Below are 57,502 nucleotides of genomic sequence, written 5' to 3' on the forward strand. Positions count from 1 at the left end.
GATCATGGGCGTGACCACGCTGAACATGCTCAAGCTCGAGCAGCAGATCGACTCGCTGTCGCCGGTCAAGTCCAAGCGCTACATGCACCACTACAACTTCCCGCCGTACTCCACCGGCGAGACCGGGCGCGTGGGCTCGCCCAAGCGCCGCGAGATCGGCCACGGCGCCCTGGCCGAGCGGGCCCTGACCCCGGTCATCCCGTCGCGCGAGGAGTTCCCCTACGCGATCCGCCAGGTCTCCGAGGCGCTGGGCTCCAACGGCTCCACCTCGATGGGCTCCGTGTGCGCCTCGACCCTGTCGCTGCTCAACGCCGGCGTGCCGCTGCGCGCGCCGGTGGCCGGCATCGCCATGGGCCTGATCACCGGCGAGGTCGACGGCAAGCCGGCCCACGTCGCGCTGACCGACATCCTCGGAGCCGAGGACGCCCTGGGCGACATGGACTTCAAGGTCGCCGGCACCTCCGAGTTCGTGACCGCGATCCAGCTGGACACCAAGCTCGACGGCATCGACGCCGAGGTCCTGGGCGCGGCCCTGGCCCAGGCCCGCGACGCCCGCCTGGCGATCCTGAACGTGATCAGCTCGGCGATCGACGAGCCGGACGAGATGTCCGAGCACGCGCCGCGCATCATCACGGTCAACGTGCCCGTCTCCAAGATCGGCGAGGTCATCGGCCCCAAGGGCAAGATGATCAACCAGATCCAGGAGGACACCGGCGCCGACATCTCGATCGAGGACGACGGCACCGTGTTCATCGGCGCGGTCGACGGCCCCTCGGCCGAGGCCGCCCGCTCCGCGATCAACGCGATCGCCAACCCGCAGGTCCCCGAGGCCGGGGAGCGCTACCTGGGCACGGTCGTCAAGCTCACGACCTTCGGCGCGTTCGTCTCGCTGACCCCGGGCCGCGACGGGCTGCTGCACGTCACCGAGCTGCGCAAGCTCAACGACGGCAAGCGCGTCAACGACGTCGAGGACGTCGTCGGCGTGGGCCAGCAGGTCCAGGTCGAGATCACCAAGGTCGACGACCGCGGCAAGCTGTCGCTGTCGCCGGTCGTCGCCGACGACGACGCGGCCGCCGGGTCCGACGAGGACTCCGCCGCCGAGTGATCCGCATGCGGCCGCACCGGCGGCCGCCGCTGCCCAGGGGCCCCGCATCCGAGGATGCGGGGCCCCTGCCGCTGCCCCGAGGAGCCCGCCCGGTTGGCCGGCCCGGGGCCTGCCCCTACACTCGACAGGTCCCCCTCCGGGAGCTCGCGGCCCGGCCCGATCGCGGAGCGGGAGCCCCGCCGTCGTTCGAGGAGCCGAATCCCCTGATGTCCTACGCCCTGCAGCTGCGCCCGCAGGATCCGCCGGCCGGCAGCGATGCGGCCGCGGAGCCGGTCTGGGACGGCCCCGACGGCAATGTCGTGCGGCGCACCGTGCTGCCCAGCGGCGTGCGCATCCTCACCGAGGCCATGCCCGGGCTGCTCTCGGCCTCGGTCGGCCTCTGGGTGGGCGTCGGCTCTCGCGACGAGCAGCCGGGCCACCTGGGCTCGACCCACTTCCTGGAGCACCTGCTGTTCAAGGGCACGGCCCGGCGCAGCGCCCTGCAGATCGCGGAGGCCTTCGACGAGGTCGGCGGCGAGTCGAACGCGGCCACCGCCAAGGAGTCGACCTGCTACTACGCGCGCGTCCTCTCGGAGGACCTGCCCATGGCGATCGACGTGCTGACCGACATGGTCACGGCGCCCCTGCTGGACTCCGAGGAGCTCGAGCGCGAGCGCGGGGTGATCCTCGAGGAGCTGGCCATGGACCAGGACGACCCGACGGACGTGGCCTTCGAGCACTTCGCCGAGCACGTCCTGCGGGGCAGCCCCCTCTCCCGGCCGATCGGGGGCACTCCGGAGGAGATCACCGGCGTGGCCCGCGGGCGCGTGCTCGAGCACTGGCAGGAGCACTACCGGCCGGAGAACCTCGTGGTCACCGCGGCCGGGGGCCTCGACCACGACCGGGTCGTCGAGGAGGTCCGCACCTGCCTCTCCCGCGCGGGCTGGGATCCGGACGCCCCCGGCCGACCGCGCGCCCGTCGGCCGGCGGCCCCGGACGCGACGGCCGCCCTGAGCCCGGACTGGGGCCGGCACCGGCTGCACCGCCCGGTCGAGCAGGCCAACATCGTGGTCGGCCGCCCCGGGCTGGTGATCGGCGACGAGCGCCGCTACGCGATGACCGTGCTCAACGCCGCCCTGGGCGGGGGCATGTCCTCGCGCCTGTTCCAGGAGATCCGCGAGAAGCGGGGTCTGGCCTACAGCACCTTCTCGTTCTCCGGGGCGCACTCGGACGCGGGCTACTTCGGGATGTACGCGGGCTGCGCGCCCTCGCGCGCCGACGAGGTCCTCGAGCTGATGCGGGCCCAGCTCGAGCAGCTCGCCGAGCACGGACCGGGGGACCGGGAGCTGGCCAAGGTGGTCGGGCAGCTCGCCGGCGGAACCGTCATGGCCCTCGAGGACTCCGGGTCCCGGATGAACCGCCTGGGCTCGGCCGAGCTCGGCACCGGGGAGTTCGTGGACCTCGAGGAGACCATGCGCCGCGTGCGGGCGGTCACCGCCCAGGACGTGCAGCGCCTGGCCGCGCATCTGGCCGACGGCCCCGTCGTCGTGCAGGTCGTCGAGCCATCGGCGTCGTGAGCCGACCGGGTGTGCAGCTGCGCGCACCGCACCCACCGGAGGATGACGAGAGGGCCCGCCCGGCGGAGCCCGTGAAGGAGCAGAGAGCATGAGCGAGACGACGAGCGCCGCCCCGAGCACGGACGAGGCACCGCAGGAGAGCCTCAGGGTCGCCGTGCTGGGCGCGCGCGGGCGCATGGGCTCGGAGGCGGTGCAGGCGGTGCAGTCCGCTCCCGGCCTCGAGCTGGTCGCCGCCCTGGGCCGCGAGGACCCCCTGGAGCGGCTCGTGGAGTCCGGGGCGCAGGTGCTGGTCGATCTGACGGTGCCCGCGGCCACGGAGGACAACGTGCGCTTCGGCGTCGAGCACGGGATCCACTGCGTCGTGGGGGCCACCGGATGGGATGACGAGCGCCTGGCCCGGCTCGAGGCGCTGCTCGGCGAGCATCCCGGGATCGGCGTCCTGATCGCCCCCAACTTCTCGATCGGGGCCGTGCTGGCCATGCGGTTCTCGGCCCAGGCGGCCCGCTTCTTCGAGTCCGTCGAGATCGTCGAGCTGCACCACCCGGACAAGGTCGATGCGCCCTCCGGGACCGCATCGCGCACCGCCTCGCTCGTGGCGCAGGCACGGCGGGAGGCCGGCGTCCCGGCCTCCCCGGACGCCACGCAGACCGACCCCGCGGGCGCGCGCGGCGGGGTGGTCGACGACGTCCGCGTGCACTCGGTGCGGCTGCGCGGGCTGGTCGCCCATCAGGAGACCCTGCTGGGCTCGACGGGCGAGCAGCTCACGATCCGCCACGACTCCTTCGACCGCGTCTCGTTCATGTCCGGCGTCCTGCTGGGCGTGCGCACCGTCGGGTCCCGCCCGGGGCTGACCCACGGGCTCGACGGCTACCTGGACCTGGACGCGTGAGCCGGGGAGCCCGCAGCGGCGAGCACGGGTCGCTGCGCCTGTTCGGCTGGGCGGTGCTGGCCGCGGGGCTGGTGAGCCTGTGGCTGCTGCCGCTGCCGGCCGCATCCAAGGTCTGGCTCCTGGGCGTCCTCGCCTTCGCCGGGGTCTTCGTGCTGCTGGAGTCCGGAGCCAAGGGCAAGGCCCTGGCCGCGGTCATGGCGGCCCTGCTGGCCCTGTACCTGGGCCTGAGCCTGCAGCGCGCATGGATCCTGCTGAGCTCGGACGTGCTGATCTCCCGGCTGCTCGCGATCGGCATGATCATCCTGCCGGTGCTGGGCGTGTGGGCCCTGATCCGGGAGATCCTCTTCGGCAGCCGGCTCGAGCAGCTGGGCCGCCGCCTGGCCGAGGAGGGCGGCCTGCCGCAGGACCTCCCGCGGCGTCCCAGCGGCCGGATCGTGCGCGAGGCCGCGGACCGCGACTTCCAGCGCTGGGCGGCCGAGGCCGAGCAGTCCCCGCAGGACTGGCGCAGCTGGTACCGGCTCGGGCTGGCCTACATCGCCTCGGGCGACACTCCGCGGGCCCGGCGCTGCATGCGCGACGCCGTCGCCCTGTCCCGCGGGCGCACGCCGCGGGGACCCGCGCGCGCCGCCGACGACGACTCCGGGACCGGCCGGCAGCAGACGCTGTAGGGTGGGTCCATGACTGCGCACCGCGACAAGCCCCTGTTCGGAACACTGCTCACCGCCATGGTGACCCCGTTCCGCTCGGACGGGTCCGTGGATCTGGAGTCCACCGCCGCGCTCGCGCAGCGGCTGGTCGACCAGGGCTGCGACGGCCTCGTGGTCGGCGGCACCACCGGCGAGTACTCGACCATGACCGACGAGGAGCACGAGGCGGTCTTCCGCACCGTGCGCGAGGCGGTCGGCGATCGGGCGGCCCTGGTGGCCGGCGCCGGCTCGAACGACACGGCGCACACCATGCACCTGTCGGAGGAGGCGCAGAAGGCCGGCATGGACGGGCTGCTGATCGTCACGCCGTACTACAACAAGCCCACCCAGGCCGGCGTCGTGGCCCACTTCGAGAAGGTCGCCGACTCGGTCGAGCTGCCGATCATGCTCTACGACATCCCGGGGCGCACGGGCATCCCGCTGTCGGCGGACACCCTGATCCGCCTGGGCCGCCACGAGCGCATCGTCGCCGTCAAGGACGCCAAGGCGGATCTCACGGAGGCCACCCGCGTGATGGCGGAGTCGGACCTGCTGTACTACTCGGGCGACGACGGCCTCACCGTCCCCTGGATGGCGATCGGCGCCGTGGGCCTGGTCGGGGTGACCTCGCACGTGGACACCCCGCGCTTCCGCCGGATGATCGACGCCATGCGCGCCGACGACCTGGCCTCCGCGCGCTCGGCGGCCTACGAGCTCGAGCCGGTGGTCCGCGCGACCATGACGCACGTCCCGGGCGCCGTGGCGGCCAAGCAGATCCTGCACTGGCAGGGCGTGCTGCCCGGGCACACCGTGCGCCTGCCGTACGTCGAGGCCACGGACACGGAGCTGGCCGCCATGCGCAGCGATCTGGAGGGCACGGTCGTCGCCTCGAGCGTCGGCCTGTGAGCCCTCCGGCGTCCTCGCCCCGCGCGGGGGAGGACGCCGCCGGCCGGCGGGCATGCGCCGGCGCACCGCGCTCCGCAGCGGCCCCGAGCGGCCGACGGAGCGCGGACCCATGATCTGAAGAACGATGGACAACCAGCGCGCAGAGCGCTGACAACTGCACAGGAAAGGGGTCACATGGTCCACTGGATCGAAGACCTGAAGGCACCGCCGTCGCTGTCGAAGGACACTCTCCGCGTCACTCCGCTGGGCGGGCTCGGCGAGGTCGGACGCAACATGACCGTGTTCGAGATCAACGGCCAGCTGCTGATCGTCGACTGCGGCGTGCTCTTCCCCGAGGAGCACCAGCCGGGCGTGGATCTGATCCTGCCCGACATCTCCCAGATCGAGGACCGCCTCGACGACGTCGTCGCCGTCGTGCTCACGCACGGCCACGAGGACCACATCGGCGCGATCCCGTACCTGCTCAAGCGCCGCCCGGACATCCCCCTGCTCGGCTCCCAGCTGACCCTGGCCCTCGTCGAGGCCAAGCTGCAGGAGCACCGCATCAAGCCGTTCATGCTCACGGTGCGCGAGGGCCAGATCGAGAAGCTGGGCGAGTTCGAGTGCGAGTTCGTCGCCGTGAACCACTCCATCCCCGACGCCCTGGCCGTGTTCATGCGGACCAAGGCGGGCACCGTCCTGCACACGGGCGACTTCAAGATGGACCAGCTGCCGCTCGACGGCCGCATCACCGACCTGCGCCACTTCGCCCGCCTGGGCGAGGAGGGCGTCGACCTGTTCATGACGGACTCGACGAACGCCGAGGTGCCGGGCTTCACCCCGACCGAGAAGGACATCGGGCCCGTCCTCTCGGGCGTCATCGCCAAGTCGACGCAGAAGGTCGTCGTGGCGTCGTTCTCCTCGCACGTCCACCGCGTGCAGCAGGTGCTCGACGCCGCCGTGGCCGCGAACCGCAAGGTCGTGCTCATGGGCCGGTCGATGGTGCGCAACATGGGCATCGCCGAGGAGCTGGGCTACCTCGACGTCCCCAAGGGCGTGCTGGTCGACCAGAAGAAGATCGACAACTACCGCGACGACGAGCTCGTCGTGATGTGCACCGGCTCCCAGGGCGAGCCCATGGCCGCGCTGTCGCGCATGGCCCGGGGCGATCACCGGGTGCAGCTGCAGGAGGGAGACACCGTCATCCTCGCCTCGTCGCTGATCCCCGGCAACGAGAACTCCGTGTTCCGCATCATCAACAGCCTCATGCGCATGGGCGCGAACGTGGTGCACAAGTCGAATGCCAAGGTGCACGTCTCGGGCCACGCCTCGGCCGGCGAGCTGCTGTACTGCTACAACATCGTCGAGCCCGAGCAGGTCATGCCCGTGCACGGCGAGGTCCGCCACCTCATGGCCAACGGAGAGCTGGCCGAGGCCACGGGCGTCCCGCCGGAGAGCGTCCTGCTCGCCGAGAACGGGACCAGCGTGGACATGAAGAAGGGCCGCGCCCGCATCGTCGGGGCCCAGGAGATCAAGTTCGTCTACGTCGACGGGTCCTCGGTCGGCATGATCACCGAGGACGACCTCCAGGACCGCATCGTGCTGGGGGAGGAGGGCTTCGTCTCGATCGTCCTGGTGATCGACCGGGCCAGGAAGACCGTCGTGACCGGCCCGGACATCCATGCCCGCGGCGTGGCCGAGGACGATCGCGTGTTCGACGAGATCACGCCCAAGATCACCTCCGCGATCGAGGACGCCCTGAAGGAGAAGCGCGAGTACACGACGCATCAGCTCCAGCAGACGGTGCGCCGCACGATCGGACCGTGGGTCGGGCGCAAGCTGCGCCGCAAGCCCATGATCGTGCCGGTCGTGCTCGAGAGCGACGACAAGCGCAGCTGACCGGCTCCCGCGGCCGCGGTCCCCACCGCGGACCCGCATCCCGACGGCGGCCCGCAGGCTTCGTGCCTGCGGGCCGCCGTCGTCCGTCCGGTCCGTGCGGCCTGCCGCGCCCCGGGGGCCGACGGAGGCGTCGACTACCCTGGGCCCCATGGCGACTCGAACTTCCCCCGCCCGCAAGGGCGCATCGACGCCGCGCGGCTCTGGCTCCAAGGCCAGGGGCGGATCCGCCAGGACCCCCCGCGCCTCGTCCTCCAGCTCGCGCTCCTCAGGCCCCGGAGCCGGCGAGCGCATCATCGACGCATTGCTCGGCCTCTGGCTGTGGTGCGCTCATCTCGTCGGCGGGGCGGTGCGCCGCATCGGCACCGTGCGCACCGACATGGAGCCGGAGGATCGCCGCGACGGAGGCGCCCTGGTCCTGCTGTGCCTGGCCGTCCTGGTCGCGGTCGTGGAGTGGTGGAGCCTCCAGGACGCGGGCATCGCCGTCGTGAGCCCTGCCGCCGCCGGGCTGCACACCGTGGTCGCGGGCCTGATCGGCTGGGCCGCGCTCGTCCTCCCGCTGGCGCTCGGCGGCTTCGCCCTGCGCATCTTCCGCCGCCCGGTCCCGACGCCGCCGAACAACCGCATCGCCCTGGGCCTGAGCCTGGCCGTGCTGGCCGCGAGCGGGATCGCCCACGTGCTCGGCGGCTCCCCGGGCGTCACCGGCTCGTTCGAGGCCCGTCTCACCGCCGGCGGGGCGATCGGCTACCTGGTCGCCGGCCCGCTCGGCGGCGTCGTGACCCCGATCGGGGCGGCCGTCGTGTGCGCCCTGGTGCTGCTGCTGTGCGTGCTCATCGTCACGGGGACCCCGCTGTCGCAGATCGGCCCGCGCCTGGCGGCCGCGTGGCGCACCCTCGTGGGCGACACCGAGCGCTCCCGCGGCACCGATCTCTCGGCCGAGGAGCACGACCGCTCGTATCTCACCGACCGCGAGCCGCGCCGCGAGGACCGGGCGGCCCGCCGAGCGCGCAGGCGCCAGGAGAAGAAGGAGGCCCAGCGCCGCGCCGAGCTCGACTCCTACCACGGCGACGAGGCCTTCGAGACGGCCGTGGTGGCCGACGACGCCGTCACGGGCGAGGTCCCGGTCCAGCCCGCCCCGCGCCGGGGATCCCGCCGCGGCGGCTCCCGCGGCGCGGAGGAGACCCTCGTCTACGACGTCGAGTCCGGCCCCGGGGCCGGCTCCGCAGAGGCGGAGGCGGAGGGGAGGCCCGCCTCGTCCGGGGCCGAGCACGGCGGGCCCCGCCCGGGGCAGAAGCGCCCCACCCGCGATCAGCAGGCGGCCCGGCAGCTGCGACGGGAGCAGGGCCTCGAGCCCGAGGGCGCGGGGGCGACCGCCGCGACGGCCTCGGACACCGCGGCCGGCTCCGGGTCCTCCGCGCTCGTGGACGACTGGGGGACCGACGCGCCGGAGACGGCAGTGCGCCGGGCCGAGACCCCGGCCGAGCCGATCCCCGCGCGCACCGAGCAGCTGCAGCTCGAGGGCGATGTGGCCTACAGCCTGCCCGATCCCTCGTCGCTGGTCCTGGGGCCGCCGTCGAAGGAGCGCTCCGAGGCCAACGACGCCGTCGTGGCGGCGCTGACGAGCGTGCTCGAGCAGTTCAAGGTCGATGCCGAGGTCACGGGCTTCTCCCGCGGCCCCACGGTCACCCGCTACGAGATCGAGCTGGGCGCCGGGACCAAGGTCGAGCGCGTCACGGCGCTGTCCAAGAACATCTCCTACGCGGTGGCCTCGGCCGACGTCCGCATCCTCTCGCCCATCCCGGGCAAGTCCGCGATCGGCATCGAGATCCCCAACACCGACCGGGAGACGGTCGCGCTGGGCGACGTCCTGCGCTCGCAGGCCGCGCGCAAGAACGACCACCCGATGGTCATGGGCGTGGGCAAGGACGTCGAGGGCGGCTTCGTCGTGGCGAACCTGGCCAAGATGCCGCACATGCTCGTGGCCGGTGCGACCGGCGCCGGCAAGTCGTCGTTCGTGAACTCGATGATCGTCTCGCTGCTCATGCGCGCGACCCCCGACGAGGTCCGCCTGGTCATGGTCGACCCCAAGCGCGTGGAGCTGACGGCGTACGAGGGGGTTCCGCACCTGATCACCCCGATCATCACGAACCCCAAGAAGGCCGCCGAGGCCCTGCAGTGGGTCGTGCGCGAGATGGACGCCCGCTACGACGACCTGTCGCACTACGGCTACAAGCACATCGACGACTTCAACAAGGGCGTGCGGGCCGGCAAGGTCCAGCCCGAGCCGGGCTCCAAGCGCGTGATCCGGCCGTACCCGTACCTGCTGGTGATCGTCGACGAGCTCGCGGACCTCATGATGGTCGCTCCGCGCGACGTCGAGGACTCGGTCGTGCGCATCACGCAGCTGGCGCGCGCCGCCGGCATCCACCTGGTGCTGGCCACCCAGCGCCCGTCGGTCGACGTGGTCACCGGCCTGATCAAGGCCAACGTGCCCTCTCGGATGGCCTTCGCGACCTCGTCGGTCACGGACTCCCGGGTGGTGCTGGACCAGCCCGGCGCGGAGAAGCTGATCGGCCAGGGCGACGCCCTGTTCCTGCCCATGGGCGCGTCCAAGCCCATGCGCGTGCAGGGCGCGTGGGTCGCGGAGTCGGAGATCCACGACGTCGTCGAGCACGTGAAGTCGCAGATGAAGGCGCACTATCGCGACGACGTCATCCAGGAGCAGCCCAAGAAGCAGATCGACGAGGACATCGGCGACGACCTCGACGTCCTGCTGCAGGCGGTCGAGCTCGTGGTCACGACGCAGTTCGGCTCCACCTCCATGCTGCAGCGCAAGCTGCGCGTGGGCTTCGCCAAGGCCGGGCGGCTCATGGATCTCATGGAGTCCCGCGGGGTCGTCGGGCCCTCCGAGGGCTCCAAGGCCCGCGACGTGCTCGTGGGCCCGGACGATCTGGCCGCTACGCTGGCGGTCATCCGCGGCGAGGACCCGCCGACCGCCGCGGAGCCGGCGCCGGCCGCCGAGCATCAGGGCACGGGCGGCTCGGGCGCCGTGGCCGCCTCGGGCGCCGATGCGCTCGAGGACTCGTACGCCCAGCCGGCCGCCGAGCACCACGACGACGCGGACGAGGACTCGAGCCAGGACGCCTGGCAGCTCACCGGCCGCTGAACCGGGCCGGCGCGTCCGGCCCGCACGGCCGCGGCCCGGAGCCTCCGGGGCCCGGGGAGCAGGATCCGACCACAGCAGCGGCCGCGCAGGACCGCAGGACAGGAGCATCTCGATGACGGCACAGGCTGAGGCCGGGCAGGTTCCGGCACCCTCCAACTGGAACCTCCCGAACGCGCTGACCGCGCTGCGGATCCTCCTGGTCCCGGTGTTCGTGCGGTTCGCCGTGCTCGGGGGCTCCTTCGGCGAGCAGTCGCCGGCCTGGCGCTGGGCGGCGGTCGGGGTGTTCGCCCTGGCGATGCTCACCGACAAGCTCGACGGCGACATCGCCCGGGCCCGCGGGCTGATCACCTCGTTCGGCAAGATCGCCGACCCGATCGCCGACAAGCTGCTCACCGGGGCGGCCTTCATCGTCCTGTCGGCCATGGGGGAGCTGTGGTGGTGGGTCACGATCCTGATCCTGGTCCGCGAATGGGGCATCACGGTCATGCGCTTCGGGGTCATCCGCTACGGCGTCATGGCCGCCTCCAAGGGCGGCAAGCTCAAGACGGTCCTGCAGACCGTCGCCCTGCTCTTCCTGCTGATCCCGCTCGCGCCCGTGGTCGGCGGCTGGTGGCCCTGGATCGGGTGGTTCTTCATGGCGCTGGCCACGATCGTGACCGTCGTGACGGGCCTCGACTACGTCGTCAAGGCCTATCAGCTGCGCCGCGACTCGATCGCCGCCGGGCGCCCGGTGGACAACAGCCGGTGAGCGGGCGCGACGACGGCGCCCGCGCGCCCGAGGAGGCGAGCACGACCGAGCTCGCGGCGGAGGTGATCCGGCAGGCGCGGCAGGCCGGGCTGAGCCTGGGCACGGCCGAGTCGCTGACCGGGGGCGCGCTCGCGGCGGCGCTGGCCTCCGTCCCGGGGGCCTCGGCGGTCTTCGAGGGCGCCGTGGTCTCCTATTCGCACGCGGTCAAGCAGCGCGTCCTCGGCGTCGATGCGCAGCTGCTGGCGCGCACGGGTGCCGTCGACGCCGAGGTGGCTCGTGCCATGGCCCGCGGGGCCCTGACCGCGCTGGGGGTCGACGCGGCCGTGTCCACGACGGGCGTGGCGGGGCCCGAGCCGCACGACGGCCGGCCGGTGGGGACCGTCTGGCTCGGGATCGCCGCCCCCGGAGGCGCGGAGGCGCAGCTGCTGCACCTCGACGGCGACCGCGAGCAGATCCGGCGGGCCAGCGTGCGCGCCGCGCTCGAGCTGGCCGCCGGGGTCCTTGCCCGTTCCCAGTGAACTCCTAGGCGCGGACCCGGCACGGTCGGAACAATGGCCCTGCGGCGGGAGTTCTACTCGTCGAAGGCCCACAGAGGGCCGCCGGGCCCGGTCATCGACCGGTTCGGACAACGCGGAGCAGCAGTGCTCCGCACGACCGAGGAGCCACATCATCACCAACACCAAGACCCCTGTGTCCGTCAACGGGATCATCCGGTGGAAGGACATGGACCAGAACTCGGCCCCGGACTCCGCCGATGCGCAGTCCAAGCCCGTCGTCCTGCGTCAGGAGATCGGTGAGGTCCTGCGTTCGGTCCGCCAGAGGCAGGGCCGCACGCTGCGCGAGGTCTCGCATTCCGCGCGCGTCTCGCTGGGCTACCTGAGCGAGGTGGAGCGCGGGCAGAAGGAGGCCTCCTCCGAGCTGCTCGCCTCGATCTGCGCCGCGCTCGACGTCCCCGTCTCCGCCATGCTGCGCGAGGTCGCGGACCGCATCGCGGAGCTCGAGGGCAACTTCGCCCCCGACACCGTCCCGGAGGAGCTGCACGAGGAGTTCGGCTCGAGCTTCGCCGGCACCGCATCGGCCTCCTGAGCCGACCCGTTCCGCGGCGACCGTCCGTCGCCGCCCCAGACCACCTGCAGGGCCCGATGCCGCCTCGGCATCGGGCCCTGCGCCGTCCAGGGGCCCGTTCCCGGCCCCGGTCCGATCACGTCCAGGAAGCCCAGGAAGAGGTGCCGCGTGCGCGTCAGCAGGTTCAACGAGATGGTCGCCCACGAGTTCGGCTCCGCCCAGGGCAGGATCCTGGTCCGCGACACCGTGCTGGGGGAGCTCGGCCACCGCACGGCCGAGCAGGCGCTGGCCGAGGGCGCCGAGCCCAAGGACGTCTGGTTCGCCCTGTGCCGGGCGCAGGAGGTCCCGGAGCACCGGCAGTGGGGGCCGGACCGCGAGCCGCGCCGCTAGCGGCGGCGCCGACGGGCGCAGATGGCGACGCCGGGCCGACGGGATGCGCTCGGGCATGGGGAGGGGCGGTCCATCCGGGCCGTGCACCCCGAGGGGCCCGGCGGCGCGCGGCGCAGCTGCCGTCGACACGCGGGCCGCGACCTCTTCGAAGCTGTGTTCGATGCGGGTAACGTGGGTCGAGTGCCGGGATCGCCGGCGTCCGTCGTCGCCCCGAGGGCTGCCGCGGCGGTCCGAGGATCCCGGGCGGAAGACTCCACAGCCGCCGGCAGCCGGCGCCTCCGGGCGATCGCCCAGCAGCCCTCCCGGTCCGTCTTGTGCTGTCGGACCCCGTCCATACGTTGGTGCGCAGCAGCACCGGCGAGCCCCTCCTGACAGCGGGCCCGCCCCACGACCCACGCGAGGTGAATGATGGCTCCCAAGAAGTCCGCAGCTCCGGCTGCCTCCGGCGGCTCCGACCGCGAGCAGGCGCTCGAGACCGTCCTGGCCCAGATCGACAAGAGCTACGGCAAGGGCTCGGTCATGAAGCTGGGCGAGCGCCCGGCCCAGAAGATCGAGGTCATCCCCACCGGCTCGATCGCCCTGGACGTGGCCCTGGGCACCGGCGGCTTCCCGCGCGGGCGCGTCGTGGAGATCTACGGCCCGGAGTCCTCCGGCAAGACCACGGTCGCCCTGCATGCGGTGGCCAGCGTCCAGCGCGCCGGGGGGATCGCGGCGTTCATCGACGCCGAGCACGCCCTGGATCCCGTCTACGCCCAGAAGCTCGGCGTGGACATCGACAACCTCCTGGTCTCCCAGCCGGACACCGGCGAGCAGGCCCTCGAGATCATGGACATGCTGGTCGGATCGGGCTCGCTCGACATCGTCGTGGTCGACTCGGTGGCGGCTCTGGTCCCCAAGGCCGAGATCGAGGGCGAGATGGGCGACTCCCACGTGGGCCTGCAGGCCCGCCTGATGTCGCAGGCGCTGCGCAAGATCACCGGCCGCCTGTCGAACTCCAACACCACCGCGATCTTCATCAACCAGCTGCGCGAGAAGATCGGCGTCATGTTCGGCTCCCCGGAGACCACCACCGGCGGCAAGGCGCTGAAGTTCTACGCCTCCGTGCGCGTGGACGTCCGCCGCATCGAGACGCTCAAGGACGGCGCCAATCCGGTGGGCAACCGCACGCGCGCCAAGATCGTCAAGAACAAGATGGCCCCGCCGTTCAAGCAGGCCGAGTTCGACATCCTCTACGGCCAGGGCATCTCGACCGAGGGCGGCTTGATCGACCTCGGCGTGGAGCAGGGCATCGTCAAGAAGTCCGGCGCCTGGTACACGTACGAGGGCGACCAGCTCGGGCAGGGCAAGGAGAACTCGCGCCGCTTCCTCAAGGACAATCCGGAGCTGGCCGAGGAGATCGAGCAGCGCCTGCTCGTCAAGCTCGGCATCGTCGAGGACGAGAGTTCCGAGGCCGATCAGGACGCGATCGCCACGGCCGGGATCGACGCCCCGCTCGGCGGGGACCCGGAGAAGGCACCGGCCGACGCCGCCTTCTGAGCCCAGGCGCCCGCTTCCGACCAGGGGGGGCGATGATCCGCCGAGGCCCGCTCAGCGAGCCGCCCCCACCGACCGCACTGGTCGCGGGGGCGCTGGCGCATCCGATCGGCTCCGCCGCCGGAGCCGAGCAGCAGGGAGGTCCTTCTCATGGACGACGACGATGTGATGGTTCAGGACAGCGATCAGCTCCCGCAGGACGCGCTCGATGACGAGCTGAGCGACTCGGCATACGACCGCCGGCGCAGGCGCGCGCGGGAGCGCTTCCGGCGCACCGGCCGCGGCGGGAAGCTCATCGATCCGTCGCCGAGCCCCGAGCAGCGGGAGCAGCTGCGCGAGACCGCACGGAACATCGTGCTGCGGCAGCTCACCTCCTCCGCCAAGTCGCGGCGGCAGCTCGAGGACAAGCTCGCCGACAAGGACATCCCCGAATCCGTGGCGCGGGAGGTGCTCGATCGATTCGAGGAGGTCGAGCTCGTGGACGACCGCGCCTTCTCGCGGTCCTACGTCCGACAGCGCGCTGAGACCCGCAGGCTGGCCCGCCCCGCACTGCGGATGGAGCTGCAGCGCAGGGGAGTGGACCGGGAGCTCGTCGAGCAGGCGCTCGAGCAGCGCACGGACGACGACGAGCGGCAGGACGCGCTGGAGCTCGTGCGCCGGAGGCTGCCGAGCGGCCCGTCGCTGCAGGCCCAGCTCGAGGACCGGGAGGCCCGGCAGAAGCTCATCCGCCGGCTGGTCTCGGCGCTCGCGCGCAAGGGCTACGCCCCCGGCCTGGCCTTCGAGGTCGTGCGAACGGTCCTGGCGGAGCACGGCAGCGGCGACGACGGGCTGCTCGAGGAGACAGGCGGGCTCTGAGCAGGCGGCCCGGTGGGCGGCCGGTGCGCCCGGCGCTCGGCCCGCGCGCGCAGGGCCTGCCCCGCAGTCGCTCACGCGGGGAGGGGATTTGACCGGCTCACTATCCTTGTCGCGTGACTTCCACCCCTGCCCCCGTCGAGACCGGGCCCTCCACGACCGCGCCTCGGGTCCCCGTGCTTGAGGCCCCGCGCTCGTACGAGGTCCGCACCTTCGGCTGCCAGATGAACGTGCATGACTCCGAGCGCATCTCCGGGCTGCTCGAGACCGCGGGCTACGTGCCCGCCGGGGCGGAGGCCGAGCCGGACCTCGTGGTCTTCAACACCTGCGCGGTGCGCGAGAACGCCGACAACAAGCTCTACGGCAACCTCTCGCAGCTCGTGGGGCCCAAGAAGCGCAATGAGCGCATGCAGGTCGCCGTCGGCGGCTGCCTGGCGCAGAAGGACCAGGACCGGATCCTGGCGACCTCGCCGGTCGTGGACGTCGTCTTCGGCACGCACAACATCGGCTCCCTGCCCGCCCTGCTCGAGCGCGCCCGGCACAACGAGGCCGCGCAGATCGAGATCCTGGAATCGCTCGAGACCTTCCCGTCGGCCCTGCCGACGAAGCGCGACCAGGCCTACGCGGGGTGGGTGTCCATCTCCGTGGGCTGCAACAACACATGCACGTTCTGCATCGTCCCGTCCCTGCGCGGCAAGGAGGAGGACCGTCGCCCCGGCGACATCCTGGCGGAGGTCCAGGCGCTCGTGGACCAGGGCGCCGTCGAGGTCACCCTGCTCGGGCAGAACGTGAACTCCTACGGGGTCTCCTTCGGCGACCGCCGGGCCTTCTCCAAGCTGCTGCGCGCCTGCGGCGAGATCGAGGGCCTGGAGCGCGTGCGCTTCACCTCTCCGCACCCCGCCGCCTTCACCGACGACGTCATCGACGCCATGGCCGAGACCCCCAATGTCATGCCGCAGCTGCACATGCCGCTGCAGTCGGGCTCCGACCGCGTCCTCAAGGACATGCGGAGGTCCTACCGCTCGGCCAGGTTCCTGCGGATCCTGGACAGCGTCCGCGAGCAGATCCCCCATGCCGCGATCACGACCGACATCATCGTCGGCTTCCCGGGCGAGACCGAGGAGGACTTCCAGGACACTCTCGACGTCGTCGAGCAGTCCCGCTTCTCCTCCGCCTTCACCTTCCAGTACTCCGTCCGCCCGGGCACCCCGGCCGGCGAGCGCGAGGACCAGGTCCCCAAGGAGGTCGTGCAAGAGCGCTACGAGCGCCTGGTCGCCCTCCAGGACCGGATCGCGGCCGAGGAGAAGGCCCGGCTCGTGGGCAGCACGGTCGAGCTGCTCGTCACCGCCGACACCGGGCGCAAGTCCGAGTCGACCCGGCGGCTCTCCGGACGCGCCCCGGATCAGCGCCTCGTGCACTTCTCCGTGCCCGAGGGCGAGCAGGCCCCGCGTCCGGGCGACTTCGTGACGGTCCCCGTGACCCGGGCGGCCGCCTACCACCTGATCGCCGACCCCGAGCCCGGCCAGTACGCCCTGCGCCGCTCGCGCGGCGGCGATGCCTGGGAGCGGGAGCAGGCCGCCTCGTGCGGCACCTCGGACGGCGCCCCGGACGCCCGGCCCGGGTCCGTGAGCCTGGGGATGCCGTCGCTGCCCGCGCGCGGCGCGTGAGCGAGCCCGCCGTGGGCACGGGAGCCGCCCGGCTGCCCGTCGTCGGCGTCGTCGGGCCCACGGGCACCGGCAAGTCCGATCTGGCCATCGCCCTGGCTCGGCGCCTGGACGGCGAGGTCGTCAACGCCGACTCCATGCAGCTCTACCGGGGCATGGACATCGGCACGGCCAAGGTCACCCGCGCCCAGCGCGAGGAGGTGCCGCATCACCTGCTCGATGTCCTGGACGTCGATCAGGAGGCCTCCGTGGCCCGCTTCCAGCAGGCCGCTCGTGCGTGCTTCGACGCGATCCGATCGCGCGGACGGGTGCCGATCCTCGTCGGCGGCTCCGGGCTCTACGTGCGCGCGGCCCTCGACGTGATCGAGTTCCCCGGGACCGATCCCGACGTCCGCGCCCGCCTGGAGGGGGAGCTGCGTGAGCACGGGGAGGGACCGCTGCGCCGGAGGCTGCGCGAGGCCGATCCCGCCTCCGCGGCGCGGGTCCACGACGACCGGCGCCTCATCCGCGCGCTCGAGGTCCTCGAGGTGACGGGCCGGCCCTTCACCTCCTTCATGCCGAGCAGGACCTATCACCGCCCCGCGGTCCAGATCGGGCTCGACACCGACCGCGCCGCGCTGCATCGGCGCCTGGCCGAGCGCGTCGAGTCCATGGCCGCGGCGGGCCTCGAGGACGAGGTGCGGAGGCTGATCCCGAAGGGGCTGTTCGACGGGCCCACGGCGGGGAGGGCCCTGGGGTACCCGCAGTTCGCCGAGGTCGTGGCCGGGACGTCGAGCCCTGCCGAGGCCGTCGAGGCGACGACCGTGGCCACCCGGCGGTTCGCCCGGCGGCAGCTCACCTGGTTCCGCGCGGATCCTCGCGTGCAGTGGCTCGAGGCGGGCGCCGATGACCTGGTGGACCGGGCCGAGCGGATCGTGCGCTCCGCGGCGGCCTCCGAGGCGACGAGCCCGGCACCGGGCCCCGAGCCTGAGTGAGCGGCGCGTCCTCGGTCCGATCCGCGGCGCGGGGGGACGACTACCATGCTGGGGTGGGCTCCTCGCCCCGGGACCCCAGGGGCGGGCCCGGGCCCGAGCCGCCCCGGATCGACCCCGCCCGGACACCGACCAGGAGGCTGACGCCGTGACCGCCGAGACCGATGCCGAGAGCTCCGGAGCCGACGCCGCCGAGCGCCCGGGGACGGATCCAGCCGTGCAGCCCGGTGCGGGCTCGCATGCCGCCGCGGCCGATGACCGCCCGCCCCGCGAGGGCGCGCCGGAGCACGTCTCGCAGGAGGAGCCGTCCGTGTTCGGCGAGCTGAGCGGCATGGACTTCCTCAAGGGCCACGGGACGGGCAACGACTTCGTGCTCGTCGTGGATCCGGACGGCAGGCTGCTGCTGGACGACGACATCGTGCGTCGGGTGTGCGATCGCCACCAGGGCATCGGCGGCGACGGGCTGATCCGCGTGCTGCACAGCACCGCCCTGCCGGAGGGCCGCGAGCTGCTCGACGAGGACCCGTCGGCCGAGTGGTTCATGGACTACCGCAATGCCGACGGCTCGATCGCCGAGATGTGCGGCAACGGGGTGCGCGTCTTCGTGCGCACCCTGATCCGCGAGGGCCTCGTCGATCTGGCCGAGGGGGAGATGCTGCGGATCGGCACGCGCGGCGGGCTCAAGACCGTGGCCCGCACCGCCGACGGGTTCGCCGTGGACATGGGGCCGTGGGGCTTCGTCGACGGCGCCGAGGCCCGTGCCCGCGGCTCCGACGCCGTCGTCACGGCCGGCGGCCTCAAGGTCCCCCGCCCGGGTGTCTCGATCACCATGGGCAACCCGCACACCGTCGTCGCGCTCGCCGAGGGCGAGAAGCTCGATCACCTGCAGCTGTGGACCGCCCCGGACGTCCGCCCGATGCCGCCGGACGGCACCAACGTGGAGTTCGTGGTCCCGGCCGACGAGGAGGGCGACGGCATCGGGCGCCTGCGGCTGCGCGTGCACGAGCGCGGTGTGGGGGAGACCCAGTCCTGCGGCACCGGCGCCTGCGCCGCAGCCGCTGCGACCCGCTTCTGGGCGGGCGCCTCCGCGCCCGACGAGTACCTGGTCCAGGTGCCCGGCGGCGTCGTCTCGGCGACCTTCGTGCCGGGCCCGCACGGGGCCGAGCACGTGGTCCTGGCGGGCCCGGCGGAGATCGTGGCCCAGGGCGTCTTCGCCTGAGGCGGGGCCTCGGACCCGACAGCCCGGGACTGCGACCCCGGCCCGTCGGATCCGAGGTGCCGGAAGCGGCGGGCGGATGGCGCCGGTCGGAGCGCGACGCCCGGTCCTCGGCGCTCGCGGCAGGGGCTCAGCCGCGCTCGACGGCCAGGATCCTGAACCCCTTCGACGTCGCGGCCCGGCCCACGCTCCACGGGCCCTCGGCGGCGCGCGGCAGGGCATCGTCCAGCCAGGCCTGGAGGGTGTCGGCGCCGAGGTTCTTCTGCACCACGAGCCGCGCGCTGCCGCCGGGGGCCAGGCGCGGCAGCCACAGCAGGAGCAGCTCGTGCAGGGCCTGCTTGCCGATGCGGATCGGGGGATTGGACCAGATCGTGTCGAAGCGGCGCTGCTCCGGGACGTCGTCGGGCAGCAGCGCCTCGACGGCCGTCAGCCCGAGTCCTGCGGCATTGTCGCGCGTCAGTCCGAGGGAGCGCTCGTTGACATCGACAGCGGTCACCCGGGCATCGGGGGCCACCTGGGCCATGGCGAGGGCGATCGGCCCCCAGCCGCAGCCGAGGTCGAGCAGCTCCGCGCCTCGGGGGTCGGGGACCTCGTCGAGCAGGACCGCGGTGCCCTTGTCGAGGCCCTTGGGGGAGAAGACGCCGCCGGCGGTCTCGACCGAGACGCGCCGGCCGCGCAGCTCCACCCCGATCCGCGACCGGCGCTCCTGGCCCTGCGGCGTGGTGAAGTAGTGGGAACCGGGGGTCTCGGACATGGGGACCATGCTAGGCCGTGCGCATCGGGCCTGGGCGCGGCCGCGGACCGGTCGGCGGGCCGTCGCGGAACAACGGCGGTCCTCCGCGAGTTGTACCCTGAACCCGCTCGCGGCATCTGCGCCGTCGAGCGCAGCGCGGCGAGCGCTCCGCAGCGCCGCGGCGATCGGCGCGGCGCCCGGTGATCACAGCGCCGCGCAGCGCCCCCGGAGCGGGACATCCCCGCCGAATCCGTCGAAAAGGATCCATGACCCACACCTCCGCGAACGACGCCGAGCCCACCGGCTCGGCGCCCACCGACCAGCAGCTCGAGGACGTCGTCGCGCGCGTGCTCTCGCGCACGCAGCAGCGGCGCGAGGCCGCGGCGCACGGCGACGCCTCCGGCTCGGGGGCCTCGGCCCCCGCCCTCGACGACGCAGCCGCCGCGGACGACCGCGGGGGCGCGTCGGCCGGGCCCGAGGCCGCGCACGAGGACCGGGCCGAGGGGACCGGGGCGGCCCCGGACCGCGCGCAGCGGCACGACGTCCTGGGCGGACGAGCCCGCGAGCTCTCCGCCGAGACGCTGCACACGGACTCCGACGGCGAGCAGCTCGAGCTCGCCGAGCGCCAGTCGCTGCGCCGCGTGGCGAACCTGTCGACCGAGCTCGAGGACATCACCGAGGTCGAGTACCGCGAGCTGCGCCTCGAGAAGGTCGTGCTGGCCGGCCTGTGGACCTCCGGCCCCGCCGCCGAGGCGGAGAACTCCCTGCGGGAGCTGGCCGCTCTGGCCGAGACCGCCGGCTCCGAGGTGCTCGACGGAGTCCTCCAGCGCCGCTCGCACCCCGATCCCGCGACGTACCTGGGCTCCGGCAAGGCGCTCGAGGTCAAGGACATCGTGGCCGCCACGGGCGCGGACACCGTCATCGTCGACGAGGAGCTGGCCCCGTCCCAGCGCCGCGCGCTCGAGGACGTGGTCAAGGTCAAGGTCATCGACCGGACGGGCCTGATCCTGGACATCTTCGCCCAGCACGCCAAGTCCAAGGAGGGCAAGGCCCAGGTCGAGCTGGCGCAGCTGGAGTACATGCTCCCGCGTCTGCGCGGCTGGGGCGAGAGCCTCTCGCGCCAGGCCGGCGGCCGCGCGGCCGGCGGCGAGGGCATCGGCTCCCGCGGCCCCGGCGAGACCAAGATCGAGATGGACCGCCGCCGCATCCGCGCGCGCATGGCCAAGCTGCGCCGCGAGATCGCCGCCATGAAGCCCTCGCGCGAGGCCAAGCGGCTCAACCGCCGGCGCAACTCCGTGCCGTCCGTGGCGATCGCCGGGTACACGAACGCGGGCAAGTCGTCGCTGCTCAACCGCCTCACGGACGCCGGGGTGCTCGTGGAGAACGCCCTGTTCGCCACCCTGGACCCGACCGTGCGCAAGGCCGAGACCCCGGACGGCATCGGCTACACGCTCTCCGACACCGTCGGATTCGTGCGCTCGCTGCCCACCCAGCTCGTCGAGGCCTTCCGCTCGACGCTGGAGGAGGTCGCCGACTCGGACGTCATCGTCCACGTCGTCGACGCCTCCCATCCCGACCCGGAGGGCCAGATCCGTGCGGTCCACGAGGTCTTCGCGGACATCGAGGCCCTCGACGTCCCCGAGATCATCGCCCTGAACAAGGCCGATGCGGCGGACCCGTTCGTCGTCGAGCGCATCCGCAACACGCATCGCGATGTCGCGGTCGTCTCGGCCCGGACCGGGGAGGGGATCGACGAGCTCAAGCAGCGCATCGCCGAGGCCATCCCGCGTCCGGACCACGTCATGGATCTGCTGATCCCGTACACCGACGGCGACATCGTCTCGCGCCTGCACGGCTGGGATGCCGAGATCCTGCGCACCGAGTACCTGGGCGACGGCACGCATCTGCTGGTGAAGGTCCGCGAGGACCTCGCCGGCGACCTGCAGCGCTACGTCTGGCAGGACGCCCAGCAGTTCGGGCAGGGGGTGCCCGGCGACGGCACGCAGCCGGAGTCGGCGGCGGCCCCCGAGACCGGGGCCCGCTGAGCGTGGCGCGCCCGTCCGCCTCGTCCTTCCGCGACGCCGCCGGCAGGCCCGTCGCCGACCTGCGCCCGGAGTCGCTGCCCGGCGGCGCCGCTGCCCTGCGGCTGCTGGACACCGCGGTCGAGGCGCTGGGCGGACAGCGCCGCGACGGCCAGCGCCTCATGTCCGCCAAGGTGGCCGAGGCCCTCGAGCTGCGGCGCCACCTGCTGGTCCAGGCCGGCACCGGGACGGGCAAGTCCCTGGCCTACCTCACGCCGCTGGTGCAGCACGCCCGCAGCGCCGCCAAGCCCGTCGTCGTCGCCACCGCGACCCTGGCGCTGCAGGCCCAGGTGGTCGGCCGCGACGTCCCGCGCCTGCTCGGCGTGCTCGAGGACGAGATCCCCGAGCAGCTCGAGGTCGCCCTGCTCAAGGGCCGCAGCAACTACGCCTGCCTGCACAAGATCGAGGGCGGCTATCCCGAGGACGAGGACGGGGCGCTGTTCGCCGCGCCCGACGACGGCCCCCACCCCGCGCCCGGAGCGAACACCCGCGCCGGGCGGCTCGGGCAGGAGGTCAAGCGCCTGCGCGAGTGGGCCGAGGTCACCGAGACGGGGGACCGCGACGACGTCTCCCCGGGCGTGAGCGACGCCGCGTGGCGGCAGGTCTCCGTCTCGGCGCGCGAGTGCCTGGGCCGCAGCTGCCCGCTGGTCGAGAGCTGCTTCACGGAGCTTGCGAAGGCCCGCGCGGCCGAGGCCGACATCGTCATCACCAATCACGCGCTGCTGGCGATCAACGCCTTCCAGGACCTCCAGGTGCTGCCCGATCACGACGTCGTGGTGGTCGACGAGGCGCACGAGCTGCGCGACCGCGTGACCGGCGCCGTGACCGGGACCATCTCGGCGGCCGCCGTGCGCTCGGTCGCCGCCTCGGTGCGCAAGCACACGACGGCCAAGCACGAGGACCTCCAGGGCGGGGCCGACGATCTGGAGAAGGCCCTCGAGGGCGTCCCCGCGGAGCTGCTGGCCCGCGGCCTCACAGCCCCGATGACCGCAGCCGTCGAGCGCATCCGCGAGGCCGCGCGCACCGCGCTGTCGGAGACGAAGCCGGAGTCCAAGGACGGCGGCCGCGACGCCGACGGCGGACGCCAGATGACGCGCTCGCGCCTGACCGAGACGCTCGAGCTCAGCGAGCGGCTGCTGGGGGCCGACGAGGCCCGCGAGGTCGTGTGGCTGTCGCGCCAGGGGGGCTGGGAGCCGGGGCGCGGCTATGTGCCCGCCGACGACACGGATCCCGCCACGATCAGCATCGCCCCCCTCGGCGTCGGCGGCCGGCTGCGCGAGGGCCTGTTCGAGGGACGCACCGTCGTGCTGACCTCGGCGACGCTGACCGTGGGGGAGTCCTTCCAGGCCGTCGCCGGCGATCTCGGGCTCACGGGCCGCGGCGCCCCCACCTGGGACGGGATCGACGTCGGGAGCCCGTTCGACTACCCCCGCCAGGGCATCCTGTACATGGCCGGGCACCTCGACAAGCCCGGCCGGCAGCTTTCCGACGGGATGCTGCAGGAGCTCGAGGACCTGCTCACGGCCTCCGGCGGGGGAGCCCTGGGGCTGTTCTCGTCGCGGCGCGCCGCGGAGGAGGCCGCCGAGGCCATGCGCGAGCGCACCGGCCTGAGCATCCTGTGCCAGGGCGACTCCACGCTCAGCGCTCTGGTCTCCCAGTTCGCGGAGGAGCCCGACACCTCGCTGTTCGGGACCCTGGGCCTGTGGCAGGGGGTCGACGTGCCGGGGGACGCATGCCGTCTGGTGCTGATCGACCGCATCCCCTTCCCCCGCCCCGACGATCCGCTGTCCACGGCCCGCACCCGCGCCGTGGCCGAAGCCGGCGGAAACGGGTTCATGGCGATCTCGGCCACCCACGCGGCCGTGCGCCTGGCCCAGGGGGCGGGCCGCCTCATCCGCTCGACCGGGGACCGCGGCGTGGTGGCCGTGCTGGACTCCCGGATCGCGACCGCCCGCTACGGCGGCTTCCTGCGGGCCGGCCTGCCCCCGCTGTGGACGACGACGGACCGCTCGATCGTCCTCGGCGCCCTGCGGCGGCTGCACGGCGGGGACGGCTGAGCCCCTCCGGACCCGGCATGGCCAGGCAGGCGATATGCGGCGGGTCCGGGTCGATGGCACGGTGGATATCTCCGGAAGCCGAGGGCGTCCAGCACCTGCGCAGCCCGCATTCGAGGACCGCGCATCTGAGCATGCGGCCGATCTGGCCGGGGCTCGCCGTGGCGGCGCTGGCAGCGGATCGGGCTGCTGTGAGCCCGCCCCGGCCCGCTCCTGCGACGGCGGGGAGCGGTCCGGCCGCAGGGCGGCCTCAGAGGCTGCGCAGGACTGAGACCACCTTGCCCATGACGGTCGCCCGATCGCCCAGGATCGGCTCGTACTGCGAGTTCTGCGGCAGCAGCCAGGTGTGGCCGTCGCGCCGGCGGAAGGTCTTGACCGTGGCCTCGTCATCGAGCAGCGCGGCCACGATCTCGCCGTTCTCGGCGGTGGGCTGAGCGCGCACGACGACCCAGTCGCCGTCGCAGATCGCGGCGTCGATCATGGAGTCGCCCGAGACGCGCAGCATGAAGAGCTCGCCGTGGCCGGTGAGCTGCCGGGGCAGGGCCAGGCGGTCCTCGACCTGCTCCTCCGCGGTGATCGGGGCGCCGGCGGCGATCCGCCCCACGAGCGGGACGAACGCGACGTCGGCGGAGCCGATCGGCGGGACGGTCGGCAGGCCCTCGGACGCGGTGTCGGCCGCGCCGTCCCGTTCTCCCCGCGCGCCGTCCTCCGCTGCGCTCTGCCCGGTCGCGGCCTCCTCCGCGGAGGCCTCGAGCAGGTGAAGCGGCACCAGGACCTCGAGGGCGCGCGGGCGCTTGGGATCGCGACGGAGATAGCCGAGCTTCTCGAGCTGGTTGAGCTGATGGGTCACGCTCGACAGCGACTTGAGGCCGGCGAGGTCGCCGATCTCCCGCATGGACGGGGGATAGCCGTGGGTCGACACCGCGCGCTGGATGACCTCCAGGATGCTCCGCTGCCGGGGCGTCAGGCCCCTGCGGCGCGTCGGGGCCGGTGCGCGCTCTCCGGCGCCGTCCGCGCCGCGCTGCGTCCGGCCGCTGCCGCTGCCGCTGGCTGCCATGTCCGTCCTCGTCTCCCTCGATGGGCCCGCCGTGCTCGTCCGGCACGGGCCCGACCGGCAGCGCAGGCGATCGCCTTGTGCTGTCGGACCCGGTGCGTTGACTCGATCCCGACGGGCCGGACGGTGCTCCTGCGGAAGCAGGCACCCCGCGGGGCCCGTCGTCCGACCTGCGCAGATCTCCGTCGAGGCTACGTGACGCGGCAGACCCCTTCAAACATCTGTTCGATCGTGTCTCGACACGAGTCGCACGCAAGTGCTAGAAATGAAGCATGACGTTCGAACACGTATTCGATCGCCGCGACGGCGCACCGCACGAGATGCCGTCGCACCTGCTCCGCCGCGGCAGAGCAGCCCTGCACGAGAACCCTCCGGGCACAGGCCCCGGAGACGACCGCCACCGCCCGCACCTCGGCTCGAAGGAGTGCATCCCATGTCCGTGATCAGCGCAGCTGTCCCGTCGCACTCGCCGTCCGTCCGCGGCGTCCCCCTCCTGCGCGGCCTGCGCAGCGGCGGCCGGGCCTTCGCCCGGGAGGTCTCCGCGGCTGTCCCGGCGCTGCAGCGCGGGGATCGTGCGAACCGGGCGCCGCGTGGGAGTGCGCAGAGCCGGGCCGCCGCCGGCTCGTCGGACCTGCGTCTCACCCGCCGGGGACGGCTGCTGCTGGTCGGCGTCCCCACCATGGCGGGTGTGCTCGCGGCCGCCGCGCTGCTGATCGTGCTGATCGCCCCCTCCCATGTCGTGGCGGGCACCGAGCCGGCCCAGGGCCCCGGGGTCGAGTCCGTGACGGTCCAGCCCGGTCAGAGCCTCTGGGAGGTCGCGCAGCAGGCCGAGCCCCAGCGCGACACCCGCGATGTCGTCCTGCAGATCGTCGAGCTCAACGACCTCGACTCCGCTCGGGTCGACTCGGGCCAGGAGGTCCTGGTCCCGGCCGCGTGATCCGCAGCCGCCGTCCTCGTACGGGCCCGGCGCAGCGGACTCGTAGACTGTCCGGGTGACTTCTCCGACGGCGACCTCCCAGAACCAGGGCCCCTCCCCAGCCGACAGGCTCGCGGCACTGCCCCTGCGCGACGACCTGCGCGGCAGGTCCCCGTACGGGGCCCCGCAGATCGACGTCCCCATCGCCCTGAACACCAACGAGAACACGCATCCGGTGCCGCAGGACGTCCAGGACGCCATCGTCGCCGAGGTCGCGCAGGTCGCCGCCGGGCTCAATCGGTACCCGGACCGCGAGTCCGCGGTCCTGCGCCGCGAGCTGGCCGGCTATCTCGGGCACGGGCTGGGCGAGGAGAACGTGTGGGCGGCCAACGGGTCCAACGAGGTCCTCCAGCAGCTCCTGCAGGCCTTCGGCGGCCCCGGGCGACGAGTCCTGGCCTTCGTGCCCTCCTACTCGATGTACCCGCTGCTCGCCTCGGGGACGAGCACGGAGTTCATCCCGGGCCGTCGCGCCGAGGACTTCGGGCTCTCGGCCGAGTCGGCGGCTGCGCAGGTCCGCGAGCACCGGCCCAGCGTCGTGCTGCTGTGCTCGCCGAACAACCCCACCGGAACGGCGCTCGAGGACGACGTCGTGGACGCCGTCTACCGCGCCGGCGAGGAGTCGAACACCGTCGTCGTGGTCGACGAGGCCTACGCCGAGTTCTCCCGCTTCCCGGAGCGCACCGCTCTGCGCCTGCTCGAGGGCCGGCCCCGGCTGGTGGTCAGCCGCACCATGTCCAAGGCCTTCGCGCTGGCGGGCGCGCGCATCGGCTACTTCGCCGCCGCCCCCGAGATCTCGGACGCCGTGCGGCTCGTGCGCCTGCCCTACCACCTCTCCGCCGTGACCCAGGCCACCGCCCTGGCGGCGCTGCGGCACCGCGGCACCCTGCTGGCCGATGTCGCCGACATCCGGATGCAGCGCGACCGCATCGTCGACGACCTCAAGCGCATGGGCCTGGAGCCCGCCGAGTCGGATTCGAACTTCGTGTTCTTCGGCGGGGACATGGACGCCCCCGCCCTGTGGCAGGACCTGCTCGATCGGGGCGTCCTGATCCGCGACGTCGGCATCCCCGGGCACCTGCGAGTCACCGCCGGGACCGAGGAGGAGACCACCGCCTTCCTCGACGGGGTCCGAGCTCACCTGGAGGCCGCGTCCGGCCGGGAGCGGGACCCCGCCCCCGGCCGCTGAGACCGCAGGCCCGCCCCGGGCCGCACCGTCCATCCGCCCTCACCCACGCCGCAGGAGGCCCCATCGTGAGCCATCAGCCCACCACCGCAGGAGCCGGCGCGCCGTCGGCGCGCACCGCATCCCTGGAGCGGGTCACGAGCGAGTCGAGCATCCGCGTCGAGCTCGATCTCGACGGGACCGGAGCGAGCTCCATCTCCACGACCGTGCCGTTCTACGACCACATGCTCACGGCGCTGTCCAAGCACTCGCTGATCGACCTCACGGTCGAGGCCGTCGGCGACACCCACATCGACGTCCACCACGTGGTCGAGGACACCGCCATCGTGCTCGGCGAGTGCCTGCGCGAGGCGCTCGGGGACAAGCGGGGGATCGCGCGCTTCGGGGAGGCCTCGGTGCCGCTCGACGAGGCGCTCGCCCGGGCGGTCGTCGACGTCTCGGGACGCCCCTACTGCGTGCACGCGGGAGAGCCGGAGGGCCAGCAGTACCACCTGATCGGCGGCCACTTCACCGGCTCCATGACCCAGCACGTCTTCGAGTCGCTGACGCACCACGCGGGGATCTGCCTGCACATGGAGCTCGTGCGCGGGCGGGATCCCCACCACATCGTCGAGGCCCAGTTCAAGGCCCTGGCCCGTGCCCTGCGGGCCGCGATCGAGCCCGACCCCCGCGTCACCGGCGTCCCGTCGACCAAGGGCGCGCTGTGATCCGCCGCCCGGAGGACGCCGTCGACGAGAAGGGCCGCACGATCCCCGCGGCCCACACGGTGGGGGAGCCGCTGCCCGAGCAGCCCGCCTCCGAGGCCGCCTCCGTCGTCGTGCTGGATCACGGGGCGGGCAACGTCCGCTCTGCGGTGCGCGCGCTCGAGGAGGCCGGCGCGCGGGTCCTGCTGACCAGGGATCCGGATCTGGTCCTGGGCGCCGACGGCCTCGTCGTCCCCGGGGTCGGGGCCTTCGAGGCCGTGGCCGACGGGCTGCGCGCGATCGGCGCCGTCCGGCTGATCGAGCGGCGCCTGATGGGCGGCCGGCCCGTGCTCGGCATCTGCGTCGGCCTGCAGGTCCTGTTCGACCGCGGGGTCGAGCACGGCGTCGAGACCGAGGGGCTGGCCCAGTGGCCCGGCGTCGTCGAGCGGCTGGACGCCCCCGTGGTCCCGCACATGGGCTGGAACACCGTCGAGCCGCCCGGGACCACGGTCCTGTTCGAGGGCCTGGAGCACGAGCGCTTCTACTTCGTGCACTCGTACGCCGTGCAGCGCTGGGAGTTCCAGCAGAACAGCGAGCACATGCTCCCGCCGCAGGTGACCTGGTCGCAGCACGGCGGCCGCTTCATCGCCGCGGTGGAGAACGGCGCGCTGTCGGCCACGCAGTTCCACCCGGAGAAGTCGGGCCGCGCGGGCCTGCAGCTGCTGCGCAACTGGCTGGCCACGCTGCCTCGCACCGGCCGCCTGGATGCGGCCCTGGCCGAGCGCGACGCGCAGCGCTCGGCCGCGCAGCCGGCCGGGGCCGCCCCCGGTGAGATCGCGCCGGAGGACGGGGCGGCACGAGGCGACGGGAGGTCCGCGTCATGAGCTGGGCCGTCATCGTCATGGCGCTGGGGGCCTTCCTGGCCGGCGGCGCCTACTCGTTCCACCAGCAGGGCTTCCCCCGCTACACCGTCGTCATCCTCGCCGTCGCCGCCCTGGCGCTGATCGTCTACGGCGCGTTCGCCTGGATCACGGGCGCCCGGGCCTGACGCCCGAGGTCCGACCACGACCGCGTCCCACCGCACCGCCGCAGTCTGCGCGCGCCGAGCCCCTCGGCCGAGCAGCGGATCCCCAAGGAGAGCAATGACCGAGAACCAGAACCCGGACGAGCCGGCCGCCCCGCGGCTCGAGCTGCTGCCGGCCGTCGACGTCCGCGGGGGGCAGGCCGTGCGCCTGGTCCAGGGCGAGTCCGGCTCCGAGACCGGCTACGGCGACCCCCTCGAGGCCGCGCAGGCATGGCAGGATGCCGGGGCGCAGTGGCTGCACCTGGTGGACCTCGACGCCGCCTTCGGCACCGGGGACAACATCGACGTGCTCACCCGCGTGGCCCGCTCGCTGTCGCTGCGGATCGAGATGTCGGGCGGGATCCGCGACGACGCCTCCCTGGAGCGCGCCCTGTCGCTCGAGCCCGCCCGCATCAACCTCGGCACCGCCGCGCTCGAGGATGCCGAGTGGACCCGCCGCGTCATCGCCGAGCACGGCGACCTCATCGCCGTCGGGCTGGACGTGCGCGGCACGACGCTGGCCGCCCGCGGGTGGACGCAGGAGGGCGGCGACCTCTGGGAGGTGCTCGAGCGCCTCGAGGACGACGGCTGCGCGCGCTACGTCGTGACCGATGTGACCAAGGACGGCACGCTCCAGGGTCCGAACACCGAGCTGCTGCGGCAGGTCGCCGAGCGCACGGGCAAGCCCGTCGTGGCCTCCGGCGGGATCGCCTCGCTCGACGACATCGCCGCCCTGCGCCGTCTCGTGGGAGCGGGGGTGGAGGGCGCCATCATGGGCAAGGCCCTCTACGCGGGACGCTTCACCCTCGAGCAGGCCCTGGACGTCGCGGGACGTCCGGGGGCCTGAGCGATGGGCCCCGCGCACTCCCGCGATCACGACGAGCCGCAGGAACCGCACGGCACCGGACGTGCCTCGGGCTCCCGGGGCGCGGCCGAGGCCGGGGCGCAGCGCGAGCTGCCGGCCCACATCGCCGCGCAGCTGCGCTCGGCCGGCGGCTCGGCGGACACCGGAGGCCAGCCGTGGCAGGGCCGGGACCTGGCCCACGGCCACCGGCACCGCTTCTCCGGCGACGAGGGCCGGCCCGATCCCGCCCTGGAGCGCGCCCTGAGCGACCGGCTCGCGGGCGCCGCCGACGAGGCCGACGTCGTGGCCGCCCTGGCCGGGGCCCGGGTCTTCGTCCCGGTCATGGCCGAGGTCTCCGCCAGCACGATCACCGATGACGGCCTCGTGGCGGACAAGGAGGCCGACATGGCCCTCGTGACGCTGCAGTCGCGCTCCGGGCGGAAGGCGCAGCCGGTGTTCTCCTCGGACTCGGCCGTGGGGCGGTGGCACGACGGGGCCCGCCCCGTCGCTGCCGACGCCCGCCGAGTGGCCCTGGCCGCCGTCAAGGACGGCGCCCAGCTGCTCGTGCTCGATCCGGGGTCGCAGGCGCCCTTCGTCGTGCGGCGGCCCGCGCTGTGGGCGATCGCCCAGGGGCGGGTCTGGACCCCGAGCTATCGCTCCGACGAGGTCTCGCGCGCGGTGCTCGATGCCGCCCTGGGTCTGCCCGGCGTCGCCGGGGCGCACGTGCGTCGCGGGCGCGGCGCGGATGCGCCCCTGGACAGGGGCAGCTCGGTGCCCGGCGGCGGGGAGGGCCCGGAGCTGACCGCGGTGCTCGAGCTGCTGCCCGGGCTGGACCGGTCCCAGCTCGAATCGCTGGTCGGCGCCTTCCAGACAGAGCTGTCGCAGCACGCGGTCGTGGCCGAGCAGGTCGACAGCCTCGAGGTCTCCCTGGAGACCCTGGCCGTCTGAGGACCCGCGGAGCCCCGCGGGCGGGAGGCCGGGCGCGGCTCAGGCGTAGACCGGGCCGGTGAACTTCTCGCCGGGGCCCTGCCCGGGCTTGTCCGGGTAGGGCGAGGCCTCGCGGAAGGCGAGCTGCAGGGTGCGCAGCCCGTCGCGCAGGGGGCCGGCGTGCTGCGAGCCGATCTCCGGGGCCGCGGCCGTGACGAAGCCCGCCAGGGCGGTGATGAGCTTGCGGGCCTCGTCGAGGTCCTTGAGCGCCTCGGCATCGGGGCCCTCGGCCAGCCCGCACTTCACGGCGGCGGCCGACATCAGGTGGACCGCCGACGTCGTGATGACCTCGATCGCGGGGACCTCGGCGATGTCGCGGACCTGCTGGGAGACGGCGTCCAGCGCCTCCTGGGACAGCGTGCCGCTCGGCTGCTCGCCGTGCGCCGGCTCCCCGGCCTGCTGCGGATCGCCGTCGTGTTCGCGGCCGGTGCGGTCGCCCCCGGCCGAGCCGTCGAAGCGGAAGGTGCTCTCTGGAGTCATGGCCCCAGCCTAGGCGGTGGCCCGCAGCAGGAGCTCATCGGCCCGCACGGACCCCTGTCCGGCGGGCCCGGAATGGTGTAGGATCTTCGGCAGTGTGCAAGCGGAGGTGACTCCCACCCGCGCGGACGGCGGCCGAGAGGCCGATCGGGTCCCCGGGTCAAGACGACGCAGTGCGTCCGCGCCGCCGAGCAGAAGTGCTCGCGGCCGTCCCGCGACGGGACGGACCGGTGCCAGCCGGTCACGACGCAGCAGCCTCCGCTCGCCCTGGGCAGCGGAGGCTTTTTCGTTGCCATCCGCGCCAGGGCGCGGGCCGACGGGCGCAGCCCGCACGGACCGGCGCCGGAGAACGCCGGAGCCCACCGGCACGACTGATTCAGGAGCAGAGCATCAGCGATCCACGCATCAATGAGAAGATTCGCGTCCCGGAAGTCCGACTCGTCGGACCCGCGGGCGAGCAGGTCGGCATCGTCCGCGTCGAGGACGCCATGCGACTGGCGCGCGAATCCGATTTGGATCTGGTTGAGGTCGCCCCCACCGCCAAGCCGCCCGTGGCCAAGCTCATGGACTTCGGCAAGTACAAGTACGAGGCGGCGGTCAAGGCGCGCGAGTCGCGCAAGAACCAGTCGAACACGAGCCTCAAGGAGGTCCGGTTCCGACTGAAGATCGACGACCACGACTACGAGACCAAGGTCGGCCACGCCAAGCGCTTCCTGGGCGAGGGCGACAAGGTCAAGGCCATGATCCAGTTCCGCGGCCGCGAGCAGTCGCGTCCGGAGATGGGCGTGCGCCTGCTCGGCAAGCTCGCCGAGGACCTGGAGGAGTACGGCCAGGTCGAGTCCAGCCCCCGCCAGGACGGCCGCAACATGGTCATGGTCCTCGGTCCGCTGAAGACCAAGTCGGAGGCCAAGTCGGCCGCCCGCCGCGCCAAGGAGTCCGAGCCTGCCGAGGAGAGCCGTCTTCCGATGAAGACGAAGTCCTCCCGGCGCGATCGCGAGCGCGACGCCCGCGATGCCGGGGTCCCGGCCACCGGCGACGCCGAGAACCCGCTGCCCGTCGGCGGGAGCTCGATCGGGGAGTCGATGCCCGAGGAGCTGCGCCAGCTCGCGGCCGCGAAGTTCGAGGTGCCCGAGGGCGCTCCGCCCATGAAGGTCTCGGAGGACCAGCCGCCCGTCGTGCTGCCCAAGGAGGACAAGCGCGAGCCCCGCGGCGGCGGCCGCGGCCGGCAGGGCGGCGGCCCCCGGTCGAATGATCGCGGCTCGGACCGCGGCGGACGCCCGTCCGGCGGGTCGGGGCGTCCGTCCTCGGGCCGCCCCGACTCGAGCTCCTCGCGTCCCGGCGGCTCGGGCCGACCGGCCTCCTCGGGCCAGCGCTCGGACTCGAGCCGGCCCCCGCGCTCGACCTCCGGGACCCCGCGGCCGGCCTCGGCCCCGCAGCGCTCCGGCCAGGGCGGCTCGCCGCGCCCGAGCGGCGGACCGCGCCCCGCGGGCGGCCCCGCGCCCAAGCCCGGATCGGCGCCCAAGCCGGGGTCCGCGCCCAAGCCGGCGCCCAAGCCCGGTGCCGCCCCCAAGCCGGGGCCCAAGCCGGGCCAGTGAGCGCCCGGCTCTGACACAGAGCTTCGATCCGCGTCCTGTCCCCGGGGCGGGACGCGGATCGGCGACCACGGAGCCGTCGTCGCATCACGACGACGGACCAGACCAGGCCGCCCCCCAGGGCGGCGCACCGCGACAGCGGTGAGACCGACAGCAAGGAGACGGCCCACCATGCCGAAGATGAAGACCCACTCGGGTGCCAAGAAGCGCTTCAAGATGACGGGTTCGGGCAAGGTCAAGCGCCAGCAGGCCAACCGCCGCCACTACCTCGAGCACAAGTCCTCGCGCCTGACCCGCCGCCTCGCCGGCGACAAGATCCTGGCCCCGGGCGATGCCAAGGCCGTGAAGAAGATGCTCGGCCGCTGAGCCGGGGCATCCCGCCAGAACATCCGCTGACGGCCCTGCCGCAGCACCCCTGAACATCGAGCGGCCCCGGCGACCACCGGACGCGAGCCGCTCCCGCACCGAAGGAGCACGCACATGGCACGTGTGAAGAGGGCGCTCAACGCCCACAAGAAGCGTCGTACGACCCTGGAGATGGCCTCCGGCTACCGCGGACAGCGTTCGCGCCTGTACCGCAAGGCCAAGGAGCAGGTCCTCCACTCGTACACCTACAACTACGATCACCGCCGCTCCCGCAAGGGCGACTTCCGCCGCCTGTGGATCCAGCGCATCAACGCGGCGTCCCGCGCCCAGGGCCTGACCTACAACCGCTTCATCCAGGGCCTCAAGGCCGCCGATGTCGAGGTCGACCGCCGCATGCTGGCCGAGCTGGCCGTCAACGACGCCCCCGCGTTCAACGCGCTCGTCGAGGTCGCCAAGAAGAACCTCCCCGCGGACACCTCGGCTCCGCGCAGCGCCGACGCGGCCTGAGCCCGCTTCCGAGCGTGAGCATCCCGCAGCGCCTCGCCGACTCCGTGCTGACCAACCCCGGCTCCGACCGGGTCCGGTCGGTCGCGGGACTGGCGAGGCGCTCCGCGCGCTCCCGGACCGGGCGCTTCCTGGCCGAGGGCCCGCAGTGTGCGCGCGAGGCGCTGCGGGCCCATCTGGGCGAGTTCGCCTCACCCCGGCCGGAGACCGGCGTGGTCGAGGCCCTCTACCTCACCGCCGCCGCACTCGAGCGGCATCCCGACATCGCCGAGCTGACCGAGCGCCTGCTCGAGCCCGCGGCCTCCCCGAGGGCCTTCGTGCGCTTGGTCTCCGACGAGGTCCTGCACGCGATGACCGATGCCGAGCACCCGCAGGGGATCGTGGCCGTGTGCCGCATCCCGCAGCCGAGCTGGGAGCAGATCCTCCGGAGCGGCCCCCGGCTGGTGGCCGTCCTGTGCCGGGTGCAGGACCCCGGCAACGCCGGGACCGTCCTGCGCGCGGCCGACGCCGCGGGCGCCGACGCCGTCGTGCTGACCGCCGGGTCCGTGGACCTGCACAACCCCAAGACGGTGCGCTCCACGGCCGGCTCGCTCTTCCACCTGCCCGTGCTGGCCGGGGCCGATCTCGCGGACCTGGAGCCCGGACGGATGCAGGTGCTGGCCGCCGACGGCTACGGAGCCCTGGATCTCGACGTCCTCCAGGACGCCTCGGCCGCCGGGCTCCCGGCGGCCGTCGACCTCGCCCGGCCCACCGCATGGCTGTTCGGCAACGAGGCCCAGGGTCTCTCGGAGGCCGAGAAGGCCAGGGCCGCCCACGGGGTCGCCGTCCCCCTGCACGGGGCGGCTGAGTCCCTCAACGTCGGCACCGCCGCGACCCTGTGCCTCTACGCCTCCGCGCGGGCGCAGCGCCGCAGCACCTCAGCTGCCGCAGGGGCAGCCGCGGCATCGACGGCCGCACGGCCCGCGGAGGCCCCGCGGTCATGAGCCCTGCACCGTCGTCCTTCCCCGCCGAGCACCGGTTCCGCACGCAGGTGGTCGGGGCGGCCCTGCTCGACGACGCCGAGAGCCCCCGGCGGATCCTGGCCGCCCGCAGGGCCTACCCGGAGGCCCTGCGCGGGCTGTGGGAGTTCCCCGGAGGCAAGGTCGAGCACGGGGAGTCGCCGCAGCAGGCGCTCGTGCGCGAGTGCCGGGAGGAGCTCGGCGTCGCGATCCGGCTGCTCCGGGAGATCGAGGGGCCGCATCCGCAGGGCTGGCCGCTCGGCGGGGCGGCGGCCATGCGGGTCTGGACCGCGGTCGTCGTCGAGCCCGGGCAGGAGCGCGTCCCGCTGCCGGGCGGCCCTCGTCCCGAGGGCTCCGATCACCTCGAGCTGCGCTGGATCCCTGCGGAGCAGCCCGAGGAGGAGGGGCAGGAGCTGGCGTGGATCCCCGCGGACCTGCCGATCCTGGCGGCCGTGCGGGAGGGCGTGCGCGGCCGAGCCGCCTGAGCGGGAGGCCCCCGGCCGGGGACTAGACTTGCACCGCCCGTGCTGCTCGAGCCGGGCGCCGAACCGACCCCGAGAGCGAAGGCATCTGTCGCACATGTCTGAGAGCACACCGGAGGGCGGGCCCGAGCGGGCGCCGTCAGCCGCAGCCGAGGCCGATCCGGTGGGCAGCGGGACCGCCCCCACCGTGACGGACATCGACCCCACGGACGAGCAGGGGGTCGAGCGGGCGGTCGCCGAGGCGCTGAGCGCGGTCGAGGCCGCCTCCGACCTCGAGCAGCTCAAGGCCGTGCGCCTGGCCTTCGCCGGAGACAGGTCGGCCCTGGCCCTGGCGAACCGGAGGATCGGCTCGCTCGACAAGTCGCAGAAGGCCGCCGCCGGCAAGCTCATGGGCCAGGCCCGCGGACGGGTGAACAAGGCCGTCGCCGCGCGCACCGAGGTCCTCGAGGCCGAGCGCGCCGAGCGCATCCTCGTCGAGGAGGCGGTGGACGTCACCGCGGCCGGCAGCCGCCGGCGCCTGGGCGGGCGCCACCCGCTGAGCACCATGATGGAGACCGCCCAGGACATCTTCGTGGGCATGGGCTGGGAGGTCGCCGACGGCCCCGAGGTCGAGTCCGAGTGGTTCAACTTCGACTCCCTGAACTTCAAGCCGGACCACCCCGCCCGCGAGCTGCAGGACACGTTCTTCGTCGATCCGCCCGAGGCCCACCTGGTGCTGCGCACGCACACCTCGCCCGTGCAGATGCGCGCCCTGCTCTCGCGCGAGCTGCCGGTCTACGTCGTGGCCCCCGGGCGCGTGTACCGCACCGACGAGCTCGATGCGACCCACACCCCCGTCTTCCACCAGGTCGAGGGCCTGGCCGTCGACGAGGGCCTGACGATGGCGGATCTGAAGGGCACGCTCGAGCACTTCGCGCGCCAGATCTTCGGCCCCGACGCGAGGATCCGCCTGCGTCCCAACTACTTCCCGTTCACGGAGCCGTCCGCCGAGATGGACGTGTGGCATCCGCAGGCCCAGGGCGGCCCGCGATGGATCGAATGGGGCGGCTGCGGCATGGTCCACCCCAATGTCCTGCGCGCCGCCGGCATCGACCCCGAGGTCCACTCGGGCTTCGCCTTCGGCATGGGCATCGAGCGCACGCTCATGTTCCGCAACGGGGTCCCCGACATGCACGACATGGTCGAGGGCGACATCCGCTTCAGCCAGCACTTCGGAATGGAGGTCTGAGATGCGTGTTCCGCTGTCCTGGCTGCGCGAGTTCGCGCCGCTGCCCGAGGGAGCCGCGGCCGAGCAGCTGCTGGAGACCATGGTCTCCGTCGGCTTCGAGGAGGAGGAGGTCATCCGCCCCGGCGACGAGCTCTCCGGGCCGATCGTGGTGGGGCAGGTCCTGTCCCGCGAGCCCGAGGAGCACTCGAACGGCAAGACCGTGAACTGGTGCTCCGTGCGCGTGGTCCCGGAGGGCCAGGAGCAGACCCTGAGCGGCGAGGGGATCGATCCCTCGGGCGTGCAGGGCATCGTCTGCGGCGCCCACAACTTCGAGGTCGGCGACAAGGTCGTGGTGACCCTGCCCGGGGCCGTGCTGCCCGGCGACTTCCGCATCAGCCCCCGGAAGACCTACGGCCACGTCTCGGCCGGCATGATCGCCTCGGTGCGCGAGCTCGGCATCGGCGACGACCACGACGGCATCCTCGTGCTCGGCCGCCTGGGGCTCGATCCGGAGGTCGGGACCGACGTCCGCGAGCTGCTGCACCTCGACGAGTCGGCGGCCGACATCAACGTGACGCCGGATCGCGGCTATGCCCTGTCCCTGCGCGGCGTCGCCCGCGAGTACTGCCACGCCGTGGCCGCGCCGTTCCACGATCCCGTGCCGCCGATCGCCGAGCGCGCGCCGCAGCCCTCCGATTCCGCGTTCCCGGTCGTGCTCGCCGACGAGGCGCCGATCCGCGGCGGCGACGGCTGCACGCGCTTCGTGACCCGGATCGTGCGCGGCATCGACCCGAGCCGCCCCACGCCGGTGTGGATGTCCACCCGGCTGCGCCTGGCCGGCGTCCGCTCGATCAGCCTGCCCGTGGACATCTCCAACTACGTGATGCTCGAGCTCGGCCAGCCGCTGCACTTCTACGACCTGACCCGCGTGGCCGAGCAGATCACCGTCCGCCGCGCACGCGAGGGCGAGCAGCTGACCACGCTCGACGGCCGCAAGCGCTCCCTCGACGTCGAGGACCTGCTGATCACGGATGCGACCGGCCCGATCGGACTGGCCGGGACCATGGGCGGCGAGTTCGCCGAGGTCGGCGACGGGACCGTCGACGTGCTCGTCGAGGCCGCCTGGTTCGATCCCGTGTCCATCGCGCGCACCGCCCGCCGCCACCGCCTGCCCTCCGAGGCCTCGCGGCGCTTCGAGCGCGGCGTGGACCCGCAGATCCAGGCCGCGGCCGCCCAGCGCGCCGTCGAGCTGCTCGTCGAGCTCGCCGGCGGCACCGCCGGCGAGGAGGCCGGCGACGTCCGCGTCGAGGACCGGTCCGCGCACGAGCCGATCCGCCTGCGTGCGGATCACCCGGCCCGACGCGTCGGGGTGGACTACCCGCGGGAGCGGATCGAGGCCCTGCTCACCGAGATCGGCTGCGCGCTCGAGACGCTGAGCCCGGCGGCGGAGGTGTCGCAGGAGCCCAGCGCCGAGCTCGAGGACGGCTGGCTGGTGACGCCCCCGAGCTGGCGCCCCGACCTCGTGGCCCCCGAGGACCTCGTCGAGGAGATCGCCCGGCTGGACGGCTACGACAGGATCCCGTCGCGGCTGCCCGTGGCGCCTCCCGGGCGGGGACTGACCCCGGAGCAGATCGGCCGGCGGCGCGTCCTGGACGCCCTGGCGGCCGCCGGGCTGACCGAGGTCATGGCCTACCCGTTCACCGCCCAGCCCGACAACGACCTGTGGGGCGCGGACGAGGCCGGCACCGAGGTCCCCTCGGTGCGCCTGGCCAACCCGATCTCGGAGGCGCGCGGCGTCCTGCGGGCCTCGCTGATCCCCGGCCTGCTGGAGGTCCTGCACCGCAACCGCTCCCGCGGCTTCCGCGACGTGCAGCTGTTCGAGTCCGGGCTGGTCTTCCTGCCCGGCGCCCAGCTCGGCACGGGCGCCATCCCGCCCGTGGGGGAGCGCCCCTCGGAGCAGGTCCTGGCCGACCTGAGGGGCGGCATCCCCGATCAGCCGCGGCACGTGGCGGCGGTCTTCGCCGGCGACGACGCCCCGGCGGCCCCCGGGCTCGCGCCGCGGCCCCTCGGCTGGCAGGACGCGCTGGATGCGGCCCGTCTCGTGGGCGACGTCCTGGGGGTCGAGCTGTCGGTCGAGCAGGGCCGGCACCAGGCCTTCCACCCCGGTCGCACCGCCGTGCTGCGCGTGCCCTCCGGGCAGCTCGTCGGCACCGCGGGCGAGCTGCATCCTCAGCTCGTCGCGCGGCAGAGCCTGCCCGAGCGCACGAGCGCCATGGAGCTGGATCTCACGGCAATCCTCGCGTCCCGCGCCGGTGCCGTCGAGGCGCAGGCCTTCAGCGTCCAGACCCCGGCCACGCAGGACGTCGCGCTCGTGGTCGACGCCTCGCTGCCGGCGGCCGAGCTGCTCGCCACGATCCGCGAGGGCGCCGGCGAGCTCGCGGAGGACGTCCGGGTCTTCGATGTCTATCAGGGCGAGCACATCGAGGCCGGGAAGAAGTCGGTCGCGCTCGCGCTGCGGTTCCGGGCCCCCGACCGGACCCTGACCGCGGACGAGGCCTCCGAGGCGCGCACCGCCGCCGTCGAGCTGGCCGCAGCGCGGCACGGGGCGGTCCTGCGCGCCTGAGCGGCCCGCCCCGGACCGCACCCGAAACCCCACCACCCTGTCGCCGGCCCCCGCCGGCGCGGGAGGAGAGCAGATGAGCACGGACCACGACCCCGATGCCCCCGACCCCCGGGACGACGACGGCAGCCGGCGCCTGCGGGCGACGGGCCGCCGCGGAGACGGCGCCGGCTCGGCGTTCCGGGACGCGTTCTCCCTGCGCGGAGGCACGGACGCCGCCCCCGAGGGCGATCCCCTGGAGGACTTCGACGCAGCGGGAGGAGAGGAGCCGCGCACCGCGTGGCCCCCGGTCATCGCCGCGGTCCTCGGGGTGGTCCTGGCGCTGCTGCTGGCCATCTGGTCGTACTCCGCGTTCCAGCGCGGCGAGCAGCTGCAGGGCTGGGCGAACCGGACGTGGGCGGTGCAGGGCGCCTACACCGACATGACCCACGACCTGCAGGCCCAGACGTACAACCCCAAGTACGCGGTCACCCTGCCCGACGACCCGGAGATCGCCGAGCAGCGCTTCGACAACGGCCTGCAGGATCCGTTCACCCCCGAGGCGGGGGACACGGTCGAGGTCCGCGGCGAGGGCCGCGGGGCCTCGCCGGAGGACTTCGATCAGGAGGTCGACGTCCTGCTCGGCATCGAGGACGGGGAGCTGCAGGTGCTCTCCACCGAGGACGCCGGCTCCCTGGGCTCGGGCATCACGGACCGCAGCGTCTCGCAGGAGCGCACGAAGGGCACCGTCCTGGCCGTGGGCTCCGTGCTCGCCCTGGGTGCCGGGATCGCCGCGGCGGCCGCCCTGCGCCGCCGCGGTCGGCGCTGAGCCGAGCGGCTCCGCATCCGGAGCCGAGCTGAGCGGTGCGGGGGTCGGCGGCGCCGGGCCGGGGGCGGCCGACAGGGAGAGCGCCGAGGAGGGGCCGTGCCGATCCGCAGCGGATCGGCACGGCCCCTCGTGCATGCGCGCGTCGGCCTCAGAAGGTGAGCAGCAGCTTGCCCTGCGTGCTGCGGGACTCCAGATCCCGGTGGGCCCGAGCGGCGTCGTCGAGCGCGTAGGTGCCCCCGACCCTGATCCGCAGCCCGTCGTCGATGGCCTCGAACATCTCCCGGGCCCGCCAGTCGCGCTCCTCCCGGGTCTGCATGTAGGCGTTGAGCGACGGCCGCGTCACGTACAGCGAGCCCATCGCATTGAGGCGCTGGAGGTCGAAGGGGGGCACCTGCCCGGAGGAGCCGCCGAAGAGCACGACCATGCCGCGCAGATGGACCGCGGCCAGCGACTCGTCGAACGTGGCCCGGCCGACCGAGTCGTAGACGACGTCCGCGCCGCGCCCGCCCGTGATCTCCTCGACCCCGTCGGCGAAGCCCTCGTAGGGCAGGACGTGGTCGGCGCCCAGCGAGCGGGCCGTCTCGGCCTTCTCGGGGCTCGACGTCAGGCCGATGACCGTGGCGCCCTGGCGCTTCATGAGCTGGATGGCCACGCCCCCCACGCCGCCGGCCGCGGCGGTGATGACGGCCGTCGTGTCCGGGCCCACCGCGTAGGTCGAGCGGGTCAGGTAGTGCGCGGTGAAGCCCTGCAGCGGCAGGGCGCCCGCGGCGTCGTCGGAGACGGGCTCCGGGACCACGACCACCCGCTCGGCGTCCACGACGAACTGCTCGGCGTAGGTGGCCCGCCCCTGCGACGTGGTGATGCGCTGGCCGACCTCGAGCGAGTCCACGCCCTCCCCCAGGGCGATGATCTCCCCGCAGCCCTCGGTGCCCGGAGTGAAGGGCAGATCGACGTCGTAGACGCCCTCGCGCTGATAGGTCTCGATGAAGTTGACGCCGGTGCGCCGGGTGCGCACGAGGACCTGGCCGGGGCCGGGGGCGGGCTCCTCGACCTCGGAGACCGTGAGGACCTCGGGCCCGCCGTGCTGCGTGATCGTGATGGCGCGCATGCGCTGCTCCTCTCCCCGGCGGACGCGCCGCCGGTGTGCTCGTGCTCTCGAGCCTAGCGCCGCGCCCCGCGCCATCTGCATAAATATCGACATGAGTGCATAAAGTTGCGTAGGATGGCCGCATGACATTCACGGCAGCAGTCTCAGGAGCCAGCGGCTACGCCGGGGGAGAGATCCTCCGGCTGCTCATGGCGCATCCGGAGATCGAGATCGGGGCGGTCGCCGCGCACTCGACGGCGGGGCGGCGCCTCGGCGAGGTGCAGCCGCATCTGCACGGGCTGGCCGACCGGGTCATCGTCGATTCGAGCCTCGAGGAGCTCGCCGGCCACGACGTCGTCGTGCTCGCCCTGCCGCACGGGGCCTCCGCCGAGATCGCGGCCCAGCTGCCCGGGTCCACGATCGTGATCGACGCCGCTGCCGACCACCGGCTCGCCTCGGCGGAGGCGTGGGATCGCTTCTACGGCAGCGACCACGCCGGGACATGGCCCTACGGCCTGCCCGAGATGATCGTGGCCCCCGACGGCACCCGCCAGCGCTCGCGGCTGGTCGATGCGCGGCGCATCGCGATCCCGGGGTGCTACCCGACCGGCTCGCAGCTGGCGCTCGCGCCGCTGGCCGCGGCCGGGGCGATCGAGCTGCGCGACATCGTGATCGTGGCGGCCTCCGGGGCCTCCGGAGCGGGCCGGTCGCTCAAGCCCCACCTGCTGGGCGCCGAGGTCATGGGCGGGATGTCGCCCTACGGCGTGGGCGGCGTGCACCGCCACACCCCCGAGATCGAGCAGGGACTGGGCTGGGCCTCCGGACGCGATGACGTCGTCGTGTCCTTCACCCCCACGCTGGCGCCCATGCCGCGGGGGATCCTCACGACCGCGACCGCGCGCGCGGCCCAGGGGGCGACGGCGGAGTCCGTGCGCGCGGCTCTGCACCGGGCCTATGACGACGAGCCCTTCGTCCACCTGCTGCCGGAGGGGCAGTGGCCCGCGACCCAGGCCGTCCTGGGCTCCAACCACGTGCAGCTGCAGGTCGCCCTGGACGAGCGCGCCGGACGCGTGATCGTGAGCTGCGCGCTCGACAACCTCGTCAAGGGCACCGCCGGCGGCGCCGTGCAGTCCATGAACATCGCCCTGGGCCTCCCCGAGGACACGGGCCTGAACCAGCAGGGGGTCGCACCGTGAGCATCGCCCATCCGTCCCAGCATCCGGCCGCGGACCTGGCCGTGGACCTCGACCGGGGCGTGACCGCTCCGGCGGGCTTCCGCGCCGGCAGCGCGACGGCGGGGTTCAAGGCCTCGGGCCGTCCGGATCTGGCCGTCGTCGTCAACGACGGGCCGGGCTCGGCCGCCGCCGCGGTGTTCACCTCGAACCGGGTGGCCGCCGCCCCCGTCCACTGGTCCCGTCGGGTGGTCTCCGACGGATCGGCGCGCGCCGTGATCCTCAACTCCGGCGGAGCGAATGCCTGCACGGGCCCGCAGGGCCTCCGGTCCGCGCAGGAGACCGCGGAGCTGGTCGGGGAGGCCCTGGGGATCGGGGCGGGGGAGGTGATCGTGTGCTCGACCGGGCTGATCGGCGAGCAGCTGCCCATGGACGTGATGCGGCAGGGCCTGCCCTCGGTGCTGGCCGATGCGGCCGGCGACCATGCCGCCGGGCTGCGGGCCGCGGGCGCGATCATGACCACGGACTCCGTGGCCAAGCAGGCCGCCCACGCGGATCCCGCGGGCTGGAGCATCGGCGGCATGGCCAAGGGCGCGGGCATGCTCGCCCCCGGTCTGGCCACGATGCTCGTGGTGCTCACGACCGATGCCGACCTGCCCGCCGAGGCCCTGCGGCGCAGCCTGCGCCAGGCGTGCGCCGCGACCTTCGACCGCGCCGACTCGGACGGCTGCATGTCGACCAACGACACCGTCGCGCTGCTGGCCTCGGGGGCCTCGGGCATCGCGCCGGACGAGCACGGCTTCGCGCAGGCGCTCGCCGCGGTGTGCCACAGCCTGGCCCAGCAGCTGATCACCGACGCCGAGGGCGCGGCCCACGACATCGTCATCACCACGACGGGCGCGCGCAGCGAGGCCGAGGCCGAGGAGGTCTCCCGCGCCGTGGCCCGCTCCAACCTCTTCAAGACCGCGATCTTCGGCAACGATCCCAACTGGGGCCGCGTCCTCTCGGCCGTGGGCACGACCTCGGCGGGCTTCGACCCCGACGAGCTCGACGTCTCGATCAACGGCGTCATGGTCTGCCGCGCGGGGATGATCGGCGATCCCCGCGAAGGGGTGGACCTGGCCGCCTCGCGGAAGGCGGAGGTCGTCGTCGACCTGAAGGCCGGGTCCCATGAGGCCACGATCTGGACCAACGACCTGACCCACGACTACGTCGAGGAGAACTCGGCGTACTCCACCTGAGCACGCCCCGGACCGCCCGTCCCCCCGCCCGACCGCCCATCCGAATCCCAGGAGCAGCCATGACCGCCCCATCCGACCGCATCGCCGCCGCCCGCGCCAAGGCCGGCGTGCTCATGGAGGCGCTGCCGTGGATCAGGCGGTTCTCCGGCGCCGTGATGGTCTTCAAGTACGGCGGCAACGCCATGGTCTCCGAGCCGCTGCGGGAGGCCTTCGCCGCGGACATGGTCTTCCTGCGCGAGGTCGGGATCCGTCCCGTCGTCGTGCACGGGGGCGGCCCGCAGATCGATCGGATGCTCGAGCGCATGGGGATCGCCTCGCAGTTCCGCGGCGGGCTGCGGGTCACGTCGAAGGAGGCCGTCGACGTCATCCGCATGGTGCTCACCGGCCAGGTGCAGCGCGAGCTGGTCTCGCTGCTCAATGCGACCGGCCCCTACGCGGTGGGCATCTCCGGCGAGGACGCCTCCCTGCTCGGCGCGGTGCGCCGCGGCACGGTCGTGGACGGCCGGGAGGTGGATCTCGGCCACGTGGGCGAGATCGTCTCGGTGAGCCCCGCCCCGCTGCGCGAGCTGATGGCGGCCGGGCGCATCCCCGTGGTCTCCTCGATCGCCCCGGAGGTCGACGGCGCGGGGCGCTTCACGGGCGAGGTGCTCAACATCAACGCCGACACCGCAGCGGCCGCGATCGCCGTGGCGCTGGGCGCCGAGAAGCTCGTGGCGCTGACCGACATCGAGGGCCTCTACGCGGACTGGCCCGACCGGGACTCGCTGATCTCCTCGCTCGCCGACTCCGAGCTGCGCGAGCTGCTGCCCTCCCTGCAGTCCGGGATGATCCCCAAGATGGAGGCCGCGCTCGCCGCTGTCGAGGGCGGGGTCCCGCGCGCCACGATCGTCGACGGCCGCGTGGCGCACTCCGTGCTGCTGGAGATCTTCACCGACGAGGGCATCGGCACCGAGGTGCGCGCCGAGCGCGCGAAGGACCACGAGGGCACGGAGGCGGCGGGATGAGCCAGACCCAGCACAGCGATCATCAGGACGGCCCGCAGCTGCTCGAGCAGTACGACCAGCACCTGCTCGGCGTCTTCGGCCGGCCCCAGGCGGCGCTCGTGCGCGGCGAGGGCGCGGTCGTCTGGGATGCCGACGGGAACCGGCTGCTCGACCTGCTGGGCGGCATCGCCGTCAACGCCCTGGGCCACGCCCACCCCTCGTGGGTCCGCGCCGTCTCCGAGCAGGCGGCCGTCCTGGGCCACATCTCCAACTTCTTCACCTCCCCGCAGCAGATCGCGCTCGCCGAGAAGCTGCTCGAGGTCGCCCGGGCCCCCGCGGGCTCGCTCGTCTTCTTCGCCAACTCGGGCTCCGAGGCCAACGAGGCGGCCTTCAAGCTGGCCCGCAGGCAGGGCCGGGCGGCGCCGGGGCCCGACGGACCGCGCTCGCGGATCGTGGCGCTCGAGGGCGCCTTCCACGGCCGCACGATCGGCGCCCTGGCCATGACCGCCAAGGCGGCCTATCGCGAGCCGTTCGAGCCCATGCCCGGCGGGGTCGAGCACATCGCCCCCACGATCGAGGCCCTCGAGGCGGCCGTCGACGACACCGTCAGCGCCGTGATCGCCGAGCCGATCCAGGGGGAGTCCGGGATCCGCCCGCTGCCCCAGGGCTGGCTGCGCCGGGCCCGGGAGCTGACGCGCGAGCACGGCGCTCTGCTGATCGTCGACGAGGTCCAGACGGGCATCGGGCGCACGGGGCAGTGGTTCGCCGGCGCGGCCGAGCTGAGCGGGGACGACGCCCCCGATGCCGTGACCCTGGCCAAGGGCCTGGGGGGCGGCTTCCCGATCGGGGCCGTGATCACGTTCGGCGAGCACGTCTCCGGGCTGCTCGGGCCCGGTCAGCACGGCACGACCTTCGGCGGCAATCCGCTGGCCACGGCCGCCGGGCTGGCCACGCTGCAGGCCATCGAGGACGAGGGGCTCCTGGAGAACGCCCGTTCGGTGGGGGCCCGCCTGGCGGGCGGGCTGCGCCGGATCGACGGCGTCGCCGAGGTGCGCGGGCACGGTCTGCTGATCGGCGTCGACCTCGAGCCCGCCCCCTCGGACGGGGCATCGGACGGGTCGACGGCCCCGGCGCTGGGCCCCGCCGTCGTGGCCGCCGCGCGGAGTGCGGGCTTCATCGTCAATGCGACCGGGCCCCTGACCCTGCGCCTGGCCCCGCCGCTGGTCCTGACCACCGCCCAGGCCGACGAGCTGCTCGCCGCGCTGCCCTCGATCCTCGAGGCCGCCCGCGCCGCCGCGCGCAGCGCCCCCGGCAGCTGAGCCGGCCTCCTGCACACCACCGATCGACCCTCCGACGAAGGACCCCGAGATGCCACGCCACTTCCTGCGCGACACGGACCTGAGCCCAGCCGAGCAGGCCGAAGTGCTCGCGCTCGCCGCCGAGCTGAAGCAGGACCGGTGGCGGCACCGCCCGCTGGCCGGGCCCCAGACGGCCACCGTGATCTTCGACAAGACCTCCACGCGCACGCGCTACTCGTTCGCGACCGGCATCTCCGACCTCGGCGGCTCGCCGCTCGTGGTCAACCCGGGCGAGTCCCAGCTCGGGGCCAAGGAGTCCATCGCCGACACGGCCCGGGTGATCTCCCGGATGGTCGGGCTGATCGTGTGGCGGACCTTCGGCCACGCCGGGCTCGAGGAGATGGCGGAGCACTCGCGGGTCCCCGTGATCAACGCCCTGTCCGACGACTTCCACCCGTGCCAGATCCTGGCCGACCTGATGACGATCCGGGAGCAGCTCGGGGGGACGAGCGGCCGCAGCTTCGCCTACCTGGGTGATGCGGCCAACAACATGGCCAACTCGTACCTGCTCGGCATGGCCACGGCCGGGATGGACGTGCGCATCGCGGGCCCGTCTCCGTACCTGCCGGATGACGAGGTCGTCGCGCAGGCCCGGGAGCGGGCCCGGGTCACGGGCGGCTCGGTGCTGGTCACGGAGGACCCTGCGCAGGCCCTCGACGGCGCCGACGTGGTCTGCACGGACACCTGGATCTCGATGGGCCAGGAGGACCAGGCGGCGGCGCGCGCGGAGGTCTTCCGGCCCTACGCGGTCGATGCGGCGGCGATGGCCCAGGCCGGCTCGGAGGCCGTGTTCATGCACTGCCTGCCGGCCTACCGCGGCTCGGAGGTCGCCGCCGAGGTCATCGACGGCCCGCGCTCGGCCGTCTTCCAGGAGGCGGAGAACCGCCTGCATGCCCAGAAGGCGCTCATGGTCTGGCTGCTGGCGGCCTCGGGGCGCTACAGCCTCGAGACCGGGGAGATCGCGCTGCCGGGGTCCGACCGATGAGCATCCCCGCCACCAAGATCGCCCGCCAGGCCCGCATCGTCGAGCTCGTCGGCTCCGGCTCCGTCCACTCGCAGGCCGAGCTCGCGCAGCTGCTGGCCCGCGACGACCTGCAGGTCACCCAGGCCACCCTGTCCCGGGATCTCGTGGAGGTCGGCGCCGTGCGCGTGCGGGACGCCTCCGGCTCCCTCGTGTACACGGTGCCCTCGGCCGCGGGCGAGCCCGCCGGGGCGGCCGAGGCCCCCGCCTCCCCGGAGGCGCGGCTGGCGGGCGTGTGCCGCGAGCTGCTCGTGACTGCCGAGGCCTCCGCCAACCTCGTGATGCTCAAGACCCCGCCGGGGGCGGCGCAGTACTTCGCCTCGATCATCGACCAGTCCGGGATCCGGCCCGTCCTGGGCACGATCGCCGGGGACGACTCGATCATGGTCATCAGCCGGGACCCGTCCGGCGGGGAGGAGCTGGCCGAGCACTTCCTGCGCCTGGCGGGCGGGGAGTGAGGCGCGGCGTCGGGGGGATGTGGTCCAATGGCCCCCGTCCTATTCGCAGCGAGCCGACCCGTCCCGCCGGCTCCGCGCCCCGAGCCGGGCGCCCTGAGCCGAAGGCCACCCCGTGACGAATCTCGCGACCCTGCTCACCGATTCCGCCCGCCGCCTGCCGGAGGCCGTCGCGCTGCGCGTCGGCGACCTGGCGGTCTCCTACGCCGAGCTCGAGGAGCTGGTCGCCTCCTTCGCCGGCACGCTGCGCGCCGAGGGCGTGGGGGAGGGCGACCGGGTGGCGCTGATCGCCCCCAACGTGCCGCAGATGGCCGTCGCGTACTACGGCATCCTGCGCCTGGGGGCGGTCGTGGTGCCCCTGAACCCGCTGCTGACCGCGCGCGAGCTGCACGGGCTGTTCGCCGCCGCGGAGCTCTCCGCCGTCGTGGCGGATGCCGCCGTCTCGGCGAACGCGCGCGCCGCCCACGCGGAGCTGGCCCGGGGGATCCCGTTCCTCGAGACGGATGCGCAGACCCTCCGGGCACCGGAGCCGGCCCAGGCTCCTGGGGCACCCGCCGAGCGGGCCGACGACGATCTCGCGGTGCTGCTGTTCACCTCCGGCACCACGGGCGATCCCAAGGGCGCGTCGCTCACGCACGACAACGTGAGGTCCAACGCCCTGATGACCACCCGGATGTTCACCTACGTGCCCGAGGACGTCGTGCTGGGCGCGCTGCCGTTCTTCCACGTGTTCGGCCAGACGGTGTGCCTGAACGCGCCCGTGGCCGTGGGCGCGACCATCAGCCTGGTCCCGTCCTTCCAGCCCCGCGCCGTGCTGCACCAGCTGCGCGACCACTCGGTGACCCGGCCCATCGGGGTGCCGTCCATGCTCATGGCGCTGTGCCAGGTGCAGGCCAAGGAGCGGCTCGAGCTGCCCGCCCTGCATTCGGCGATCTCCGGCGGCGCCGCGCTGCCCGTCGAGGTGCTCAAGCGCTTCGAGCAGCTCTTCGGCATCACGCTCTACGAGGGCTACGGCCTGTCGGAGACCTCTCCCGTCGTGGCCTTCAACCACCCCATCCACGAGCGCGTCCCCGGTTCGATCGGGACCGCCGTCGAGGACGCTCGCCTGATCATCCTGGACGACGCCGGCGAGGAGCTGCCCCGAGGGGAGATCGGGGAGCTGGCGGTGGCCGGGCGCTACGTCATGGCCGGGTACTGGCGGCAGCCCGAGGCCACGGCGGCGGCCTTCGCCGGCGAGTTCTTCCGCACGGGGGACATGGCCCGGCAGGACGAGCACGACCGCTTCTGGATCGTGGACCGGAAGAAGGACACGATCCTGCGCAACGGCTACAACGTCTATCCGCGCGAGGTCGAGGAGCTGATCTACGAGCACCCGGGCATCGAGGAGGCCGCCGTGGTCGGGCGCGGCGATCTCACCTCGGATCAGCGGATCGCGGCCTGCCTGGTCCTGCGCGAGGGCCACGACCGGGACGCGGTCGTCGCCGAGCTGCGATCGATGCTGCGCAGCGGGCTCGCCTCCTACAAGCGGCCGCACGACTACCGGGTCGTCGAGTCCCTGCCCAAGGGCTCGACCGGCAAGATCCTCAAGCGCGAGATCGACCTGGGCTGAACCCGGTCCGCGCCCGGGTGCGACGACGGCCCGCCGTCCTGCCCGGGCGGGCCGTCATGCGCTGCGCCGGCGGTCTGCCGGGACGCCGTTCAGGCGTGCTCGTCGAGCAGCGGGATGACGTTCGTGCGCCCGAACTCCTCGGCCACGGCGCGTGCTGGCCGGAAGCCGGTGTCCTGCCCGGCGCCGGCCTCGAGCAGGCGCCGGGTGATGGCCTCGTTGCCGCGGAAGACCGCGCAGATCAGGGCGGTGAAGCCCATGTCCGAGACGCGCTCGGTGTCCGCCCGGTGCTCGAGCAGCATCGCGACCGTGTCCTCGTGCTCGTGGTACGCCGCGAGGTTGAGCAGGGTGTCGCCCTTGCCGTTGGTCAGGTTGACCGGGACCCCGGCCTCGAGGGCCTGGCGCAGCTGATCGGTGCCGCCCTCGCGGGCGAGGTCGAACATCTGGTTCAGCAGCGCGAGCTCGTCCTCGCTGAGCTCGGGGGCGCCGCCGGGCTGGGGATCGGGGGCGGTGTTCTGCTCGGACATGGGACTCCTTGGCGTTCTCGGGACGGCTGCTGGGGGATCATGGCCCCGGGGGCGCTGGCTTCCGAGCAGGCCGCGCGGGACGAGCAGATCCGCCGTCCAGTATCCGGCCTGCCGCCGCGCCCCACAATGCATAAATACAACCCGGTGTGTATAGTCATGCACAGCAGACCCGCAGCACCCGATTCTTCCAAGGAGACACACATGACCGAGCGCGTCGTACTCGCCTACTCGGGCGGCCTGGACACGTCCGTCGCCATCGGCTGGATCGGCGAGGCCACGGGTGCCGAGGTCATCGCCTGCGCCGTCGACGTCGGACAGGGCGGCGAGGACCTCGAGGCCATCCGCCAGCGCGCCCTCGACTGCGGCGCGGTCGAGGCCGTGGTCGCCGACGCCCGCGACGAGTTCGCGGAGCAGTACTGCATGCCGGCGCTCAAGGCCAACGCCCTCTACATGGACGCCTACCCGCTGGTCTCGGCCGTCTCCCGCCCCGTGATCGTCAAGCACCTCGTCGACGCCGCCAAGGAGCACGGCGCCACGACCGTCGCCCACGGCTGCACCGGCAAGGGCAACGACCAGGTCCGCTTCGAGGTCGGCATCCAGACCCTGGGCCCGGACCTGCAGTGCATCGCCCCGGTGCGCGACCTCGCCCTGACCCGCGAGAAGGCCATCGACTACGCCGAGCGCAACGACCTGCCGATCGAGACGACCAAGAAGAACCCCTTCTCGATCGACCAGAACGTCTGGGGCCGCGCGGTCGAGACCGGCTTCCTCGAGGACATCTGGAACGGCCCCACCAAGGATGTCTACGACTACACCGACGACCCGGCGTTCCCGCCCGCGCCCGACGAGGTCGTCATCGGCTTCGAGCAGGGCATCCCCGTGGCGATCGACGGGCGGAAGGTCACCCCGCTCGAGGCCATCCAGGAGCTCAACCGCCGCGCGGGTGCGCACGGCGTGGGCCGCATCGACATCGTCGAGGACCGCCTCGTGGGCATCAAGTCCCGCGAGATCTACGAGGCCCCCGGCGCGATGGCCCTGATCGCCGCGCACCAGGAGCTCGAGAACGTCACCGTCGAGCGCGAGCAGGCCCGGTTCAAGAAGACCGTCGGCCAGCGCTGGACCGAGCTGGTGTACGACGGCCAGTGGTTCTCCCCGCTGAAGAAGTCCCTCGACGTCTTCCTCGACGACACCCAGCGCTACGTCAACGGCGAGATCCGGATGACGCTGCACGCCGGCAAGGCCTCCGTGACGGGCCGGCGCTCGGAGACCGCGCTGTACGACTTCAACCTGGCGACCTACGACGAGGGCGACTCCTTCGACCAGTCCCAGGCCCGCGGCTTCATCGAGCTGTTCGGCATGTCCTCCAAGGTCGCCTCCGCCCGCGACCAGCGCCTGGCCGCCGGGGGCAGGTGACCCGCGGGCGCTGAGCCGGTCTCCGCAGCCCGACGACACGGCGGCCCCTCCTCTCTTGACTGCTTCGCTCGACGTCTGCGGGAGGAGAGGCCGCCGTGCCCTTCCTGACTCTCGAGCCGGCCGGGACGGCGCCGCGAGGGGTCTCCTGTGCAGATCTTCAGCGGCGGATGCCCTGCATAGGCGACTCCTGGGTCCTGGTCGGCAGCGGCGGATCGGCGACACGGCTGAGGATCCGAGGGCGGCGTCGAACCGCTGAGCCGACCGGCCCCCCCCCTCCGCCCTTCCCACGTCCGCCGGTGGGCTGGTGACAGCTGCGCATCCCATCAGCTCTGATGGCGTGCAGAGCTGTCACCAATCGGTCCACCGCCCATCCCGGGCCCAGCGGACGAACCCACATACCACCACCAGCCCTAAGCTGGAGCCAGCACAAGGACACGATCGAGGAGCAGCACCAGTGGCAGAGCACGTCAAGCACGGGACCAACGAGGGCGCGCTGTGGGGCGGGCGCTTCGCGGGCGGCCCGGACCAGGCGCTCGCCGCGCTGTCCAAGTCCACGCAGTTCGACTGGCGGCTGGCGCCGTACGACATCGCTGGCTCGCGCGCCCACGCCCGCGTGCTGCATGCCGTGGACCTGCTCAGCGACGACGAGCTCGACGGCATGCTCGATGCGCTCGACCGTCTCGAGGCCGACGTCCGCTCGGGCGCCTACCTGCCCGCGGAGTCGGACGAGGACGTGCACGGCTCGCTCGAGCGCGGCCTGATCGAGCGCGCCGGCCCCGAGCTGGGCGGGAAGCTGCGCGCGGGGCGCTCTCGCAACGACCAGATCGCCACCGAGGGCCGGATGTACCTGCGCGATCACGCCTCGATCATCGCCAAGGAGCTGCTCGACGTCGTCCGCGCCCTGATCCAGCAGGCGAAGGCGCACCCGTTCGCCCCCATGCCGGGGCGCACGCACCTGCAGCACGCCCAGCCGATCCTGCTCTCCCACCATCTGCTGGCCCACGCCTGGGCCATGGTGCGCGACGTCGAGCGCTTCGTGGACTGGGACCGGCGCGCCGCGGTGTCGCCCTACGGCTCCGGGGCGCTCGCGGGTTCGACGCTGGGCCTGGACCCGAACGCCGTGGCCCGCGAGCTGGGCTTCGACTCCGCTGTGCACAACTCGATCGACGGCACGGCCTCGCGCGATGTCTACGCGGAGTTCGCGTGGATCTGCGCGATGCTCTCCGTCGACGTCTCGCGGATCAGCGAGGAGATCACGACATGGGCCACCAAGGAGTTCTCCTTCGTGACCCTGCACGACTCCTTCTCCACGGGGTCCTCGATCATGCCGCAGAAGAAGAACCCGGACGTCGCCGAGCTCGCCCGCGGCAAGTCCGGCCGGCTGATCGGGGACCTGACGGGCCTGCTGGCCACGCTCAAGGCCCTGCCGCTGGCCTACAACCGGGACCTGCAGGAGGACAAGGAGCCGGTCTTCGACGCGATCGACCAGCTCGAGGTCCTGCTGCCCGCCGTCTCCGGCATGATCGCGACCCTCAGCTTCAGCACCGAGCGCATGGCCGAGCTGGCGCCGCGCGGCTTCGCGCTGGCCACCGACATCGCCGAGTGGCTGGTCCGCCAGGGCGTGCCCTTCCGCGACGCGCACGAGATCTCCGGCGACGCGGTGCGCGTGTGCGAGCAGCGCGACATCGAGCTCTGGGACCTGAGCGACGACGACTTCGCCGCGATCGACGCGCGCCTCACCCCGCAGGTGCGCGAGGTCCTCACGCTCGAGGGCTCGCTGCGCTCTCGCTCCTCCCAGGGCGGAACCGGCCCGCAGGCCGTCGAGGCGCAGCTGGCGGCCCTCGAGGACCGGCTGAGGGCGCTCGAGGCCTTCGAGGACCGCGCTCCCGTGGTCGGGGCCTGAGCGGGCGTGCCGGAGACCACACGCAGCGCCGGCGGCCCGCTGGACCCCCGGCTGCTCGAGATCCTGCACCGCCCGGCCCCCGAGGTCGCGCCGCTGCTGCTCGGGGCGCGGCTGAGCTCCGTGACGCCTGAGGGCACGGTCACCGTGCGGCTCAGCGAGATCGAGGCCTACGGCGGCCAGGCCGGCAGCGACCTGCCGGACCCCGGAGCGCACACGTACAACGGGCGCACCGCCCGCAACGCCTCGATGTTCGGCCCGCCGGGGCACGCGTACGTGTACTTCACCTACGGCCTGCACCACGCGATCAACCTGGTCTGCCGGCCCGAGGGGGAGCCCGGGGGGTGCCTGCTGCGCTCCGGCGAGGTCGTCGAGGGCGTCGAGATCGCCGTCCGCCGCCGATCCGCGCGGCGGTCCACGGCGCCCTCCGAGGCCTCCCTGGCCCGCGGGCCGGGCAACATGGCCCAGGCCCTGGGCCTGGGGCTCGACGACGACGGCGCCCCCCTCGGGTCGCCCCGAGCCGCGGCACCGGACGCCTCGTCCTCCGGAGCCGCGGCTCCGGAACCCGCCGGCAGTGCACGGCGGCTGCTGCTCGAGCTCGGGACGCCGCCGGAGTCGGTGGTCACCACGGCGCGCACCGGGGTCTCGGGCGAGGGCGGCACCGACCGGTTCCCGTGGCGCTTCGCGATCCCCGGGGATCCGACGGTCTCCCCGTACCGCAGGGCCTCGCCCAAGAAGCGCCGCACGCGCGGCCGGGACACTACGATGGGCGCGTGACTCAGCGCAGCCCCGCCCCCGTGCCCGACTCCCGACCCGAATCGGTCGAGGAGATGATCGACCGGCTGTGCGTCAAGATCCCGGACCACCCCGAGCCCGGGGTGCTCTTCCGCGATCTGACCCCGCTGTTCGCCGACGGCCCCGCCTTCGCGCGCGCCGTCGACGCCCTGGCGGAGGTGTTCAGCGGGCAGTTCGAGTACGTGGCCGGCATCGAGGCGCGCGGATTCCTGCTCGCGGGCGCCGTCTCGCGGGCCACCGGGGCCGGGGTCATCCCCGTCCGCAAGGAGGGCAAGCTGCCCCGCGAGACGTACCGCGAGAGCTACCAGCTCGAGTACGGCTCCGCGGTCCTCGAGATCCACACCGACGACGTCCCCCGCGGCTCCCGCGTGCTCGTCGTCGACGACATCCTCGCGACCGGCGGCACCCTGGAGGCCAGCGCGAGGCTGCTGCACCGCGCCGGGCTGCACATCGCGGGCTTCGGGCTGCTCATGGAGCTCACGGAGCTGCGCGGCCGGGCGCGCCTGGGCGGGCACCGCGCCCGCGCGCTGTACCGGGTGTGAGCCGCCGTCCGATCTGCTGAGAGCAGAAGGCCCGTCCCGGGCCGGCAACCTCCCGTTCACACGCGGAGGACTAGGATGTCTGGTCCCCTGATCCGGGCTGATCGGGGCGATGCGGACGTTTCGAGGAGCACGAGCACATGACGGATGTCGCCGGCAGCACCAGCACCCAGTCGGGATCGCCCGATGACCGCGGCGAGGACCGGGACGCCTCCCGGGCCGCGCTCGAGCGGCAGCTGGCCGTCGAGCAGGCCTACGTCGGGCGGCTCTACGAGCGTCTGGATGCGCTGCGCGAGGAGAAGGCCGCCGAGCTGGACCGCGTGCGCCGATCGGACGCCGGCGGCGGGCACCAGTCCCGGTCCGAGCGCGATGCCTTCGCCACGCACTACGAGGACCGCCTGGCGCAGCTGGAGGCCGTCGACCAGCGGCTGGTCTTCGGCCGGATCGACACCGCGGACGAGGGAGAGGCCGCGACCCGCTACATCGGGCGGATCGGGCTGGCCACGGAGGACCATCAGCGGCTGCTCGTCGACTGGCGGGCCCGCGAGGCGGCCGCCTTCTACCAGGCCACCGGCCGCAGCCGGATGGGCGTCCGGCGTCGTCGGCACCTGATCCTCGACGGGCGCGACGTCTCGGCGATCGAGGACGACGTCCTGGACCCCGAGCTGCTCGACGACGAGAGCGTGCTCCAGGGAGAGGGCGCTCTGCTCGCGGCGCTGAACTCCAAGCGGACCGGGCGCATGACCGACATCGTCGCCACGATCCAGGGGGAGCAGGACCGCATCATCCGCGCGCCCCTGCAGGGCGTGCGGGTGGTCCAGGGCGGGCCCGGCACCGGCAAGACGGCCGTGGCGCTGCATCGCGCGGCGTTCCTGCTCTACGAGCACCGGGAGCGGCTGCGCCGCTCGGGGGTGCTGATCGTCGGGCCGTCGTCGTCGTTCCTGTGGTACATCGACCGCGTCCTCCCGTCTCTCGGGGAGACCGGCGTCGTCATGTCCTCGCTGGCCGATCTGTACCCGGGCGTGCACGGCGTGCCCGAGCGCAGCCGGGAGGCGGCGCGGCTGAAGGCCGGGCTCGAGATGGTCGACGTCATCAAGCGGGCGGTCCGGGACCGGCAGAAGCTGCCCGCGCAGGACCAGGTCCTGGAGGTCGACTCCCACCGCGTGGTCCTCACGCGCTCGCTCGTGCGCCGGGCGCGGGAGAAGGCTCGAGGCACGGGCAAGCCTCACAACGAGGCCCGCACGACCTTCCTCAAGATCATCCTGCGGGAGCTGGCGGAGAAGCTCGGCGAGGAGCTGAACGAGCGTTCCGGCAACGTGATCGACCGTTCGTACCTGATCGAGGACCTGCGGCAGGCGCCCGCGGTGCGCCGCGCGGTCAACCTGCTGTGGCTGCCGATCTCCGCCGAGACGCTCGTGCGGCAGCTGTTCGCCAAGCGGCACTACCTGGACTCCGCGTTCCGGCACCTGAGCCCGGAGCAGCGGGACCTGCTCGCACGGGACCGGGACGCGCCGCTGACGGTCTCCGACGTCCCGCTGCTCGACGAGGCGGCCGAGCGCCTGGGCACGCTCGAGGACGCCGGCGTGCGCATCCGCACCGGCGAGGCGGAGCGCGCCAAGGCCACCGAGATGGCCGAGAAGGCGCTGTACAACATGAGCCAGGCCCTCGAGGACGTCGGCGTCGACGGCGTCGTCAGCGCCCAGGACCTCACCGATTTCAACGAGGAGCACGTGCATCGCATGACGGCCGCCGAGGCCGCGACCGCGGATCGCACCTGGGCCTACGGCCACGTCGTCGTCGACGAGGCGCAGGAGCTGACCCCCATGCAGTGGCGGGTGCTGATGCGCCGGTGCCCCATGAAGTCGTTCACCGTCGTCGGCGACATCGCGCAGGCGGGCTCGGCGTCCGCGGCCACGTCCTGGGCCGATGCGCTCGCGCCCTTCGTGGGCGATCGGTTCTCCCTCGAGGAGCTCACGGTCAACTACCGCACGCCCGAGTCGGTCGCCTCGGTGGCCGCAGCCGTCGCCCGGGCCGCCGGCCAGGACGTCGCGGCTCCCCGGGCCGTGCGCGAGGGCGAGCCCCCGATCATCGACGAGCTGCCCGCCGAAGCCGGCCAGGAGCAGCTGCTCGCGGCGATCGAGCGGCAGCTCGGGGAGGAGCTGGAGGTCGTGCACGGCGGGCTGGTCGCCGTGATCGCACCCGAGGATCGGGTCAGGGCCGTGGGGCAGCGGCTCGCCCGGCGCTTCCCCGGGCGGGTGGGCGCCGGCGTGCGCCGCCTCGAGCACCAGATCGTCGTGCTCTCCACGTGGGATGCCAAGGGACTCGAGTTCGACTCGGTCGTCCTGGTGCAGCCGCAGGAGATCATCGACGAGTACGACGGCGTCGGCTCGCTCTATGTGGCCATGACCCGCCCCACCCAGCGCCTGCGCACCGTCTCGGCCGGACCGCTGCCCGCAGGCTTCGACGGCGTCCGCGCCTGACCGGACCCACCGCTCCCTCACTGATAGGTTTCCCCACGTGACCACGACCCCCACGGCGATCGATCTCGCAGCGCAGCACAACGACCCCGCGTTCCCCGGCATCTGGCAGGAGCTGAACTGGCGGGGCCTCGTGCACGTGTCCACGGACGAGGCGGCCCTCGAGGAGCTGCTCAACGGGGAGCCGATCACCTATTACTGCGGCTTCGATCCCACCGCGGCGTCGCTGCACCTGGGGCACCTGGTCCAGCTGCTCACGCTGCGCCGGCTCCAGCTCGCCGGCCACCGGCCGCTGGGGCTCGTCGGGGGATCGACCGGTCTGATCGGGGATCCCCGCCAGACCTCCGAGCGAGTGCTGAACTCCCGCGAGGTCGTCGACGAATGGGTCGAGCGGCTGCGCGGTCAGATCGAGCGCTTCCTGTCCTTCGAGGGCGACAACGCCGCGCGCATGGTCAACAACATGGACTGGACCGGCGGGCTGTCGGCCATCGACTTCCTGCGCGATGTCGGCAAGCACTTCCGCGTGGGCACCATGATCAAGAAGGAGATCGTGGCCAAGCGCCTGAACTCCGAGGAGGGCATCTCCTACACCGAGTTCAGCTACCAGATCCTGCAGGGCATGGACTTCCTGAACCTGCACCGCGACTACGGCTGCATGCTGCAGACCGGCGGGTCCGATCAGTGGGGCAACCTCACCTCCGGGACCGAGCTGGTGCGCAAGGTGGAGGGCGCCTCGGTGCAGGCCATCGGGACTCCGCTGATCACCAACTCCGACGGCACCAAGTTCGGCAAGTCCGAGGGCAATGCCATCTGGCTCGATCCGGAGCTCACCTCGCCGTACGCGTTCTACCAGTTCTGGCTCAACACGGCCGATGCCGATGTGATCGACCGGCTCAAGGTCTTCACGTTCCGGACCAGCGAGGAGATCGCCGAGCTCGAGCGGCGCGTCGCCGAGGAGCCGTTCCGCCGCGCGGCCCAGAAGCAGCTCGCCTGGGACGTCACCGTCCTGGTCCACGGGACCCAGGCCACCGAGCAGGCGATCGCCGCCTCCGAGGCCGTCTTCGGCAAGGGGGATCTGAGCGCGCTCGACCGGCAGACTCTCGCTGCCGTGATCGGGGAGCTGCCGTCGGCCGCGGTGGGAGCCGAGGATCGCTCGATCATCGACCTGCTCGTGGCCACGGGGCTGTCGACCACGCGGTCCGAGGCGCGGCGGACGCTCCAGGAGGGCGGGGTGTCGGTCAACAACCGCAGGATCCAGGGCGTCGACGCGCAGCTCGTGGACGACATGCTGCTGCACGGCGCCTACGCACTGCTCAAGCGCGGCAAGAAGAACATGGCCGGCGTGGTCGTCGACGGCTGAACGACCGGCAGCGCTCCGCCGGAGGTGTGGACCGGCGGCTGCCGCGCGGCCACCATGCGGTGCCGACGGCACGCGACCACGGCCCCGGGTTCCATGACCCGGGGCCGTCCGCATGGTGCGGGACCGCTCGCCCGCCGGCAGGATCGGCCGCAGCGGCGGCATCGCGGTGAGTCGGACCACAAACGACTCCAGCGGTTTGCGCGGGACCGGGACCGTGTGTAGTGTTCCTTCTCG

51 protein-coding genes (1 of these 51 cut by a window edge) are annotated in these 57,502 nt (G+C 73.4%); 46 read left to right on the top strand and 5 right to left on the bottom strand.

Annotated features, from left to right (window positions below):
* From FSY66_RS09350 to dapF, 16 genes are all read left to right on the top strand, one after another.
* A protein-coding gene (locus FSY66_RS09350; protein WP_144794128.1) for a polyribonucleotide nucleotidyltransferase crosses the window boundary here: on the top strand, positions 1-1,105 show its 3' end. 1,160 nt of this gene lie to the left of the window's left edge; the window shows 1,105 of its 2,265 coding nt (coding positions 1,161-2,265); its start codon lies off the left edge, out of view; its stop codon occupies positions 1,103-1,105.
* Positions 1,106-1,311: 206 nt separating this feature from the next.
* Positions 1,312-2,661, top strand: a complete 1,350-nt coding sequence (locus FSY66_RS09355) for a M16 family metallopeptidase (RefSeq protein ID WP_144794131.1) — start codon at positions 1,312-1,314, stop codon at positions 2,659-2,661.
* Positions 2,662-2,749: 88 nt separating this feature from the next.
* Positions 2,750-3,550, top strand: coding sequence for a 4-hydroxy-tetrahydrodipicolinate reductase (gene dapB, locus FSY66_RS09360; protein WP_144794134.1), 801 nt, complete (start codon positions 2,750-2,752; stop codon positions 3,548-3,550).
* Positions 3,547-4,218, top strand: a complete 672-nt coding sequence (locus tag FSY66_RS09365; RefSeq protein WP_144794137.1) for a tetratricopeptide repeat protein — start codon at positions 3,547-3,549, stop codon at positions 4,216-4,218. The genes dapB and FSY66_RS09365 overlap by 4 nt, the downstream gene beginning before the upstream one ends.
* A gap of 9 nt (positions 4,219-4,227) precedes the next feature.
* The gene (gene dapA, locus FSY66_RS09370; RefSeq protein ID WP_144794141.1) at positions 4,228-5,142 is read left to right on the top strand and encodes a 4-hydroxy-tetrahydrodipicolinate synthase; all 915 of its coding nucleotides are present in this window, start codon (positions 4,228-4,230) and stop codon (positions 5,140-5,142) included.
* 174 nt (positions 5,143-5,316) lie between these two features.
* Positions 5,317-7,020, top strand: a complete 1,704-nt coding sequence (locus tag FSY66_RS09375; protein WP_144794144.1) for a ribonuclease J — start codon at positions 5,317-5,319, stop codon at positions 7,018-7,020.
* Between the two features lie 148 nt (positions 7,021-7,168).
* Positions 7,169-10,183 carry an FtsK/SpoIIIE family DNA translocase gene (locus tag FSY66_RS09380; RefSeq protein ID WP_186304530.1) on the top strand — a complete coding sequence of 1,005 codons (3,015 nt, stop codon included), beginning with the start codon at positions 7,169-7,171 and terminating at the stop codon, positions 10,181-10,183.
* Positions 10,184-10,295: 112 nt separating this feature from the next.
* Entirely contained in the window at positions 10,296-10,931 is a 636-nt protein-coding gene (gene pgsA / locus FSY66_RS09385; RefSeq protein ID WP_144794148.1) for a CDP-diacylglycerol--glycerol-3-phosphate 3-phosphatidyltransferase, read from the top strand.
* Positions 10,928-11,449, top strand: a complete 522-nt coding sequence (locus tag FSY66_RS09390) for a CinA family protein (protein WP_144794151.1) — start codon at positions 10,928-10,930, stop codon at positions 11,447-11,449. The genes pgsA and FSY66_RS09390 overlap by 4 nt, the downstream gene beginning before the upstream one ends.
* A gap of 205 nt (positions 11,450-11,654) precedes the next feature.
* Entirely contained in the window at positions 11,655-12,017 is a 363-nt protein-coding gene (locus FSY66_RS09395) for a helix-turn-helix domain-containing protein (RefSeq protein ID WP_144794154.1), read from the top strand.
* Between the two features lie 147 nt (positions 12,018-12,164).
* Entirely contained in the window at positions 12,165-12,386 is a 222-nt protein-coding gene (locus tag FSY66_RS09400) for a DUF3046 domain-containing protein (RefSeq protein ID WP_144794157.1), read from the top strand.
* Between the two features lie 408 nt (positions 12,387-12,794).
* The gene (recA, locus tag FSY66_RS09405) at positions 12,795-13,922 is read left to right on the top strand and encodes a recombinase RecA (RefSeq protein ID WP_144794160.1); all 1,128 of its coding nucleotides are present in this window, start codon (positions 12,795-12,797) and stop codon (positions 13,920-13,922) included.
* A 147-nt stretch (positions 13,923-14,069) separates the two neighbouring features.
* A complete protein-coding gene (locus FSY66_RS09410; protein WP_260853617.1) occupies positions 14,070-14,774 on the top strand; it encodes a regulatory protein RecX in 705 nt (234 codons plus the stop codon).
* Positions 14,775-14,947: 173 nt separating this feature from the next.
* Positions 14,948-16,438, top strand: a complete 1,491-nt coding sequence (gene miaB, locus FSY66_RS09415; RefSeq protein WP_144794289.1) for a tRNA (N6-isopentenyl adenosine(37)-C2)-methylthiotransferase MiaB — start codon at positions 14,948-14,950, stop codon at positions 16,436-16,438.
* Positions 16,435-17,409 (top strand): tRNA (adenosine(37)-N6)-dimethylallyltransferase MiaA, encoded by a 975-nt coding sequence (miaA, locus tag FSY66_RS09420; RefSeq protein WP_260853618.1) that lies wholly within the window; start codon positions 16,435-16,437, stop codon positions 17,407-17,409. Before miaB ends, miaA begins: the two co-directional genes overlap by 4 nt.
* A 328-nt stretch (positions 17,410-17,737) precedes the next feature.
* A complete protein-coding gene (gene dapF, locus FSY66_RS09425) occupies positions 17,738-18,625 on the top strand; it encodes a diaminopimelate epimerase (RefSeq protein ID WP_144794295.1) in 888 nt (295 codons plus the stop codon).
* Positions 18,626-18,752: 127 nt separating this feature from the next.
* Here dapF and FSY66_RS09430 read toward each other — a convergent pair whose 3' ends face one another.
* Positions 18,753-19,385, bottom strand: coding sequence for a class I SAM-dependent methyltransferase (locus FSY66_RS09430; RefSeq protein ID WP_396350895.1), 633 nt, complete (start codon positions 19,383-19,385; stop codon positions 18,753-18,755).
* Positions 19,386-19,621: 236 nt separating this feature from the next.
* On the opposite strand from FSY66_RS09430, the gene hflX reads away from it, so the two are divergent.
* Together hflX and FSY66_RS09440 are read left to right on the top strand one after the other, a co-directional pair.
* A complete protein-coding gene (hflX, locus tag FSY66_RS09435; RefSeq protein ID WP_186304531.1) occupies positions 19,622-21,400 on the top strand; it encodes a GTPase HflX in 1,779 nt (592 codons plus the stop codon).
* Between the two features lie 2 nt (positions 21,401-21,402).
* Positions 21,403-23,493 (top strand): ATP-dependent DNA helicase, encoded by a 2,091-nt coding sequence (locus FSY66_RS09440; protein ID WP_396350896.1) that lies wholly within the window; start codon positions 21,403-21,405, stop codon positions 23,491-23,493.
* A 247-nt stretch (positions 23,494-23,740) separates the two neighbouring features.
* Here the strand turns inward: FSY66_RS09440 and lexA are convergent, their stop codons facing one another.
* Complete coding sequence (lexA, locus tag FSY66_RS09445) at positions 23,741-24,547, bottom strand: transcriptional repressor LexA (RefSeq protein WP_144794166.1); 807 nt, start codon at positions 24,545-24,547, stop codon at positions 23,741-23,743.
* Between the two features lie 430 nt (positions 24,548-24,977).
* On the opposite strand from lexA, the gene FSY66_RS12910 reads away from it, so the two are divergent.
* The 7 genes from FSY66_RS12910 (at position 24,978) to FSY66_RS09475 (ending at position 30,241) form a co-directional block, all read left to right on the top strand.
* Entirely contained in the window at positions 24,978-25,481 is a 504-nt protein-coding gene (locus FSY66_RS12910) for a LysM peptidoglycan-binding domain-containing protein (protein ID WP_260853619.1), read from the top strand.
* Positions 25,482-25,536: 55 nt separating this feature from the next.
* Positions 25,537-26,706 carry a histidinol-phosphate transaminase gene (locus tag FSY66_RS09455; RefSeq protein ID WP_144794169.1) on the top strand — a complete coding sequence of 390 codons (1,170 nt, stop codon included), beginning with the start codon at positions 25,537-25,539 and terminating at the stop codon, positions 26,704-26,706.
* Between the two features lie 65 nt (positions 26,707-26,771).
* The gene (hisB, locus tag FSY66_RS09460) at positions 26,772-27,410 is read left to right on the top strand and encodes an imidazoleglycerol-phosphate dehydratase HisB (RefSeq protein ID WP_144794173.1); all 639 of its coding nucleotides are present in this window, start codon (positions 26,772-26,774) and stop codon (positions 27,408-27,410) included.
* 41 nt (positions 27,411-27,451) lie between these two features.
* A complete protein-coding gene (gene hisH / locus FSY66_RS09465) occupies positions 27,452-28,270 on the top strand; it encodes an imidazole glycerol phosphate synthase subunit HisH (protein WP_260853625.1) in 819 nt (272 codons plus the stop codon).
* Entirely contained in the window at positions 28,267-28,434 is a 168-nt protein-coding gene (locus tag FSY66_RS12615; RefSeq protein ID WP_186304532.1) for a hypothetical protein, read from the top strand. The genes hisH and FSY66_RS12615 overlap by 4 nt, the downstream gene beginning before the upstream one ends.
* A gap of 94 nt (positions 28,435-28,528) precedes the next feature.
* Entirely contained in the window at positions 28,529-29,296 is a 768-nt protein-coding gene (gene priA / locus FSY66_RS09470; protein ID WP_144794180.1) for a bifunctional 1-(5-phosphoribosyl)-5-((5-phosphoribosylamino)methylideneamino)imidazole-4-carboxamide isomerase/phosphoribosylanthranilate isomerase PriA, read from the top strand.
* A gap of 3 nt (positions 29,297-29,299) precedes the next feature.
* Positions 29,300-30,241, top strand: coding sequence for an SseB family protein (locus FSY66_RS09475; protein WP_144794183.1), 942 nt, complete (start codon positions 29,300-29,302; stop codon positions 30,239-30,241).
* Between the two features lie 39 nt (positions 30,242-30,280).
* On the opposite strand, the gene FSY66_RS09480 is transcribed toward FSY66_RS09475, so the two are convergent.
* The gene (locus FSY66_RS09480) at positions 30,281-30,760 is read right to left on the bottom strand and encodes a DUF1844 domain-containing protein (protein ID WP_144794186.1); all 480 of its coding nucleotides are present in this window, start codon (positions 30,758-30,760) and stop codon (positions 30,281-30,283) included.
* A gap of 227 nt (positions 30,761-30,987) precedes the next feature.
* Between FSY66_RS09480 and infC the strand changes: the two genes are divergently transcribed.
* From infC to FSY66_RS09520, 8 genes are all read left to right on the top strand, one after another.
* A complete protein-coding gene (gene infC, locus FSY66_RS09485; protein ID WP_472650220.1) occupies positions 30,988-32,352 on the top strand; it encodes a translation initiation factor IF-3 in 1,365 nt (454 codons plus the stop codon).
* Between the two features lie 168 nt (positions 32,353-32,520).
* Complete coding sequence (gene rpmI / locus FSY66_RS09490) at positions 32,521-32,715, top strand: 50S ribosomal protein L35 (protein ID WP_144794189.1); 195 nt, start codon at positions 32,521-32,523, stop codon at positions 32,713-32,715.
* Positions 32,716-32,829: 114 nt separating this feature from the next.
* On the top strand, positions 32,830-33,222 hold the full coding sequence (rplT, locus tag FSY66_RS09495) for a 50S ribosomal protein L20 (protein WP_144794194.1): 393 nt from the start codon (positions 32,830-32,832) through the stop codon (positions 33,220-33,222).
* 14 nt (positions 33,223-33,236) lie between these two features.
* The gene (locus FSY66_RS09500; RefSeq protein ID WP_144794198.1) at positions 33,237-34,202 is read left to right on the top strand and encodes a TrmH family RNA methyltransferase; all 966 of its coding nucleotides are present in this window, start codon (positions 33,237-33,239) and stop codon (positions 34,200-34,202) included.
* A complete protein-coding gene (locus FSY66_RS09505; RefSeq protein WP_144794201.1) occupies positions 34,199-34,702 on the top strand; it encodes a (deoxy)nucleoside triphosphate pyrophosphohydrolase in 504 nt (167 codons plus the stop codon). Before FSY66_RS09500 ends, FSY66_RS09505 begins: the two co-directional genes overlap by 4 nt.
* A 94-nt stretch (positions 34,703-34,796) precedes the next feature.
* The gene (gene pheS / locus FSY66_RS09510) at positions 34,797-35,927 is read left to right on the top strand and encodes a phenylalanine--tRNA ligase subunit alpha (RefSeq protein ID WP_260853620.1); all 1,131 of its coding nucleotides are present in this window, start codon (positions 34,797-34,799) and stop codon (positions 35,925-35,927) included.
* 1 nt (position 35,928) lies between these two features.
* Positions 35,929-38,529, top strand: coding sequence for a phenylalanine--tRNA ligase subunit beta (gene pheT, locus FSY66_RS09515; RefSeq protein WP_144794205.1), 2,601 nt, complete (start codon positions 35,929-35,931; stop codon positions 38,527-38,529).
* A 73-nt stretch (positions 38,530-38,602) separates the two neighbouring features.
* Positions 38,603-39,334, top strand: a complete 732-nt coding sequence (locus FSY66_RS09520) for a hypothetical protein (protein WP_144794208.1) — start codon at positions 38,603-38,605, stop codon at positions 39,332-39,334.
* Between the two features lie 148 nt (positions 39,335-39,482).
* On the opposite strand, the gene FSY66_RS09525 is transcribed toward FSY66_RS09520, so the two are convergent.
* Positions 39,483-40,442 carry a quinone oxidoreductase family protein gene (locus FSY66_RS09525; RefSeq protein WP_144794211.1) on the bottom strand — a complete coding sequence of 320 codons (960 nt, stop codon included), beginning with the start codon at positions 40,440-40,442 and terminating at the stop codon, positions 39,483-39,485.
* Positions 40,443-40,564: 122 nt separating this feature from the next.
* Between FSY66_RS09525 and argC the strand changes: the two genes are divergently transcribed.
* The 7 genes from argC (at position 40,565) to FSY66_RS09560 (ending at position 48,260) form a co-directional block, all read left to right on the top strand.
* Positions 40,565-41,617 (top strand): N-acetyl-gamma-glutamyl-phosphate reductase, encoded by a 1,053-nt coding sequence (gene argC, locus FSY66_RS09530; protein ID WP_144794214.1) that lies wholly within the window; start codon positions 40,565-40,567, stop codon positions 41,615-41,617.
* Between the two features lie 2 nt (positions 41,618-41,619).
* Positions 41,620-42,834 (top strand): bifunctional glutamate N-acetyltransferase/amino-acid acetyltransferase ArgJ, encoded by a 1,215-nt coding sequence (gene argJ, locus FSY66_RS09535; RefSeq protein WP_260853627.1) that lies wholly within the window; start codon positions 41,620-41,622, stop codon positions 42,832-42,834.
* Positions 42,835-42,893: 59 nt separating this feature from the next.
* Positions 42,894-43,838, top strand: coding sequence for an acetylglutamate kinase (gene argB, locus FSY66_RS09540; protein ID WP_144794217.1), 945 nt, complete (start codon positions 42,894-42,896; stop codon positions 43,836-43,838).
* The gene (locus FSY66_RS09545; RefSeq protein ID WP_144794220.1) at positions 43,835-45,136 is read left to right on the top strand and encodes an acetylornithine transaminase; all 1,302 of its coding nucleotides are present in this window, start codon (positions 43,835-43,837) and stop codon (positions 45,134-45,136) included. The genes argB and FSY66_RS09545 overlap by 4 nt, the downstream gene beginning before the upstream one ends.
* 49 nt (positions 45,137-45,185) lie before the next feature.
* Positions 45,186-46,160 (top strand): ornithine carbamoyltransferase, encoded by a 975-nt coding sequence (argF, locus tag FSY66_RS09550; RefSeq protein ID WP_144794224.1) that lies wholly within the window; start codon positions 45,186-45,188, stop codon positions 46,158-46,160.
* Positions 46,157-46,654 (top strand): arginine repressor, encoded by a 498-nt coding sequence (locus FSY66_RS09555; protein ID WP_144794227.1) that lies wholly within the window; start codon positions 46,157-46,159, stop codon positions 46,652-46,654. The genes argF and FSY66_RS09555 overlap by 4 nt, the downstream gene beginning before the upstream one ends.
* Positions 46,655-46,766: 112 nt before the next feature.
* Positions 46,767-48,260 carry a long-chain-fatty-acid--CoA ligase gene (locus tag FSY66_RS09560; RefSeq protein WP_144794232.1) on the top strand — a complete coding sequence of 498 codons (1,494 nt, stop codon included), beginning with the start codon at positions 46,767-46,769 and terminating at the stop codon, positions 48,258-48,260.
* Between the two features lie 89 nt (positions 48,261-48,349).
* Here FSY66_RS09560 and FSY66_RS09565 read toward each other — a convergent pair whose 3' ends face one another.
* The gene (locus tag FSY66_RS09565) at positions 48,350-48,784 is read right to left on the bottom strand and encodes an ankyrin repeat domain-containing protein (protein ID WP_144794235.1); all 435 of its coding nucleotides are present in this window, start codon (positions 48,782-48,784) and stop codon (positions 48,350-48,352) included.
* Between the two features lie 201 nt (positions 48,785-48,985).
* Here FSY66_RS09565 and FSY66_RS09570 point away from each other — a divergent pair, with 201 nt between their 5' ends.
* From FSY66_RS09570 to tyrS, 6 genes are all read left to right on the top strand, one after another.
* Complete coding sequence (locus FSY66_RS09570; protein WP_144794238.1) at positions 48,986-50,197, top strand: argininosuccinate synthase; 1,212 nt, start codon at positions 48,986-48,988, stop codon at positions 50,195-50,197.
* 454 nt (positions 50,198-50,651) lie between these two features.
* Entirely contained in the window at positions 50,652-52,100 is a 1,449-nt protein-coding gene (gene argH / locus FSY66_RS09575; protein ID WP_144794241.1) for an argininosuccinate lyase, read from the top strand.
* 6 nt (positions 52,101-52,106) lie between these two features.
* Complete coding sequence (locus FSY66_RS09580; protein ID WP_260853621.1) at positions 52,107-52,874, top strand: DNA-3-methyladenine glycosylase; 768 nt, start codon at positions 52,107-52,109, stop codon at positions 52,872-52,874.
* Between the two features lie 53 nt (positions 52,875-52,927).
* The gene (locus FSY66_RS09585) at positions 52,928-53,434 is read left to right on the top strand and encodes an adenine phosphoribosyltransferase (protein ID WP_144794320.1); all 507 of its coding nucleotides are present in this window, start codon (positions 52,928-52,930) and stop codon (positions 53,432-53,434) included.
* 137 nt (positions 53,435-53,571) lie between these two features.
* A complete protein-coding gene (locus FSY66_RS09590; RefSeq protein ID WP_144794245.1) occupies positions 53,572-55,911 on the top strand; it encodes a HelD family protein in 2,340 nt (779 codons plus the stop codon).
* Positions 55,912-55,948: 37 nt separating this feature from the next.
* Positions 55,949-57,268, top strand: coding sequence for a tyrosine--tRNA ligase (gene tyrS, locus FSY66_RS09595; protein ID WP_144794248.1), 1,320 nt, complete (start codon positions 55,949-55,951; stop codon positions 57,266-57,268).
* The last annotated feature ends 234 nt before the right edge of the window (positions 57,269-57,502 follow it).

The organism is Kocuria palustris (genome assembly GCF_007666205.1).
In the GTDB taxonomy this organism is placed as follows: Bacteria; Actinomycetota; Actinomycetes; order Actinomycetales; family Micrococcaceae; genus Kocuria; species Kocuria palustris_A.

What these genes read in the sequence shown, in the direction of transcription:
- FSY66_RS09355 (WP_144794131.1), top strand. Translation starts at nt 1,312, where the DNA reads ATGTCCTACGCCCTGCAGCTGCGCCCGCAGGATCCGCCGGCCGGCAGC.
- dapB (WP_144794134.1), top strand. Translation starts at nt 2,750, where the DNA reads ATGAGCGAGACGACGAGCGCCGCCCCGAGCACGGACGAGGCACCGCAG.
- dapA (WP_144794141.1), top strand. Translation starts at nt 4,228, where the DNA reads ATGACTGCGCACCGCGACAAGCCCCTGTTCGGAACACTGCTCACCGCC.
- FSY66_RS09375 (WP_144794144.1), top strand. Translation starts at nt 5,317, where the DNA reads ATGGTCCACTGGATCGAAGACCTGAAGGCACCGCCGTCGCTGTCGAAG.
- FSY66_RS09380 (WP_186304530.1), top strand. Translation starts at nt 7,169, where the DNA reads ATGGCGACTCGAACTTCCCCCGCCCGCAAGGGCGCATCGACGCCGCGC.
- pgsA (WP_144794148.1), top strand. Translation starts at nt 10,296, where the DNA reads ATGACGGCACAGGCTGAGGCCGGGCAGGTTCCGGCACCCTCCAACTGG.
- FSY66_RS09395 (WP_144794154.1), top strand. Translation starts at nt 11,655, where the DNA reads ATGGACCAGAACTCGGCCCCGGACTCCGCCGATGCGCAGTCCAAGCCC.
- recA (WP_144794160.1), top strand. Translation starts at nt 12,795, where the DNA reads ATGGCTCCCAAGAAGTCCGCAGCTCCGGCTGCCTCCGGCGGCTCCGAC.
- FSY66_RS09410 (WP_260853617.1), top strand. Translation starts at nt 14,070, where the DNA reads ATGGACGACGACGATGTGATGGTTCAGGACAGCGATCAGCTCCCGCAG.
- dapF (WP_144794295.1), top strand. Translation starts at nt 17,738, where the DNA reads ATGGACTTCCTCAAGGGCCACGGGACGGGCAACGACTTCGTGCTCGTC.
- FSY66_RS09430 (WP_396350895.1), bottom strand. Translation starts at nt 19,385, where the DNA reads ATGGTCCCCATGTCCGAGACCCCCGGTTCCCACTACTTCACCACGCCG.
- hflX (WP_186304531.1), top strand. Translation starts at nt 19,622, where the DNA reads ATGACCCACACCTCCGCGAACGACGCCGAGCCCACCGGCTCGGCGCCC.
- lexA (WP_144794166.1), bottom strand. Translation starts at nt 24,547, where the DNA reads ATGGCAGCCAGCGGCAGCGGCAGCGGCCGGACGCAGCGCGGCGCGGAC.
- FSY66_RS12910 (WP_260853619.1), top strand. Translation starts at nt 24,978, where the DNA reads ATGTCCGTGATCAGCGCAGCTGTCCCGTCGCACTCGCCGTCCGTCCGC.
- FSY66_RS12615 (WP_186304532.1), top strand. Translation starts at nt 28,267, where the DNA reads ATGAGCTGGGCCGTCATCGTCATGGCGCTGGGGGCCTTCCTGGCCGGC.
- priA (WP_144794180.1), top strand. Translation starts at nt 28,529, where the DNA reads ATGACCGAGAACCAGAACCCGGACGAGCCGGCCGCCCCGCGGCTCGAG.
- FSY66_RS09475 (WP_144794183.1), top strand. Translation starts at nt 29,300, where the DNA reads ATGGGCCCCGCGCACTCCCGCGATCACGACGAGCCGCAGGAACCGCAC.
- FSY66_RS09480 (WP_144794186.1), bottom strand. Translation starts at nt 30,760, where the DNA reads ATGACTCCAGAGAGCACCTTCCGCTTCGACGGCTCGGCCGGGGGCGAC.
- rpmI (WP_144794189.1), top strand. Translation starts at nt 32,521, where the DNA reads ATGCCGAAGATGAAGACCCACTCGGGTGCCAAGAAGCGCTTCAAGATG.
- rplT (WP_144794194.1), top strand. Translation starts at nt 32,830, where the DNA reads ATGGCACGTGTGAAGAGGGCGCTCAACGCCCACAAGAAGCGTCGTACG.
- FSY66_RS09505 (WP_144794201.1), top strand. Translation starts at nt 34,199, where the DNA reads ATGAGCCCTGCACCGTCGTCCTTCCCCGCCGAGCACCGGTTCCGCACG.
- pheS (WP_260853620.1), top strand. Translation starts at nt 34,797, where the DNA reads ATGTCTGAGAGCACACCGGAGGGCGGGCCCGAGCGGGCGCCGTCAGCC.
- pheT (WP_144794205.1), top strand. Translation starts at nt 35,929, where the DNA reads ATGCGTGTTCCGCTGTCCTGGCTGCGCGAGTTCGCGCCGCTGCCCGAG.
- FSY66_RS09520 (WP_144794208.1), top strand. Translation starts at nt 38,603, where the DNA reads ATGAGCACGGACCACGACCCCGATGCCCCCGACCCCCGGGACGACGAC.
- FSY66_RS09525 (WP_144794211.1), bottom strand. Translation starts at nt 40,442, where the DNA reads ATGCGCGCCATCACGATCACGCAGCACGGCGGGCCCGAGGTCCTCACG.
- argC (WP_144794214.1), top strand. Translation starts at nt 40,565, where the DNA reads ATGACATTCACGGCAGCAGTCTCAGGAGCCAGCGGCTACGCCGGGGGA.
- argB (WP_144794217.1), top strand. Translation starts at nt 42,894, where the DNA reads ATGACCGCCCCATCCGACCGCATCGCCGCCGCCCGCGCCAAGGCCGGC.
- FSY66_RS09545 (WP_144794220.1), top strand. Translation starts at nt 43,835, where the DNA reads ATGAGCCAGACCCAGCACAGCGATCATCAGGACGGCCCGCAGCTGCTC.
- argF (WP_144794224.1), top strand. Translation starts at nt 45,186, where the DNA reads ATGCCACGCCACTTCCTGCGCGACACGGACCTGAGCCCAGCCGAGCAG.
- FSY66_RS09555 (WP_144794227.1), top strand. Translation starts at nt 46,157, where the DNA reads ATGAGCATCCCCGCCACCAAGATCGCCCGCCAGGCCCGCATCGTCGAG.
- FSY66_RS09565 (WP_144794235.1), bottom strand. Translation starts at nt 48,784, where the DNA reads ATGTCCGAGCAGAACACCGCCCCCGATCCCCAGCCCGGCGGCGCCCCC.
- FSY66_RS09570 (WP_144794238.1), top strand. Translation starts at nt 48,986, where the DNA reads ATGACCGAGCGCGTCGTACTCGCCTACTCGGGCGGCCTGGACACGTCC.
- FSY66_RS09585 (WP_144794320.1), top strand. Translation starts at nt 52,928, where the DNA reads ATGATCGACCGGCTGTGCGTCAAGATCCCGGACCACCCCGAGCCCGGG.
- FSY66_RS09590 (WP_144794245.1), top strand. Translation starts at nt 53,572, where the DNA reads ATGACGGATGTCGCCGGCAGCACCAGCACCCAGTCGGGATCGCCCGAT.